At 71.5% G+C, this 56,357-nt stretch carries 51 protein-coding genes (1 of these 51 running past the window's edge); 18 read left to right on the plus strand and 33 right to left on the minus strand.

Annotated elements, in window-relative coordinates:
• Positions 1-138 precede the first annotated feature (138 nt).
• The 3 genes from ACFWFZ_RS12520 to ACFWFZ_RS12530 all read right to left on the minus strand — a co-directional run bounded on the left by ACFWFZ_RS12520 (position 139) and on the right by ACFWFZ_RS12530 (position 2,692).
• The gene (locus tag ACFWFZ_RS12520) at positions 139-915 is read right to left on the minus strand and encodes a sulfite exporter TauE/SafE family protein (protein WP_387120694.1); all 777 of its coding nucleotides are present in this window, start codon (positions 913-915) and stop codon (positions 139-141) included.
• Positions 916-952: 37 nt separating this feature from the next.
• The gene (locus ACFWFZ_RS12525) at positions 953-1,234 is read right to left on the minus strand and encodes a hypothetical protein (protein ID WP_387120697.1); all 282 of its coding nucleotides are present in this window, start codon (positions 1,232-1,234) and stop codon (positions 953-955) included.
• 162 nt (positions 1,235-1,396) lie between these two features.
• Complete coding sequence (locus ACFWFZ_RS12530; RefSeq protein ID WP_387120700.1) at positions 1,397-2,692, minus strand: ferric reductase-like transmembrane domain-containing protein; 1,296 nt, start codon at positions 2,690-2,692, stop codon at positions 1,397-1,399.
• 157 nt (positions 2,693-2,849) lie between these two features.
• On the opposite strand from ACFWFZ_RS12530, the gene ACFWFZ_RS12535 reads away from it, so the two are divergent.
• Genes ACFWFZ_RS12535 through nirD form a run of 3 tightly spaced genes read left to right on the plus strand, consistent with a single transcriptional unit; the run spans position 2,850 to position 6,980 of the window.
• Complete coding sequence (locus tag ACFWFZ_RS12535; protein ID WP_387120703.1) at positions 2,850-4,124, plus strand: NAD(P)/FAD-dependent oxidoreductase; 1,275 nt, start codon at positions 2,850-2,852, stop codon at positions 4,122-4,124.
• Position 4,125: 1 nt separating this feature from the next.
• Positions 4,126-6,651 carry a nitrite reductase large subunit NirB gene (gene nirB, locus ACFWFZ_RS12540; protein WP_387120706.1) on the plus strand — a complete coding sequence of 842 codons (2,526 nt, stop codon included), beginning with the start codon at positions 4,126-4,128 and terminating at the stop codon, positions 6,649-6,651.
• Positions 6,648-6,980: a nitrite reductase small subunit NirD gene (nirD, locus tag ACFWFZ_RS12545; RefSeq protein WP_030026854.1), complete on the plus strand. Its 333-nt coding sequence runs from the start codon at positions 6,648-6,650 to the stop codon at positions 6,978-6,980. Before nirB ends, nirD begins: the two co-directional genes overlap by 4 nt.
• 34 nt (positions 6,981-7,014) lie before the next feature.
• Here nirD and ACFWFZ_RS12550 read toward each other — a convergent pair whose 3' ends face one another.
• A complete protein-coding gene (locus ACFWFZ_RS12550) occupies positions 7,015-7,428 on the minus strand; it encodes a VOC family protein (protein ID WP_387120709.1) in 414 nt (137 codons plus the stop codon).
• 599 nt (positions 7,429-8,027) lie between these two features.
• Between ACFWFZ_RS12550 and ACFWFZ_RS12555 the strand changes: the two genes are divergently transcribed.
• Positions 8,028-9,188, plus strand: coding sequence for an alkaline phosphatase PhoX (locus ACFWFZ_RS12555; protein WP_387120712.1), 1,161 nt, complete (start codon positions 8,028-8,030; stop codon positions 9,186-9,188).
• A gap of 66 nt (positions 9,189-9,254) precedes the next feature.
• Here the strand turns inward: ACFWFZ_RS12555 and ACFWFZ_RS12560 are convergent, their stop codons facing one another.
• From ACFWFZ_RS12560 to dusB, 3 genes are all read right to left on the minus strand, one after another.
• A complete protein-coding gene (locus ACFWFZ_RS12560) occupies positions 9,255-10,253 on the minus strand; it encodes a helix-turn-helix domain-containing protein (protein WP_387120715.1) in 999 nt (332 codons plus the stop codon).
• Between the two features lie 387 nt (positions 10,254-10,640).
• Positions 10,641-13,349, minus strand: a complete 2,709-nt coding sequence (gene ppdK, locus ACFWFZ_RS12565) for a pyruvate, phosphate dikinase (protein ID WP_387120718.1) — start codon at positions 13,347-13,349, stop codon at positions 10,641-10,643.
• A 364-nt stretch (positions 13,350-13,713) separates the two neighbouring features.
• Entirely contained in the window at positions 13,714-14,874 is a 1,161-nt protein-coding gene (gene dusB / locus ACFWFZ_RS12570; protein WP_387121314.1) for a tRNA dihydrouridine synthase DusB, read from the minus strand.
• A gap of 33 nt (positions 14,875-14,907) precedes the next feature.
• Here dusB and ACFWFZ_RS12575 point away from each other — a divergent pair, with 33 nt between their 5' ends.
• On the plus strand, positions 14,908-16,356 hold the full coding sequence (locus ACFWFZ_RS12575) for an MFS transporter (RefSeq protein ID WP_387120721.1): 1,449 nt from the start codon (positions 14,908-14,910) through the stop codon (positions 16,354-16,356).
• A 108-nt stretch (positions 16,357-16,464) separates the two neighbouring features.
• Here ACFWFZ_RS12575 and ACFWFZ_RS12580 read toward each other — a convergent pair whose 3' ends face one another.
• Positions 16,465-17,847 carry a glycine--tRNA ligase gene (locus tag ACFWFZ_RS12580; protein WP_387120724.1) on the minus strand — a complete coding sequence of 461 codons (1,383 nt, stop codon included), beginning with the start codon at positions 17,845-17,847 and terminating at the stop codon, positions 16,465-16,467.
• A gap of 155 nt (positions 17,848-18,002) precedes the next feature.
• On the opposite strand from ACFWFZ_RS12580, the gene ACFWFZ_RS12585 reads away from it, so the two are divergent.
• The 4 genes from ACFWFZ_RS12585 (at position 18,003) to ACFWFZ_RS12600 (ending at position 21,203) form a co-directional block, all read left to right on the plus strand.
• On the plus strand, positions 18,003-19,007 hold the full coding sequence (locus ACFWFZ_RS12585; RefSeq protein WP_387120727.1) for a metal ABC transporter substrate-binding protein: 1,005 nt from the start codon (positions 18,003-18,005) through the stop codon (positions 19,005-19,007).
• Complete coding sequence (locus ACFWFZ_RS12590) at positions 19,007-19,825, plus strand: metal ABC transporter ATP-binding protein (RefSeq protein WP_387120730.1); 819 nt, start codon at positions 19,007-19,009, stop codon at positions 19,823-19,825. The genes ACFWFZ_RS12585 and ACFWFZ_RS12590 overlap by 1 nt, the downstream gene beginning before the upstream one ends.
• Positions 19,825-20,688, plus strand: a complete 864-nt coding sequence (locus ACFWFZ_RS12595) for a metal ABC transporter permease (protein WP_387120733.1) — start codon at positions 19,825-19,827, stop codon at positions 20,686-20,688. Before ACFWFZ_RS12590 ends, ACFWFZ_RS12595 begins: the two co-directional genes overlap by 1 nt.
• Before the next feature lie 83 nt (positions 20,689-20,771).
• A complete protein-coding gene (locus ACFWFZ_RS12600) occupies positions 20,772-21,203 on the plus strand; it encodes a Fur family transcriptional regulator (RefSeq protein ID WP_387120736.1) in 432 nt (143 codons plus the stop codon).
• On the opposite strand, the gene ACFWFZ_RS12605 is transcribed toward ACFWFZ_RS12600, so the two are convergent.
• From ACFWFZ_RS12605 to leuA, 6 genes are all read right to left on the minus strand, one after another.
• A complete protein-coding gene (locus ACFWFZ_RS12605) occupies positions 21,200-21,736 on the minus strand; it encodes a YcxB family protein (protein ID WP_387120739.1) in 537 nt (178 codons plus the stop codon). The genes ACFWFZ_RS12600 and ACFWFZ_RS12605 overlap by 4 nt on opposite strands.
• Positions 21,737-21,785: 49 nt before the next feature.
• Entirely contained in the window at positions 21,786-22,607 is an 822-nt protein-coding gene (locus tag ACFWFZ_RS12610; RefSeq protein ID WP_387120742.1) for an isoprenyl transferase, read from the minus strand.
• An 11-nt stretch (positions 22,608-22,618) separates the two neighbouring features.
• Positions 22,619-23,365: a DNA repair protein RecO gene (recO, locus tag ACFWFZ_RS12615; RefSeq protein WP_136230740.1), complete on the minus strand. Its 747-nt coding sequence runs from the start codon at positions 23,363-23,365 to the stop codon at positions 22,619-22,621.
• A gap of 92 nt (positions 23,366-23,457) precedes the next feature.
• The gene (locus tag ACFWFZ_RS12620) at positions 23,458-24,999 is read right to left on the minus strand and encodes a nucleobase:cation symporter-2 family protein (protein ID WP_387120746.1); all 1,542 of its coding nucleotides are present in this window, start codon (positions 24,997-24,999) and stop codon (positions 23,458-23,460) included.
• Positions 25,000-25,535: 536 nt separating this feature from the next.
• On the minus strand, positions 25,536-26,231 hold the full coding sequence (locus ACFWFZ_RS12625; protein ID WP_387120750.1) for a TerB family tellurite resistance protein: 696 nt from the start codon (positions 26,229-26,231) through the stop codon (positions 25,536-25,538).
• A 431-nt stretch (positions 26,232-26,662) separates the two neighbouring features.
• The gene (gene leuA / locus ACFWFZ_RS12630) at positions 26,663-28,426 is read right to left on the minus strand and encodes a 2-isopropylmalate synthase (protein ID WP_387120754.1); all 1,764 of its coding nucleotides are present in this window, start codon (positions 28,424-28,426) and stop codon (positions 26,663-26,665) included.
• A gap of 441 nt (positions 28,427-28,867) precedes the next feature.
• On the opposite strand from leuA, the gene ACFWFZ_RS12635 reads away from it, so the two are divergent.
• From ACFWFZ_RS12635 to ACFWFZ_RS12655, 5 genes are all read left to right on the plus strand, one after another.
• Positions 28,868-29,941 carry a M4 family metallopeptidase gene (locus ACFWFZ_RS12635; protein WP_387120757.1) on the plus strand — a complete coding sequence of 358 codons (1,074 nt, stop codon included), beginning with the start codon at positions 28,868-28,870 and terminating at the stop codon, positions 29,939-29,941.
• Between the two features lie 9 nt (positions 29,942-29,950).
• On the plus strand, positions 29,951-30,220 hold the full coding sequence (locus ACFWFZ_RS12640; protein ID WP_030027862.1) for a protealysin inhibitor emfourin: 270 nt from the start codon (positions 29,951-29,953) through the stop codon (positions 30,218-30,220).
• Between the two features lie 27 nt (positions 30,221-30,247).
• Positions 30,248-31,075: a GNAT family N-acetyltransferase gene (locus ACFWFZ_RS12645; RefSeq protein ID WP_387120760.1), complete on the plus strand. Its 828-nt coding sequence runs from the start codon at positions 30,248-30,250 to the stop codon at positions 31,073-31,075.
• Positions 31,072-31,728, plus strand: a complete 657-nt coding sequence (locus ACFWFZ_RS12650) for an SMI1/KNR4 family protein (protein ID WP_387120763.1) — start codon at positions 31,072-31,074, stop codon at positions 31,726-31,728. The genes ACFWFZ_RS12645 and ACFWFZ_RS12650 overlap by 4 nt, the downstream gene beginning before the upstream one ends.
• Positions 31,729-31,827: 99 nt before the next feature.
• Positions 31,828-32,529: an SAM-dependent methyltransferase gene (locus tag ACFWFZ_RS12655; RefSeq protein WP_387120766.1), complete on the plus strand. Its 702-nt coding sequence runs from the start codon at positions 31,828-31,830 to the stop codon at positions 32,527-32,529.
• 43 nt (positions 32,530-32,572) lie between these two features.
• On the opposite strand, the gene era is transcribed toward ACFWFZ_RS12655, so the two are convergent.
• From era to hrcA, 13 genes are all read right to left on the minus strand, one after another.
• Positions 32,573-33,523 carry a GTPase Era gene (gene era / locus ACFWFZ_RS12660; protein WP_364845441.1) on the minus strand — a complete coding sequence of 317 codons (951 nt, stop codon included), beginning with the start codon at positions 33,521-33,523 and terminating at the stop codon, positions 32,573-32,575.
• 574 nt (positions 33,524-34,097) lie between these two features.
• Entirely contained in the window at positions 34,098-34,454 is a 357-nt protein-coding gene (locus ACFWFZ_RS12665; RefSeq protein ID WP_387120769.1) for a cytidine deaminase, read from the minus strand.
• Positions 34,455-34,513: 59 nt separating this feature from the next.
• On the minus strand, positions 34,514-34,867 hold the full coding sequence (locus ACFWFZ_RS12670) for an MmcQ/YjbR family DNA-binding protein (RefSeq protein WP_387120772.1): 354 nt from the start codon (positions 34,865-34,867) through the stop codon (positions 34,514-34,516).
• The gene (locus ACFWFZ_RS12675; RefSeq protein WP_387120775.1) at positions 34,864-36,168 is read right to left on the minus strand and encodes a hemolysin family protein; all 1,305 of its coding nucleotides are present in this window, start codon (positions 36,166-36,168) and stop codon (positions 34,864-34,866) included. Before ACFWFZ_RS12675 ends, ACFWFZ_RS12670 begins: the two co-directional genes overlap by 4 nt.
• Positions 36,165-36,662, minus strand: a complete 498-nt coding sequence (ybeY, locus tag ACFWFZ_RS12680; protein WP_387120778.1) for an rRNA maturation RNase YbeY — start codon at positions 36,660-36,662, stop codon at positions 36,165-36,167. The genes ACFWFZ_RS12675 and ybeY overlap by 4 nt, the downstream gene beginning before the upstream one ends.
• A gap of 13 nt (positions 36,663-36,675) precedes the next feature.
• Entirely contained in the window at positions 36,676-38,787 is a 2,112-nt protein-coding gene (locus ACFWFZ_RS12685; protein WP_387120781.1) for a PhoH family protein, read from the minus strand.
• Positions 38,788-38,935: 148 nt separating this feature from the next.
• On the minus strand, positions 38,936-40,114 hold the full coding sequence (locus ACFWFZ_RS12690) for a carbohydrate kinase family protein (RefSeq protein WP_387121318.1): 1,179 nt from the start codon (positions 40,112-40,114) through the stop codon (positions 38,936-38,938).
• Between the two features lie 95 nt (positions 40,115-40,209).
• Positions 40,210-41,115, minus strand: a complete 906-nt coding sequence (locus ACFWFZ_RS12695) for a ribonuclease Z (RefSeq protein WP_387120784.1) — start codon at positions 41,113-41,115, stop codon at positions 40,210-40,212.
• 3 nt (positions 41,116-41,118) lie between these two features.
• Positions 41,119-41,478 carry a histidine triad nucleotide-binding protein gene (locus ACFWFZ_RS12700; protein ID WP_387120787.1) on the minus strand — a complete coding sequence of 120 codons (360 nt, stop codon included), beginning with the start codon at positions 41,476-41,478 and terminating at the stop codon, positions 41,119-41,121.
• A gap of 79 nt (positions 41,479-41,557) precedes the next feature.
• Entirely contained in the window at positions 41,558-42,301 is a 744-nt protein-coding gene (locus tag ACFWFZ_RS12705) for a 16S rRNA (uracil(1498)-N(3))-methyltransferase (RefSeq protein WP_387120790.1), read from the minus strand.
• Positions 42,298-43,389: a nitronate monooxygenase gene (locus ACFWFZ_RS12710; RefSeq protein ID WP_387120794.1), complete on the minus strand. Its 1,092-nt coding sequence runs from the start codon at positions 43,387-43,389 to the stop codon at positions 42,298-42,300. Before ACFWFZ_RS12710 ends, ACFWFZ_RS12705 begins: the two co-directional genes overlap by 4 nt.
• 157 nt (positions 43,390-43,546) lie before the next feature.
• Positions 43,547-44,686, minus strand: coding sequence for a molecular chaperone DnaJ (gene dnaJ, locus ACFWFZ_RS12715; RefSeq protein ID WP_030027782.1), 1,140 nt, complete (start codon positions 44,684-44,686; stop codon positions 43,547-43,549).
• Complete coding sequence (gene hrcA / locus ACFWFZ_RS12720) at positions 44,687-45,703, minus strand: heat-inducible transcriptional repressor HrcA (protein WP_030027783.1); 1,017 nt, start codon at positions 45,701-45,703, stop codon at positions 44,687-44,689.
• Positions 45,704-45,856: 153 nt separating this feature from the next.
• On the opposite strand from hrcA, the gene ACFWFZ_RS12725 reads away from it, so the two are divergent.
• Complete coding sequence (locus ACFWFZ_RS12725) at positions 45,857-46,576, plus strand: MBL fold metallo-hydrolase (protein ID WP_387120798.1); 720 nt, start codon at positions 45,857-45,859, stop codon at positions 46,574-46,576.
• A gap of 34 nt (positions 46,577-46,610) precedes the next feature.
• Complete coding sequence (locus ACFWFZ_RS12730) at positions 46,611-47,420, plus strand: DUF3097 domain-containing protein (protein WP_387120802.1); 810 nt, start codon at positions 46,611-46,613, stop codon at positions 47,418-47,420.
• Here the strand turns inward: ACFWFZ_RS12730 and ACFWFZ_RS12735 are convergent.
• The 4 genes from ACFWFZ_RS12735 to lepA form a co-directional block, all read right to left on the minus strand.
• Positions 47,398-47,994, minus strand: a complete 597-nt coding sequence (locus ACFWFZ_RS12735; protein WP_046774938.1) for a Uma2 family endonuclease — start codon at positions 47,992-47,994, stop codon at positions 47,398-47,400. The genes ACFWFZ_RS12730 and ACFWFZ_RS12735 overlap by 23 nt on opposite strands.
• An 82-nt stretch (positions 47,995-48,076) precedes the next feature.
• Complete coding sequence (gene hemW / locus ACFWFZ_RS12740) at positions 48,077-49,309, minus strand: radical SAM family heme chaperone HemW (RefSeq protein ID WP_387120806.1); 1,233 nt, start codon at positions 49,307-49,309, stop codon at positions 48,077-48,079.
• 148 nt (positions 49,310-49,457) lie between these two features.
• Positions 49,458-51,350, minus strand: coding sequence for an AMP-dependent synthetase/ligase (locus ACFWFZ_RS12745; protein WP_387120808.1), 1,893 nt, complete (start codon positions 51,348-51,350; stop codon positions 49,458-49,460).
• Positions 51,351-51,585: 235 nt separating this feature from the next.
• Positions 51,586-53,451, minus strand: coding sequence for a translation elongation factor 4 (lepA, locus tag ACFWFZ_RS12750; RefSeq protein ID WP_030649859.1), 1,866 nt, complete (start codon positions 53,449-53,451; stop codon positions 51,586-51,588).
• A 281-nt stretch (positions 53,452-53,732) separates the two neighbouring features.
• Between lepA and rpsT the strand changes: the two genes are divergently transcribed.
• Positions 53,733-53,993 carry a 30S ribosomal protein S20 gene (gene rpsT, locus ACFWFZ_RS12755; protein WP_030030523.1) on the plus strand — a complete coding sequence of 87 codons (261 nt, stop codon included), beginning with the start codon at positions 53,733-53,735 and terminating at the stop codon, positions 53,991-53,993.
• Between the two features lie 213 nt (positions 53,994-54,206).
• Here the strand turns inward: rpsT and holA are convergent, their stop codons facing one another.
• The gene (gene holA, locus ACFWFZ_RS12760; protein WP_387120813.1) at positions 54,207-55,199 is read right to left on the minus strand and encodes a DNA polymerase III subunit delta; all 993 of its coding nucleotides are present in this window, start codon (positions 55,197-55,199) and stop codon (positions 54,207-54,209) included.
• Between the two features lie 76 nt (positions 55,200-55,275).
• Between holA and ACFWFZ_RS12765 the strand changes: the two genes are divergently transcribed.
• The gene (locus ACFWFZ_RS12765; RefSeq protein ID WP_030031475.1) at positions 55,276-55,518 is read left to right on the plus strand and encodes a hypothetical protein; all 243 of its coding nucleotides are present in this window, start codon (positions 55,276-55,278) and stop codon (positions 55,516-55,518) included.
• A gap of 15 nt (positions 55,519-55,533) precedes the next feature.
• Here the strand turns inward: ACFWFZ_RS12765 and ACFWFZ_RS12770 are convergent, their stop codons facing one another.
• Positions 55,534-56,357, minus strand: the 3' portion of a protein-coding gene (locus tag ACFWFZ_RS12770) for a YceI family protein (RefSeq protein WP_387120816.1). Its footprint extends 58 nt past the window's final position; the window shows 824 of its 882 coding nt (coding positions 59-882); the start codon falls outside the window, past its right edge; its stop codon occupies positions 55,534-55,536.

A 56,357-nucleotide genomic window follows, 5' to 3' on the forward strand; every position in this document is an offset into this window, starting at 1 on the left:
AGACTGGGGCATTCGGCTCGGGCGCCGAGGGTGCGTGCCGGGCGTCGCGACGCCGCGGGGCAACTCGATACAGACCCTAGGGTCTTGTCGGTCGGGCCCGGCCCGACCGACAAGACACCCCCTGGCGGCTCCGGCCGGTCAGCCCCACTGCTCCAGGCCGAGCTTGACCACCAGAGCGCCGACCACGGTCAGCAGCACCCCGCGGACGAAGCCGCTGCCCTTCTTGAGCGCCATCCGGGCGCCGATCATGCCGCCGGCCAGGTTGAACACCGCCATCAGCGCGGCCAGCTGCCACAGCACCATGCCCTGGTAGGCGAACATCGCGAGCGCCCCGGCGTTGGTGCAGCAGTTGACGATCTTGGCGGTGGCGGAGGCCGTGACCAGGTCGAGGTGGAGCAGGGCGGTGAGCGCGAGCACCAGGAAGGTGCCGGTGCCCGGCCCGATGAGGCCGTCGTAGAAGCCGATGCCGAGGCCGGCGAGGCCGATGGCGAGCAGTACCCGGGCGCGGCTGACGGGCGAGGCGGAGGGGGCGGTGCCGAAGCCGGGCCGGAACAGCACGAAGCCGGCGACGATCACGAGCACCACCATGATCATCGGCCGGAGGGCGTCCTTGCTGATGCCGCCGGCGAGTGCGGCGCCGCCCATCGATCCGGCGAGTGCGGCCAGGCCGATGCGGACGGCGAGCTTCACGTCCACGGGGGCCTTGCGGACGTAGGTCACCGCCGCGCCGGCCGTGCCGACGATGGCCACCGCCTTGTTGGTGCCGAGGACGGTGGCGGGATGCGCGTGGGGCAGGCCCAGCAGGAGTGCGGGCAGGAGCAGCAGGCCGCCGCCGCCCACCACCGCGTCGATCCAGCCCGCAGCCGCGGCGGCCACGCACAGCACGATGATCATGGTCGTTGATATGTCAGGCACGTACCGACCTTATGGAGCTGTCGGGTGCAGTGGCCATTCAATCCTCGGAAACTTGCGCAAAGGTTGAGCTTTGCCCGGCCGGGGCCCGGTCCGGGGCCACCGGAGCGGCCGGGTCCACGCCCGCCGTGAGCGCGCTGGCGGCCAGCACACTGGCCGCCCCCAGCCCCGCCGCGAGCCGCCCCGCCGGGGGTACACGGGCCAGTGCGGCCAGCGCGGTCCGCACCGGCGAGGGTCTGCGGGGCTTGCGGTGCCGGGCGGCGGGCCGCGCGGCCGCGGCTCCGACGGGCACCGACAGGGCGACGTGCAGCGGGTGACGCATGGGGCGGGAGCTCCTCGGGGACGCGTGAGCGGCGGGGGACGACGGGCGCCCGGGCGGCACGGACCGGCCGGGGACGGTGGGCGAGCGGAGGCCGCGGACGGCCGGGGACGACGGGCGAACGGGCGGCGCGGACCGGCCGGGGCACCGCCCCGCCCGCGCGTCTCAGAGACTGAAGGCCTCCGCATGGATCCGCCCGGCCGGCACCCCGGCCCGCAGCAGCGCGGCCCGCGTCGCCCCGGCCATCCCCGGCGGCCCGCACAGGTAGACGTCGTGCTCGGAAAGGTCGGGCACCAGCGCGGCCAGCGCCTGCGGGGCCAGCGGGTCGTAGGCGGCGCCCGAAGGCCCGAGCAGGTAGTGCAGCCCTGCCTGCCGCTCGGCGGCGATGGCCTCCAGCTCGGCGCGCAGCACCAGGTGCTCCTCGGCTCCGGCCCGGTAGAGCAGGGTGAGGTCCCCGGGACCGCCCGGCAGCGTCTCGAACAGTGCCCGCATCGGGGTGATCCCGACCCCGCCGGCGATCAGCAGCACCTTGGGCCGGGTCCGCCGGGCCGCGGTCAGCGCACCGAACGGCCCGGTGGCGAGGACCCGCGTACCGGGACGCAGCCGGCGGATACGGCGGGAGTGGCCGCCGAGCCCCTTCACAGTGATCCGCAGCGTGTCCCCGCGGACGGGCGCCGACAGGGAGAAGGGCAGGGCGGTCGGCCACAGCCCCCGCTGCAGGAACCGCCAGCGCAGGAACTGCCCCGGCTCGGCCCGCAGTTCCGCCAGGTGCTCGCCCCGGACGACGACGGAGACGACCCCGGGCCCCTCGAAGCGGACCTCCGCGACCCGCAGCGCGTGCCGCAGGGCCTGCCGTACGGGGACCACGGCGCGGTACCAGACCAGCAGCACGGCGACCACGGTGTGGGCGAGCGCCCAGAACCAGGCCGCGGCGGCGAGGTCGGGCCCGGCGAGCTGGTGCCCGAAGCCGAGGGCTGCGGCGAGGTATACGAGCAGGTGCACCCCGCGCCAGGTTTCGTACGACATCCGGCGGCGGACCGCCCGGGCAGAACTCACACCGACCGCGGCCAGGAGGACGGTCCCGGCCGCCGCAGCGGCTACGGCGGGGTAGCCGAGCAGCTCCCGTACGGCGCGGACCAGGTCGACCCCCGTGTGCACGGCGTATCCCAGCAGGGCGAAGAGCCCGTGGCCGAAGCAGAGGAGCAGGACATGGCGGCCGCCGAACGCGTGCCAGCGGGCGAGCCGGTCGGCGCCGACCCCGTGCTCGACCGCGGGCACCCGGGCCATCAGGAAGAGCAGCACCAGCACCCCGTAGCCGGCGAGCAGTCCGGTCAGGTGCGCGACGGTGGCGAACAGCGCGTCGGGCCGCGCCGAGGGACGGACCTGCACCGCCCAGAGCAGGACCACCACACCCGCCCCGCCCAGGATCCCGCCCCTGACCCGCACCGCCGCATCTCGCATGCGGATCACGCTAGAGGCCCCGGCAGCGGCCGTGGTGATCCTTAAGGCGGCCTTGAGGAAGGCCTCACCGACCCTTAAACCGGTCGCTGAGGTCGGCGTTCCGTCCGGGTAACAGAGGCGATGCGGCGGGGAAACAGCGGCCGCGCACCCTCATGGCATGACCTCGGAAAAGCGTGTGGTGGTGATCGGCGGCGGCCTCGCGGGCCTGCGGCTCGCGAACCGGCTGGGCCCGGCCGCGACGGTGACCGTCCTCGGCGAGGAGACCCACGTCCCGTACAACAGGGTCCTGCTCGCCGAGGTCCTGGCGGGCCGGTACGCGCCGGAGGTGACCGCCCTCCCGGCGCCGGGCCCGGCGCTTCGGCGCGGGGTCCGGGCGGTGCGCGTCGACCGCGCGGAGCAGGCCGTGCACTGCGACGACGGCACGGTGGCCCCCTACGACACCCTCGTACTGGCCACCGGATCGAACGCGGTGCTCCCGCCGCTGCGCGGGCTGTTCGAACCGGAAGGGCGGGAACTCCCCGACGGGGTCCACGCGTTCCGCACGATGGACGACTGCCTGGCACTCTCGGCGGCCGTACGCCCCGGGGTGCGGGCGGTGGTGATCGGCGGGGGCCTGCTGGGCGTCTCGGCCGCCCGGGCGCTCGCCGCGCGCGGAGCGGTGGTGGTCCTCGCCCAGCAGGGCGAGCGCCTGATGGAACGCCAGCTGGACGCGGACGCCTCCGCCCTGCTGGCGACGCACCTGACCGACCTCGGCGTGGAGATCCACACGGAGTGCCGGGTCCGTGGTGTGCACACGTCTGCGGTGCCGCTGCCGGGGCTCCGCCCCGGACCCCGCGCCAAGTCCGGCGGGGCCGCCATCGCCCAGCGGCGGGTCACCGGGGTCGAGCTCGCCGACAGATACCGGCTGGAAGCCGATGTCGTCGTGCTCGCCTGCGGCGTACGCCCCCGCACAGGCCTGGCGCAGGCCGCCGGCCTGGAGATCCGCAAGGGCATCCTCGTCGACGACGAGCTCCGCACCAGCGACCCCCGCATCCACGCCATCGGCGACTGCGCCGAGCACGCCGGCCAGGTCTACGGACTGGCCGGCGCGGCCCTGGAGCAGGCCGACGCCCTCGCCTCGGTCCTGACGGGCGGCTCCGCGCCCTACACCGGCACCCGCGCCCTCACCCGCCTCACCCTCGGCGGAGCCGGCGACGGCTCCCTCGACCTCGCCGCCTTCGGCGAGACCACCCCCCTCCCCGGCGACGACGTGGTCCGGCTCGCCGACGCCACCCGCCGGACCTACCGGAAGGTCGTCGTGCGCGGCGACCGCCTCGTCGGCGGCGTGCTGCTCGGCGAACTCTCCACCGTGGGCGCCCTCGCCCGCACCTGGGAGGGCGGGGAAGCACCGCACGACCTGTTCCACCTGCTCACCGACGACGGAGGCCACTGACATGACCGAGCCCTTGCCCACGATCGTGCTCATCGGGCACGGCATGGTCGGCCAGCGCTACCTCGAAGCGCTCGCCGAGCGCGGGGTCACCGCCACGCACCGGATCACCGTGCTCTGCGAAGAGCCCCGGCCCGCCTACGACCGCGTGCATCTGACCTCGTACTTCTCCGGCAGCACCCCCGAGGACCTGTCCATGGTGCCCGCCGGGTTCATGGACGAGCACGGCATCGCCCTCCACCTCGACGACCCGGCCGAACACATCGACCGGGCCGCCCGCACCGTCACCTCCCGCTCGGGGCAGGTGTTCCCGTACGACGTGCTGGTCCTGGCCACCGGCAGCTACCCCTTCGTGCCGCCCGTCCCCGGCAAGGACGCCCCCGGCTGCTTCGTCTACCGCACCATCGAGGACCTCCTCGCGATCGAGGAGTACGCGAAGGACAAGTCCACCGGAGCGGTCGTCGGCGGCGGACTCCTCGGCCTGGAGGCCGCCGGCGCCCTCCAGGGCCTCGGTCTCGCCACCCGTATCGTCGAATTCGCCCCGCGCCTGATGCCCGTCCAGGTCGACGAGGGCGGCGGCGCTGCCCTGCTGCGCACCATCGAGTCCATGGGCCTCACCGTCCACACCGGTGTCGGCACCCAGGAGGTCGTGACCGGCGAGGACGGCCGCGTCAGCGGAATGCGGCTCTCCGACGGCTCCACCGTCGACACCGACCTCGTCGTCTTCTCCGCCGGCGTCCGCCCCCGCGACCAGCTGGCCCGCGACGCAGGCCTGGACGTCGGCGAGCGCGGCGGCATCGCGGTCGACGCCCGCTGCCGCACCTCCGACCCGCACGTCTACGCCATCGGCGAGTGCGCCCTGGCCGTCGACGGCCGCGTCTACGGCCTGGTCGCCCCCGGCTACGAGATGGCCGAGACAGCGGCCGACGATCTGCTGGGCCACGAGAAGGAGTTCACCGGAGCCGACCTCTCCACCAAGCTGAAGCTGCTCGGCGTGGACGTGGCCTCCTTCGGCGACGCCCACGGCAACGCCCCCGACAGCCTGGACGTCGTCTGGTCCGACTCCCGCTCCGGCGTCTACAAGAAGCTGGTGGTCTCCCCCGACGGGGTCCTCCTCGGCGGGGTCCTGGTCGGTGACGCCGACTCCTACGGCCTGCTGCGCCCGCTCACCGGCAGCGTCCCGCCCGTCGCCCCCGAGCAGCTGGTCCTGCCCGCGGGCGTCGGCGCGCCCGTCGCGCTCGGGCCGTCCGCACTCCCGGACGACGCGGTGATCTGCTCCTGCCACAACGTCACGAAGAAGGCCATCACCGCCTGCGCCACCCTCCCCGAGGTCAAGAAGTGCACCAAGGCGGGCACCGGCTGCGGCAGCTGCATCAAGGTGATCGGGCAGCTGCTCCCGGCCGCCGCCGACAAGGGGCTGTGCGGCTGCTTCCCGTACACCCGCGCCGAGCTCTACGAGATCGTCCGCACCCGCCGGCTGACCTCCTACGAGCAGATCCTCGACGGCCACGGCCGCCCCGAGGCACGCGGCGGCGACGGCTGCGAGGTCTGCAAGCCGACCGTCGGCTCGATCATCGCCTCCCTCGCGGCGACGCTCGGCGCGAGCGGATACGTGCTGGACGGCGAGCAGGCCGCCCTCCAGGACACCAACGACCACTTCCTCGCGAACATGCAGCGCAACGGCTCCTACTCGGTCGTCCCGCGCATCCCCGGCGGTGAGATCACCCCCGACAAGCTGATCGTGATCGGCGAGGTGGCCCGCGACTTCGGCCTCTACACGAAGATCACCGGCGGTCAGCGGATCGACCTGTTCGGCGCGAGCGTCGACCAGCTCCCCCGGATCTGGGCGCGGCTCGTCGACGCCGGCTTCGAGTCCGGACATGCCTACGGGAAGGCGCTGCGGACGGTGAAGTCCTGCGTCGGGCAGACCTGGTGCCGCTACGGCGTGCAGGACAGCGTCCGGATGGCCATCGACCTGGAGCTGCGCTACCGGGGTCTGCGCGCCCCGCACAAGCTGAAGTCGGCGGTGTCGGGCTGCGCCCGCGAGTGCGCGGAGGCGCAGAGCAAGGACTTCGGGGTCATCGCGACGGCGAGCGGCTGGAACCTCTACGTCGGCGGCAACGGCGGTGCCACGCCGCGCCATGCCGACCTCCTCGCCCAGGACCTGTCGGACGCGGAACTGGTCCGGCTGATCGACCGGTTCCTGATGTTCTACATCCGCACCGCCGACCGGCTGGAGCGGACCTCCACCTGGCTGGAGCGGCTGGAAGGCGGCCTGGACCACCTGCGGGACGTGGTCGTGCACGACTCGCTGGGGCTGTGCGCGGAGCTGGAGTCCCTGATGGCCGACCACGTGGCCAACTACCGGGACGAGTGGGCCGAGACGCTCCAGGACCCGGAGCGGCTGCGCCGGTTCGTGTCCTTCGTGAACGCGCCCGGCGCTCCCGACCCGACCGTGAAGTTCGTCCCCGAGCGCGACCAGGTCAAGCCCGACCTGGCCGTCCTGACCATAGGAGGTGCCGTCCGATGACCGTGGAACTGCAAGTGGCGCAGGGCTGGCTGACGGTGTGCGAGCTGTCGGCGCTCATCCCCGGGCGCGGGGTCGCGGCGCTGCTGCCCGACGGCAGCCAGGCCGCGGTGTTCGTCGACCGCGCGGGGCGTGCGTACGCCATCGGCAACCAGGACCCCTTCACCGGGGCGCAGGTGCTCTCGCGCGGTCTGGTGGGGGCCACGGCGGGCCGCCCCTTCGTGGCCTCCCCGCTGCTCAAGCAGCGCTTCGACCTGGAGACGGGGCGCTGCCTGGACGACGAGGAGGTGGCGGTCCGCACCTACCCGGTGCGGACCGCCGCGACCTCCTGACCGGAGGGAGTGGTGGGCGTCGTGGGCCCGGTGGTCAGTCCTGCTTCTGGACGACGGCCGGGTCCATCCACATGATCTCCCAGGTGTGGCCGTCGAGGTCGTCGAAGGCACGGCCGTACATGACGCCGTGGTCCTGGGCCGGACGGGGCTCGGTGGCGCCGGCCGCGAGGGCCCCGTCCACCAGCTCGTCCACCGCGGTGCGGCTCTCGGCGCTCAGACACAGGAGCACCTCGGACGTCTTGGTGGCGTCCGCGATCTCCTTGTGGGTGAAGTCCTTGTAGCGGGCCTCGGTGAGGAGCATCGCGACGATGGTGTCGCTGATGACCATGGAGGCGCAGTTCTCGTCGGTGAACTGGGCGTTGAAGGAGTAGCCCAGCGTGCCCCAGAAGGCCTTACTGGCGTCCAGGTCCTTGACGGGCAGGTTGACGAAGATCATGGTCGCGGACATCGAGGTCCCTCTCTCTGCTGCTCGGCCGGTGCTTTCAAGAGGTAGACCGCTGGACCGCCGAGAACTCATCGCCGCTCGCGAAGTTTTTCTGAACTTTTCTTCCGGACCGACGAAACCGCAGGTCAGGGCGGTGAGCGCAGCTGCAGCGCCGCCAGCTCGGCAGACCGAGCCGGCCTGACAGGGTGTGAGCCGGGCCGGACACCGGGCGGGAGAACGCTAAACACCGGCCGCCGAGACAGGCCGGAACTGGCGGGTGCGGCCGGCCGGGCGGCCCGCTCCGCGGGCGCCGGGCCGCGGGGGTCTTCGCGGACGCGGCGGTGTGCGAACGCCGTCCGCCGGCCGCGGGAATCCGCCCCCTGCCGGTGCGGCCTGGTTCCCCAAGGCCCTCGGGAAAATGCCGCGGGCGCAATGCCACGGGCGCAATGCCGCGGGCGCAATGCCGCGGGCGCGTGGAAATCCCCGCCGCGGGATTGAACGCCGACCTGTCGCCCGGGCGTAATGAGGATGTGGCGCCACGTCAACTGGCGCCCCCTAGGTTCCTCGACGCGTGCGACCCCGCGTCCGACCGGCCGCGGGGCCTTCCTCCCCCAGGAGTGACCGTGGAACGTCGTACCTTCCTGCGCGGCGCAGTGATCGGTTCGTCGGCCGCCGCCTTCGGCGGCACGTTGATGCACGGGGCGGCCTACGCGGCTCCCGCCCAGCCCGGAGCCGGCCCCTACGGGGCACTCGGCGCCGCCGACGCCAACGGCATCATGCTCCCGAGCGGTTTCACCAGCCGGGTGATCGCCCGCTCGGGCCAGACCGTCAGCGGTACCTCGTACACCTGGCACAGCGCTCCCGACGGCGGTGCGTGTTTCGCCGACGGCTCGGGCTGGATCTACGTGTCCAACTCGGAGATCAACCCCTCCGGCGGCGCGAGCGCGGTGAAGTTCAACTCCTCCGGCACCGTCACCGGCGCCTACCGGATCCTCTCCGGCACCCGGCAGAACTGCGCGGGCGGCAAGACCCCGTGGAACACCTGGCTGTCCTGCGAGGAGGTCAGCCTCGGCTACGTCTACGAGACCGACCCGTACGGCGTGAACGCGGCCGTCCGCCGGTCCGCGATGGGCCGCTTCAAGCACGAGGCGGCCGCCGCCGACCCGGTGCGCCAGGTGATCTACATGACGGAGGACGAGTCGAGCGGCTGCTTCTACCGCTTCGTCCCCACCACCTGGGGCGACCTCTCCTCGGGCACCCTCCAGGTCCTCAAGGCCGGAACGGCCACCTCCGGCTCCTTCACCTGGCAGAACGTCCCGGACCCGAACGGCTCCCCCACGGCGACCCGCAGCCAGGTCTCCGGCTCCAAGAAGTTCAGCGGCGGCGAGGGCTGCCACTACGCCAACGACACCGTCTGGTTCACCACCAAGGGCGACAACCGGGTCTGGCAGCTCAACCTCACGAACAACACGTACGAGCTGGCCTACGACGACTCGCTCGTACCCGGCGGCGCGGCCCCGCTGACCGGCGTCGACAACGTCACCGGCTCCTCGTACGGCGACCTGTACGTCGCCGAGGACGGCGGCACCATGGAGATCTGCGTGATCACCCCGGACGACGTGGTGGCGCCCTTCCTGCGGATCACCGGGCAGTCCTCCTCCGAGATCACCGGCCCGGCCTTCTCGCCCGCCGGCGACCGCCTCTACTTCTCCAGCCAGCGGGGTACGAGCGGCAGCTCCTCCGGCGGCATCACCTACGAGGTGACGGGCCCGTTCCGGGTGTAGGCAGCGGCGCCGCGCCCGCACGGCCGGCCGCGCCCCGACGGGTCGGACCCGTCGGGGTGCGGCCCGTCACGACGCCACCGCCCCGCCCTTGAGCAGCGCGGCTCCCAGCGGGGTCACGGTGTGCAGGACCGCGTTGCCGCGGCGCAGCGTGGTGACCAGGCCCGCCTCGCGCATCACGCAGGCGTGCTGGCTCGCGGAGGCCAACGAGACACCGGCCCGGCGGGCCAGCTCGCTGGTGGTTGCGCCGTCCCCTATGGCCCGCAGCACGACCGAGCGGGTGTGCCCGACCAGCTTGCCCAGGGTGCGCTGGCGCTGGTCCGCCGCGGGCCGGGCCGCCTCGCCGCTCCCCGGCGCGGAGGCCAGTTGCGCGGCGGCCGGATAGACCAGCACCGGCGGCAGCTCCGGGTCGTGCAGGGTCACCGCGGTGCGCCGGCAGAAGAACGACGGCTGGAGGAGCAGCCCGCGCCCCCGCAGCCGGACGTCCCGGTCCACGGGGTAGTCGCATTCCAGTACCGGCGCCCGCCAGCGCAGCATGGGCGGCAGCGAGGCCAGCAGCTCGTCGGCGCCGCCGTCGAGCAACGCGCGGCCGCGTGCCGCCCGTTCGGCTTCTATCTGGGCCTGTATGTGGGTCCAGTACGGCTCCACGGCGGCCCGGTGGTAGGCGCGCAGCTCGCCCATCAGCCTCGGGAGCTGCTTGGTGCCGCCCTCCATGAAGTCCCGCAGCCGTGGCGTCGTGGGCGCTCCGGCGCCCAGCAGCTGGAGTTCGCGGCGCATGCGCTCGGGACGGATCCCGCGCAGCGCGTCGAGGCCCACGTCCCACCCGTACTGCCCCTCCACAGGGGTCAGGAAATCGGGGAAATAACCGCGACTCGGTATGAGCATACCGAGCGTGCGTATTTCACTATTCAACCTGCTCCGGGTTTCCGTACGCCATTCACCGAACAACCGGGCGTCGCGCCGGTCTCTTAGTCGGTGAAAGCTGAGAATCGTCTCCCACAACGCATCGGGACGCCCTGCCATCCGTACGCGTGCCAGGTCCACTCCAGTGAAATGGATACGCAGCACCGAACCCCCACCTGTGCAACCGCAATCCCCCCGCCCCATGAGTATGCACGCAGTCACACGTGGTCACCACGCCCTTTCGGCCACAGTTGAAACCCCTTTCGGCAGGGGCGTGACAACCGAAATCCTGTACTCCGCCGGGCACACTCCGGTGCGACCGAAACGCTCCGCGAAGGCCGTGGGGGGCTTTGCGGGGCCTGGCGGTCGGTCGCACCGGGAAGCGCCGACGTGCCCGGCAGAATGACAGCGGCGGTGGACGGGTGGGGATCCGTCCACCGCCTGCTGGCGTAAAGACTTGTTGAACAAAGAAATTGAGGCGCGCCCGCCCCCGGGCAGTCAGGGAACCCGGGGACAGGCGCGGTCTATGGGGCCCTTGGGGGCCCGGCGGGGTCAGCGGCTGTCGCTGCCCTTCGCCTCGGCGGCCGCACGGCCGGCCTCCAGGCGCGCCACCGGAATCCGGAAGGGCGAGCAGGAGACGTAGTCGAGGCCGACCTCGTGGAAGAAGTGGACGGACTCGGGGTCACCGCCGTGCTCGCCGCAGACGCCGAGCTTGAGGTCGGGACGGGTGGCCCGGCCCTGCTCGACCGCGTAGCGCACGAGGGAGCCGACGCCGTCCTTGTCGATGGTCTCGAAGGGCGAGACCCCGAAGATGCCCTTCTCCAGGTACGCGGTGAAGAAGCTGGCCTCGACGTCGTCGCGGGAGAAGCCCCACACCGTCTGGGTCAGGTCGTTCGTGCCGAAGGAGAAGAACTGCGCGGCCTCGGCGATCTGGGCGGCCGTCAGGGCGGCGCGCGGCAGCTCGATCATGGTGCCGATGGAGAGCTTGAGGGTGGTGCCGGTGGCGGCCTCGACCTCGGCGATGACCGCGTCGGCCTCCTCGCGGACGATCTCCAGCTCCTGGACGGTGCCCACGAGCGGGATCATGATCTCGACGCGGGGGTCGCCCTTGGCGTTCTTGCGCTCGGCCGCGGCCTCGGCGATGGCCCGGACCTGCATGGCGAACAGGCCGGGGATGACCAGGCCCAGGCGGACACCGCGCAGACCCAGCATCGGGTTCTGCTCGTGCAGCTTGTGGACGGCCTGGAGCAGGCGCAGGTCGTTCTCGTTGGCGTCCTTGCGGGACTCGGCGAGGGCGACGCGCACCGACAGCTCGGTGATGTCGGGCAGGAACTCGTGCAGCGGCGGGTCGAGCAGGCGGACGGTGACGGGCAGGCCGTCCATCGCCTCGAACAGCTCGATGAAGTCCTTCTTCTGCAGCGGCAGCAGGGCACTGAGTGCCTCGTCGCGCTCGCCGTCGGTGTCGGCGAGGATCAGGCGCTCGACCATCTCGCGGCGCTCACCGAGGAACATGTGCTCGGTGCGGCACAGGCCGATGCCCTGGGCGCCGAAGCGGCGGGCGCGCAGCGCGTCCTCGGCGTTGTCGGCGTTGGCGCGCACCCGCAGGCGGCGGACGCGGTCCGCGTAGGCCATGATCCGGTGCACGGCGGCGACGAGCTCGTCGGCGTCGTCGGCGCCGGCGTGCATGCGGCCCTCGAAGTACTCGACGACCGGGGACGGTACGACGGGTACCTCACCGAGGTAGACCTTGCCGGTGGAACCGTCGATGGAGACGACGTCGCCCTCTTCGATGACCGTGTCGCCGACCGTCATACGGCGGCGCTTGGTGTCGACGTCGAGCTCCTCGGCGCCGCAGACGCAGGTCTTGCCCATGCCGCGGGCGACGACGGCCGCGTGGGAGGTCTTGCCGCCGCGCGAGGTCAGGATGCCCTCGGAGGCGATCATGCCGTCCAGGTCGTCCGGGTTGGTCTCGCGGCGGATCAGGATGACCTTCTCGCCGGAGCGGGACCACTTGACGGCCGTGTAGGAGTCGAAGACGGCCTTGCCGACCGCCGCGCCCGGGGAGGCGGCGATGCCGCGGCCGAGCAGGGTGGCCTTGGCGCCCTCGTCGAAGCGCGGGAACATCAGCTGCGCCAGCTGGTGGCCGCTGACGCGCTGGAGGGCCTCGGCCTCGTCGATCAGGCCCTGGTCCACGAGCTGGGTGGCGATGCGGAAGGCGGCGCCGGCGGTGCGCTTGCCGACACGGGTCTGGAGCATCCACAGCTGGCCGCGCTCGATCGTGAACTCGATGTCGCAGAGATCCTTGTAGTGGGTCTCCAGCGTCGTCATGATCGTCATGAGCTGGTCGTACGACGCCTTGTCGATGGACTCCAGGTCCGCGAGCGGCACGGTGTTGCGGATACCCGCGACGACGTCCTCGCCCTGGGCGTTCTGGAGGTAGTCGCCGTAGACGCCCGCGTGGCCGCTGGCCGGGTCGCGGGTGAAGGCGACGCCGGTGCCGGAGTCGGGACCCAGGTTGCCGAAGACCATGGAGCAGACGTTGACCGCGGTGCCCAGGTCGCTGGGGATGCGCTCCTGGCGGCGGTAGAGCTTGGCGCGGTCGGTGTTCCACGAGTTGAAGACGGCCTCGACGGCGAGGTCCATCTGCTCGCGGGCGTCCTGCGGGAACTCGCGGCCGGCCTCCTTCGCCACGATCTTCTTGAAGACCTTGACGAGCTTCTTCAGGTCGGCGGCGTCGAGGTCGGTGTCGACGGTGACCTTCTTGGCGGCCTTCGCCTCGTCGAGGGCGTCCTCGAAGAGCTCGCCCTCGACGCCGAGGACGGTCTTGCCGAACATCTGGATCAGGCGGCGGTAGGAGTCCCACGCGAAGCGCTCGTCACCGGCCTGGGAGGCGAGGCCGGTGACCGACTCGTCGGAAAGGCCGATGTTCAGGACGGTGTCCATCATGCCGGGCATCGAGAACTTGGCGCCGGAACGCACGGAGACCAGCAGCGGGTCGTCCGACTGTCCGAGCTTCTTGCCCATCTTCGCCTCAAGGGCCGCAAGGTGGGCGCTGACCTCGTCACGCAGGGCGGCCGGGGCCGAGCCGCTCTCGAGGTAGACCTTGCAGGCCTCGGTGGTGATGGTGAAGCCGGGAGGGACCGGCAGACCCAGGTTGGTCATCTCGGCGAGGTTGGCGCCCTTGCCGCCGAGAAGGTCCTTGAGGTCGCGGTTGCCCTCGGTGAAGTCGTAGACGAACTTCTGATCTTTGTTTTCCGACACGGGTCTCGACTCCTCGAGGCTCGGTGGCTGCCCTGACGGCCAGGAACATACCCAGATCGAAGGCTTCTGGGTACGTCCACTTGGCCGTCATACGGACGTAACCACCCGTGCGCCAGCAGATCGAAAGTAACTCAAGGGTAACCAGAAGGGGCCCACAGCGTTCAGATCCCGAAGAAAGAGGGGGCGCTTGAGGCTTACTTACGCTCGGATGAGCGATCATCGATACATTTGCGTTCAAGTATTGAACACACAAAGGGTGGCACCCAGTGCCACCCTTTGAAAGTCTTACCCGTGACTTATCTGCTCATCTGAGCGAAACCTCTCCCATGCGTGGCGTATATCACGCGCCACGGAGGGCGATTTGTCAGCCTCCGGAGGTGTCCAGTTCGGCGTCCTCACTCACGCCCGCGCAGTCGTACGGATCCTTCAGCCAGCCGTCCGGCAGGACAACTCGGTTGTTTCCGGACGTCCGGCCGCGCGGACCGTCGGCACTCTCCGGCCATGCTTGATCCAAGTCGAGCTCGCTCAGATGAGCGTCCAGCTCGGCCAGCGAAGAGGTCACCGCGAGCTTCTTGCGCATCTCGGACCCGACCGAGAAGCCCTTCAGGTACCAGGCGACGTGCTTACGGAAGTCGATCACGCCGCGCGTCTCGTCGCCGATCCACTCCCCCAGCAGCTGGGCATGCCGGTGCATGGTCCGGGCGACCTCGCGCAGCGTGGGCCGGTGGAAGTCCTCCGGCCGCCCCTCGAAGGCCGCCACCAGGTCGTTGAACAGCCACGGCCGCCCCAGGCAGCCGCGCCCCACGACCACGCCGTCGCAGCCGGTCTCGCGGACCATGCGCAGCGCGTCCTCGGCGCACCAGATGTCGCCGTTGCCGAGGACCGGTATCTCCGGCACGTGCTCCTTCAGCCGCGCGATGGCGTCCCAGTCGGCGGTCCCGCCGTAGTGCTGCGCGGTGGTCCGTCCGTGCAGGGCGATGGCGGTGACACCCTCCTCGACGGCGATGCGGCCGGCGTCGAGGTAGGTGAGGTGGTCGTCGTCGATGCCCTTGCGCATCTTCATGGTCACCGGCAGGTCGCCGGCCCCCGCGACGGCCTCGCGCAGGATCGCGCGCAGCAGGTTGCGCTTGTACGGCAGCGCCGAGCCGCCGCCCTTGCGGGTGACCTTGGGGACGGGGCAGCCGAAGTTGAGGTCGATGTGGTCGGCGCGGCCCTCCTCGACGATCATGCGGACCGCCTTGCCGACCGTCACCGGGTCCACCCCGTACAGCTGAATCGACCGCGGCTTCTCGGTCTCGTCGAAGTGGATCAGCTGCATGGTCTTCTCGTTGCGCTCGACCAGGGCGCGGGTCGTGATCATCTCGCTCACGAACAGCCCCTTGCCGCCCGAGAACTCCCGGCAGAGGGTACGGAACGGGGCATTGGTGATGCCGGCCATGGGTGCGAGCACCACCGGGGGCTGCACGGTGTGCGGGCCGATCGCGAGAGGCGGGGGGAGCGTGGTCATCCGCCCATTGTCCCGCATGCCGAGGGGGTCGGGCGGACGTAGCATCGGCGCATGATCGAGCCGAGTCACCGGCAGCGCACGATCGTCCTGGCGATCTGCTGCATGAGCCTGCTCATCGTCAGCCTCGACAACACCGTGCTCAACGTCGCGCTCCCGTCGATGCGACGCGAGCTCGACGCCTCGATCGCGGGGCTGCAGTGGACCATCGACGCGTACACGCTCGTCCTTGCCTCACTGCTGATGCTCATGGGCTCCACGGCCGACCGGATCGGCCGCCGCAAGGTGTTCGTCGCCGGTCTGCTGGCCTTCAGCCTCGGCTCGCTGCTGTGCTCGCTCGCGCCGAGCCTCGGCTGGCTCATCGTCTTCCGGATGGTGCAGGCGGTCGGCGGCGCGATGCTCAACCCGGTGGCGATGTCGATCATCACCAACACCTTCACCGATCCGGCCGAGCGGGCCCGGGCCATCGGCGTGTGGGGCGCGGTCGGGGGCATCTCCATGGCCGCGGGCCCCCTGATCGGCGGGGTGCTGGTGGACTCCGTGGGCTGGCGCTCGATCTTCCTGATCAACCTGCCGATCGGCCTGGCGGCGCTCGTGCTGACCCTGCGCCACATCCCGGAGTCCCGGGCGGCCCGGCCCCGCCGCCCCGACCCGCTGGGTCAGGTGCTGGTCATCGCGCTGCTCGGCAGCCTGACGTACGGGATCATCGAGGCGCCCGCCCACGGCTGGCGCTCGCCGCTGATCATGGGGTGCGCGGTGGTGGCCGTCGCCTCGCTCGTGGGGCTGCTGGTGCACGAGCCCCGGCGCGCGGAGCCGCTGATCGACCTCCGGTTCTTCCGGAGCGCGCCGTTCAGCGGCTCGACGGTGATCGCGATCAGCGCCTTCGCCGGGCTGGCCGGCTTCCTCTTCCTGAACACGCTCTACCTCCAGGACGTACGGGGGCTCAGCGCCCTGCACGCGGGGCTCTACATGCTGCCGATGGCCGGTCTGACCGTGCTGTTCGCGCCGCTGGCGGGGCGGCTGGTGGGCAGCCGCGGGCCGCGGATCTGCCTGCTGATCGCGGGAGTGGCGATGGCGGCGAGCGGGCTGCTGTTCGCCCTGTTCGAGGCGGAGACGTCCAACCCGCTCCTCTTCACCGGGTACGTGCTCTTCGGGCTCGGCTTCGGCATGGTGAACGCGCCGATCACCAACACGGCGGTGTCCGGGATGCCGCGCGCCCAGGCAGGTGTCGCGGCCGCCATCGCCTCCACCAGCCGGCAGACGGGCGGCACGCTCGGCGTCGCGGTCATCGGGTCGGTCCTGGCGGCCGGGCTGGCCGGCGGCCAGGGCTTCTCCGGGGCGGCCCAGCCGGCCTGGTGGATCATCACGCTGTGCGGGCTGCTCGTCCTGGTCGTGGGCGCGGCCACGAGCGGCAGCTGGGCCCGCGGAACGGCGGAACGCACGGCTCGCACCCTGGAGGAGTCCGCCGGTCCCCCCGCGGCCGTGGGATCCCCGCGCGCCTGAGACCCCTCGCGGCCACGCGCTCGTCGGTCCGCCCTGCACGGCCATGAACGACCGGTGGCCCGGCGCACACTGTGTGCGCCGGGCCACCGGTCGTTCGTGCGGCGTCCGTCAGCAGCCGAGCAGGCGGCTGCCGAGGTAGGCCTGGATCTGGTCCAGGGAGACGCGCTCCTGCTTCATGGTGTCGCGCTCGCGCACGGTCACCGCGTTGTCGTCCAGGGTGTCGAAGTCGACGGTGACGCAGAACGGCGTACCGATCTCGTCCTGGCGGCGGTAGCGGCGGCCGATGGCGCCCGCGTCGTCGAACTCGATGTTCCAGTTCTTGCGCAGGTCGGCGGCCAGGCCCTTGGCCTTCGGCGACAGCTGCGCGTTGCGGGACAGCGGCAGGACGGCGACCTTGATGGGAGCCAGGCGCGGGTCGAGGCGCATCACGGTGCGCTTCTCCATGACGCCCTTGGCGTTGGGGGCCTCGTCCTCGTTGTACGCGTCGAGCATGAAGGCGAGCATGGCGCGGTTGACACCGGCCGCCGGCTCGATGACGAACGGGGTGTAGCGCTCACCGGCCTCCTGGTCGAAGAAGGTGAGGTCCTGGCCGGAGGCCGCGGAGTGCGCCTTGAGGTCGTAGTCGGTGCGGTTGGCGACGCCCTCAAGCTCGGAGAACTCGCTGCCACCGAAGTTGAAGCGGTACTCGATGTCGGCGGTGCGCTTCGAGTAGTGGGAGAGCTTCTCCTTCGGGTGCTCGTACCAGCGGATGTTCTCCTCGCGGATGCCGAGGTCGCGGTACCAGTTCCACCGCTCCTGCATCCAGTACTCCTGCCACTGCTCGTCCTCGCCCGGCTTGACGAAGAACTCCATCTCCATCTGCTCGAACTCGCGGGTGCGGAAGATGAAGTTGCCCGGCGTGATCTCGTTGCGGAAGGACTTGCCCATCTGCGCGATGCCGAAGGGCGGCTTCTTGCGCGAGGTGACCTGGACCTGGGCGAACTGCGTGAAGATGCCCTGGGCGGTCTCGGGGCGCAGGTACGCCTTGGAGCCGGTGTCCTGGGTCGGGCCGAGGTGGGTCTCCAGCATGCCGGAGAACTGCTTGGGCTCGGTGAACTGGCCCTTCACACCGCAGTTGGGGCAGTTGACGTCGGCCAGGCCGTTCGCGGGGAGGCGGCCGTGCTTGGCCTCGTACGCCTCTTCGAGGTGGTCGGCGCGGTGGCGCTTGTGGCAGGAGGTGCACTCGGTCAGCGGGTCCGAGAAAGTGGCGACGTGGCCGGAGGCAACCCAGACCTCGGGGGCCAGGATCACGGACGAGTCGAGACCGACGACGTCCTCACGCCCGGTGACCATCGCCTTCCACCACTGGCGCTTGATGTTCTCCTTGAGCTCGACACCGAGCGGGCCGTAGTCCCAGGCAGCCCTGGAGCCGCCGTAGATCTCACTGCACGGGAAAACGAAGCCACGGCGCTTGCTCAGGCTGACGATGGTTTCGATCTTGTCGGCGGCCACGGTGCTCTCTTCATTACGAGGACGAACGGCGAAGTCTCTAGATTACCGGCGCCCGCACCCCCCCTTTCAAATCGGTTCCCCTTCAACGCCCGCCCACCCGGCCCTCCCACCTGGGTTTTTGACAATCGTTTCCATCTTTGATGAAAATGGATGTCATGAACGTACGACGCCTCATACCCACCGCCGCCCTCGCCGGCGCCGTCGCCCTCGGCGCCACGGCCCTGACCTCCTGCTCCGGAGCGGGTGCCGTCGCCGGCAAGGACGGCAAGCTCGGCGTCACGGCGTCGTTCTACCCCCTGCAGTTCGTCGCCGAGCAGATCGGCAAGGAGCACGTGAAGGTCGACGGGCTGACCAAGCCGGGCGTCGAACCGCACGACCTGGAGATCACTCCCCAGCAGACCGCGCAGCTCGGCGAGGCCGATGTGGTCCTCTACCTCAAGACCCTGCAGCCGGCCGTCGACAAGGCCGTCGCCCAGTCCGGCGTGAAGAACATCGTCGACGCCGCCACCCTCACCGAACTGGAGGCCCGGGGCGAGGAGCCGGGCCACGGCGAGGAGGGCCACGCCCACCAGGAGGGCGACGAGCACGCCGGTGAGGGCGCCGGGGAGCGCGAGGAGGGCCACGACCACGGCGAGAGCGGCACCGACCCCCACGTCTGGCTCGACCCCGTCAAGTACGCGGAGATCGCCAAGGGCGTCGGCGCGGCCCTGGAGAAGGCCGACCCCGGCCACGCGGCGGACTACAAGAAGAACACCGACGAACTGGTCGGCAAGCTGGCCGCGTTGGACACCGAGTTCAAGGACGGCCTGAAGGACACGGCCTCCCGGACCTTCATCACCACCCACTCCGCCTTCGGCCACCTCGCCGAGCGCTACGGCCTCGACCAGGAGGGCATCTCCGGCGTCGACCCCGAGTCCGAGCCGAGCCCGGCCCGGATGAAGGACCTCCAGGCGGTCGCGAAGAAGGACAATGTCACCACGGTGTTCTTCGAGACGCTGGCCAGCGACAAGACGGCCAGGACCCTCGCCACGGACACCGGCCTGAAGACCGACGTCCTCGACCCCCTCGAGGGCATCACCGACAAGTCCCAGGGCGCCGACTACTTCGAGGTCATGCGGTCCAACCTCAAGAACCTCCAGAAGGCACTCGGAGCCAAGTGATGACAGCAGCAACGGAGGCGCGAGCCATGCAGTCCCCGCCCCGACCGGCCGACGACCGGCCCGTCATATCCCTGCGCGGGGCCAAGGCCTCGCTCGGCTCGCGCCCCGTGCTGCGCGGAATCGACCTCACCGTCCAGCGCGGTGAGGTCGTAGCCCTGCTCGGAGCCAACGGCTCCGGCAAGTCCACGGCCGTCCGCGCCGTGGTCGGCCAGGTCCCGCTGTCCGACGGCTCCCTCAGCCTCTTCGGCACCGACTTCAAGCGCTTCCGCGACTGGTCGCGCATCGGGTACGTCCCCCAGCGCACCACCGCCGCCGGCGGCGTCCCGGCCACCGTCCGCGAGGTCGTCTCCTCCGGCCGGCTCGCCCGCTCCCGCTTCGGGCTCCTGCGCAAGGCCGACAAGGAGGCCATAGAGCAGGCCCTGGCCCTGGTCGGCATGGACGCGCACGCCGACGTCTCCGTGGACGCCCTCTCCGGCGGCCAGCACCAGCGCGTCCTCATTGCCCGGGCGCTCGCCGTCGAACCCGATCTGCTGATCATGGACGAGCCGATGGCGGGCGTGGACCTCGCCAACCAGGAGGTCCTGGCGAGCGCCCTGCGCGCACAGGTCGCCGCCGGCTCCACCGTCCTGCTCGTCCTGCACGAGCTGGGCCCGCTGGAGCCCCTGATCGACCGCGCCGTCGTGCTGCGCGACGGCTGCGTCGTCCACGACGGCCCGCCGCCGGAGGCCGTGGGCCAGCACGCCCTGCCCGGCCACGACCACGTACACCCCCACGCGGCGCACGACGCCGAGCCCCTGCGGACGGGACTGCTGAGCTGATGGACATCCTCGACTACGCCTTCATGCAGCGAGCGCTGATCGCGGCCGCCCTGGTCGGCATCACGGCCCCCGCCATCGGCACGTACCTCGTCCAGCGCCGACAGGCGCTCATGGGCGACGGCCTCGGCCACGTCGCCATGACCGGTGTCGCCCTCGGCTTCGTGCTCCAGACCAGCCCGGTCTGGATGGCGACCCTCGTCGCCGTCGTCGGCGCCGTCGGCATGGAGCTGATCCGGGCCCGCGGCAGGACCAGCGGCGACGTCGCCCTCGCCATGCTCTTCTACGGCGGCCTCGCCGGCGGCGTGATGATCATCAACCTCGGCGGCGGCCAGACGGCCAGCCTCCTGGGCTCCATGTTCGGCTCGATCACCACGGTCGCCACCGAGGACGTGACCGCGATGGCGCTGCTGGCCGCGTTCGTCCTCGCCGTCGCGATCGGTCTGCGCCGGCAGCTCTTCGCCGTGTGCCAGGACGAGGAGTTCGCCCGGGTCACCGGGCTGCCCGTACGCGCCCTGAACCTGCTGATCGCGGTCACGGCCGCGGTCACCGTCACCGTCGCCATGCGCATCGTCGGCCTGCTGCTGGTCAGCGCGATGCTGGTGATCCCGGTCGCCGCCGCCCAGCGGCTCACCCGCAGCTTCGCCACCACGCTGGGCCTGGCCATGGCCATCAGCGTGACCGTCTCCCTGACCGGCACGGCGGCCACCTACTACATCAACGTGCCCTCGGGCGCGACGATCGTGCTGCTCGCGATCGGCGTCTTCATGGCGCTGACCGCCCTCTCCGCCCCCCTGGCCCGCCGCCGGGCCAAAGCCGCCCTGGCCGTCGAAGAGGTCTGCACGCGCGACGATGTGAAGGTCTAGTGGGGTGCCCGGCGGACGGTGATCCGCCGGACTCCTTCTGCAGGGCTGGCACAATGGCCGCAGGCCTACACGAGGAGGAACCGGTGGCGACTGCGCCTGGCGAGATGAATACCGCGCCAGTACGAGGACGATCCACCCGGCAGCGAGCCGCAGTGGCGGCGGCGCTGGACGAGGTGGCCGAGTTCCGCAGCGCCCAGGAACTCCACGACATGCTCAAGCACCGTGGTGACTCCGTGGGCCTGACCACCGTCTACCGCACCCTCCAGTCCCTCGCGGACGCGGGCGAGGTGGACGTCCTGCGCACCAGCGACGGCGAGTCCGTGTACCGCCGCTGCTCCACCGGCGATCACCACCACCACCTGGTCTGCCGCAAGTGCGGCAAGGCCGTCGAGGTGGAGGGCCCGGCCGTGGAGAAGTGGGCGGAGTCCATCGCGGCCGAGCACGGCTACGTGAACGTCGCCCACACGGTGGAGATCTTCGGCACCTGCGCCGACTGCGCGGCGGCCACGGCCTAGAGGCGGCGCAGGTTCCGTTCCAGGATCGCGCGCAGGCGGTCGACGTCTGCGGGCTCCTCGGCTCCCCTCTTCGGCACCGCCGCGAGGCAGCTCGCGCGCGGGCCCCCGACCAGGACGAAGAGCTCCGGCGTCTCGGCGTAGTGCGTGAAGAGCTTCCAGTCGGACGTGTACGACATGGTCTCGCCCGTGGTCGCGGTGCCCTGGTCGTCCACCACCGTGCGGCACTGCCCGTACGCAGCCCACACCGCGTGCAGCCGACGCGCCATGCCGCGTCGGCCCCGTACGGCACCGAAGAGTCCCGCGCCGAGTCCCAGCACCGCGCTGACCGCGAGGACAACCGGCAGGAACCCGCGGAACAGGCCGAACGCCACCACGACGACCGTGGTCATCAGCGGGGGCAGGAACGTCTCCGCACGCCCCGCCCCCGTCCGCCGGGCACGCACCCGGACGACCCCCTGCAGGTCGGCGAGCGTCAGCCGGTAGACGAAGGCGGCCTGCTCGGTCCGCTGTCCATGATCCTCATCCGTGTTCATGACAGCGGACCCTACCGGCGGGGCGGAGTCGGGCGGCCAGGTGCCGCCGTCAGCCGGCGGAGCCCTCCGGCTGGTTGGGGACGGCGCCGCCGAAGCGGCGGTCGCGCTGGGCGTACTCCAGGCACGCCGCCCAGAGGTTGCGCCGGTCGAAGTCCGGCCACAGCACGTCCTGGAAGACCATCTCGGCGTACGCGCTCTGCCAGAGCAGGTAGTTGGAGGTGCGCTGCTCGCCGCTCGGGCGCAGGAACAGGTCGACGTCCGGCATGTCCGGGTAGTAGATGTACTTGGCGAAGGTCTTCTCGTTGACCTTCGCCGGGTCCAGCCTGCCCGCGGCCACATCGCGCGCGATGGCCTGCGCCGCGTCGGCGATCTCCGCGCGGCCGCCGTAGTTCACGCAGAAATACAGGGTCATGGCGTCGTTGTCGACGGTCTGCTCCTGCGCGACCTGCAGCTCCTGGACGACCGACTTCCACATCTTCGGCATGCGGCCGACCCAGCGGATACGGATGCCCAGCTCGTTCATCTCGTCGCGGCGCCGCCGGATGACGTCGCGGTTGAAGTTCATCAGGAAGCGGACCTCTTCGGGCGAGCGCTTCCAGTTCTCCGTCGAGAAGGCGTACAGGGAGAGGTTCTTGACGCCCATCTCCAGGCAGCCCTTGAGCACGTCGAGCACGACGCCCTCGCCGACCTTGTGCCCCTCGGTGCGGGGCAGGCCGCGCTCCTTGGCCCAGCGGCCGTTGCCGTCCATGACGACGGCGACGTGGTTCGGGACCAGCTCGCCGGGAATCTTCGGCGGGACCGCACCGGAGGGGTGCGGCTCGGGAACCTTGTACTCCCGGCGAGAGCGTCCCAGAATCCCGCGTCGTGCCATGTGCCCAGCTCCTATTTCTCGACGTATCGCAGGGAGCGTAGCCCGCGCTCCAGATGCCAGTGCAAATAGGCGGAGACCAGCCCGCTGCCCTCCCGCACGTGACGCGCCTCACACGCGTCGGCATGCCCCCAGTCGCCCGTCAGCAGGGCGCTGAGCAGGGCGATGGCCTCCGACGAGGGTACGACGCTGCCGGGCACGCGGCAGTCCCCGCATATGACCCCGCCCGCGGCGACGGAGAAGTGCCGGTTGGGGCCGTGGATCCCGCACTTCGCGCAGTCCTCGAAGCTGGGCGCGTAGCCGTTGACGGCGAGCGAGCGCAGCAGGAAGGCGTCCAGGATGAGGTGCGGTTCGTGTTCGCCGCGCGAGAGCGTGCGCAGGGCTCCGACGAGCAGCAGGTACTGCTGCACGGAGGGCTCGCCCTCGTTCTCGGTGAACCGCTCGGCGGTCTCCAGCATGGCGGTGCCGGCGGTGTAGCGGGCGTAGTCGGTGACGATGCCGTTGCCGTACGGGGCGATGATCTCGGTCTGGGTGCAGAGCGGCAGGCTGCGGCCGACCAGGTCGCTGCCGCGGGCGAAGAACTGCACGTCGGCATGGGAGAAAGGTTCCAGCCGGGCACCGAACTTGGACTTCGTGCGCCGCACCCCGCGGGCGACCGCCCGTACCCGGCCGTGGCCCCGGGTCAGCAGCGTGATGATGCGGTCCGCCTCACCCAGCTTCTGGGTGCGCAGCACGATGCCGTCGTCGCGGAACAGACTCATGCGCCCATTGTCCCGTACGGGGAACCACCCGGAGACAGCGATGACCCCTCGCCCGGACGTCGCCCGGGCGAGGGGTCGGCACCCCTTGGGGGTCAGGGAGCGGACGGGGACGGCGTGGGGTCGGCGTCGTCCGCCTTCTCCGCGGAGGGGGCCGGGGCGGCGGCCTGGGCGGGCACCGCCGCGGGGACCTCGGGGGCGGAGGCGTCGGAGCCGGGCGCCGTGTCGGCCCCGGCCGCGCCGAGGGCCCGGGCTCCCGCCTCCGGGGCGTCGTGGGCGTCGTCCTTCGCCAGGCCGTTGAAGATGAGGTTGAGCACGATGGCGGCCGTGGCGCCGAGGGTGACACCGCTGTTGAGCAGCGAGGACAGGTCCGCGTCCATGTGCTTGCTGAAGAAGGCCGGCACGGTGGCCGGGAGCAGGGCGAAGGCGAGGGAGACGCCGACGATCAGGGAGTTCTTCTCCTCCTTGAGGTCCACCTTGCCCAGGGTCTGGATGCCGGCCAGGGCGACCATGGCGAACATGACGGTCGCGGCGCCGCCGAGGACCCCGTGCGGGACGGCGGCGACGATCGCGGCGGCCTTCGGCAGCAGACCGAGGACGATCATGAAGACACCGGCGGCGACCACCACGAAGCGGCTCTTCACCTTCGTCATCCGCACCAGGCCGACGTTCTCGGCGAAGGCGACGTACGGGAAGGAGTTCAGGACACCGCCGAGCGCGGTGGCGGCGCCGTCGGCGCGCAGGGCGCGGGCCACGGTCTCGCTGTCGACCTCCTTGCCGACGATGTCGCCGACGGCGTAGGTGTCACCGGTCGTCTCGACCATGGTGATCAGCATCACGATGAGCATCAGGACGATCGGGAACCACTCGAACTTCGGGACGCCGAAGTGGAAGGGCGTGGTGACGCCGATCCAGTCGGACGTGCCCACGTCGCCGAACTTCGCGTCGCCGAGGAGGAAGGCGACCCCGGTGCCGGCGACCAGGCCGAGGAGGATCGCGATGCTGGAGAGGAACGGCCTGCCGAGCTTCATCAGGACGAGGATGAAGAGCATCGTGCCGCCGGCGTAGGCGAAGTTCTTGGGCTCGCCGAAGTCGGGGCTGCCGAGTCCGCCGGCGGCGTCGTTGAGGCCGACCGGGATCAGGACGATGCCCAGCACGGTGATCACCGTGCCGGTGACGACGGGCGGGAAGAGCCGCATGACCATCCGGAACGCCTTGGCGGGCAGCCAGGCGAAGGCGAAGGTGGCGATACCGGCGGTGATGACCGCGCCGTAGATGACCAGCAGGGCGGCCGTTCCGCCACCGGCTCCGAGGCCGATGGCGATCATCGGGGACACGGCGGTGAAGGTCACGCCCTGGATCAGCGGCAGCCGCGCGCCGATCCGGCCGATGCCCCAGGCCTGGATGATCGACGCGATGCCGCAGGTGAAGAGGTCCGCGTTGATCAGGTAGACCAGCTGTTCAGGGCTCAGCTTGAGTGCGCTGCCCACGATGATCGGGACGATCACCGCGCCGGCGTAGAAGGCGAGTACGTGCTGGAAGCCGTACAGCGCGAGCTTGGGGAGGGGGAGCACCTCGTCGACCGGGTGCGTGCTCTGCTTTCCGTCGGTGGAAAGCCGGGCGGCGACACGTGCCATCTCAGCCTTGCCCTTCGAGGTAGGTAAGTGAGAGGAGATCTGGTTGTCCCTGGGCGAAGTGGGTCGTTAACCCGTTGGTTCGCCAGGGTTTTCAGTACGTTCACGTGGGTCGAAGTCCCGCTGTGCGGGGCGGCGGCTTCTCGGCGTGTGACCGGAATTGAACGCCTGTGGGAGGCCTCACAGATATCGTCGACTTCTACAAACTGTTGACCATACCTGGCCTCAGATCTGTGGATTTCTCCAGTGGCGGAGGAAGCGGCGCGAGGGTATGAGCCGGACCTTCCGCAGGAGGGCGTTCGGGCCGTGCGAGAGCGGACCGCACCGGCCATGAGCTGCCACGACGTGCTGTGCGGCCCTTCGGTGACGCACAAGGGAAGGGCCCGTCCCGGCGCCCCCGCGGGCGGCCGGAACGGGCCCGGAGTCACAGACTCCACCGTTCCCCAACTGTTCACCAGGCGAGATTTCGGCCCCCCGCGAGGCTGGATCGTTACGTCTGACCGGCCGCTTCCGGACGGTTCCGGGCGGCGCCGGCCCCCTCAGGGCGCGCGCACCGCCGACAGCAGCCGGGCCACCTCGTCCGCCCCGATCCGCAGCGCCGACCCGACAGTGGCGAGCACCTCGCGCTCGGCCGGGATGTACGGGCCGTCCGCGAGGGCGATCCGCGCGCCCTGGAGCAGGATCGACTCCCGGCCGGGGCCGGCCAGGTGCGGGGCGAGCGGCTCCAGGGCCTCGTGGAGCTCTATCGACAGCGCGGCTCCGCAGCACTCCGGGATGTCGTACAGCCCGAGCCGGCCCTCGTCCGTGGACAGCGCCTCCACAAGGGACTCCAGCTGCCCCTCGGTGCAGTCCTGGAAGCCCGCGGCCCGTACGGCGCACACGGCGGCCTCCAGCGCGCTGCGCGAGGCCGTCCCGCCAGCCGTGAGCACGGCCAGCGCCACGGTGTGCACGGCGTCCCGCAGGAGCGCGGTGAACCGGGTGGTGGTGAGGTGGTCCAGGGCGTCGGTGCCGAAGCGCGCGCGGCAGCCCTGGCACTCCACGACGGGCCCCGCCTGCCCGCGCGGCAGCAGCGGCACCCCGAGGACGGTGAACCGGCGGCGGCCGGTGCGCCTGCGGTAGTTGCGGTCCCCACCGCAGTCCGGGCAGAAGAACTCCCCGTCACCCACGGTGCTCCAGGTGGTACGGATGCCCCAGGCCGTCAGCTTCCGGCCGTCCCCACCCCGAACTGGCAGCACGTCGCACCTCCGTGGTCGTCCGGCGGCATCGCCGGCTTGGCGTGATGTTAGCCACATCGGTGAGGATGCGTCAGTCGTGCGACAAGACAACATGCCCCCGCGGGGGAGTTGGCCGATCTGCACCCCCGGTTCCGCCAGGGGTCTGCCGCGTGCACGCGAGATCGTCCGCGGGGACCGGGCTGCGAGCAGGTCCGGCCGGGCCGCGGCCGTGCTGTGGCCCGCTCCGGGGCCCGGGTGGCCGCGGCCGATGTCAACGGTCCCGGGGGGGGAGGCGCGCGTACGGATCCGGCCGCCGAGGGCCACGCGATCACCGCGGTGCGCGGTGGCGTCTGCGATCCGGACGGCAGCCGGGCGGTGGTCGCCGCCGCGGAGGCGGGGAACGGCGGAACCCCGCCCCTCCGGCGGGAGGAGCGGGGTTCACCTGCGAGCGGTCAGCGGCCCGCGCGGTTGACGGCGGAGATGACCGCCTTCAGGGAGGCGCGCGTGGTGTTGGCGTCGATGCCGATGCCCCACAGCACACGGCCGTCGATCGCGCACTCGATGTAGGAGGCGGCCACGGCGGACGCGCCCTCGCTCATGGTGTGCTCGGTGTAGTCCAGCAGGCGGGCGTCGACGCCGATGCCGGCCAGCGCGTCGAAGAAGGCCGAGATCGGACCGTTGCCGGTGCCGCTCAGGACCGTCTCGACGCCGTCCACGACCGCCTCGACGGTCAGCGTGTCGGTGCCGTCCTTGTCGGTGGCCGTCGAGCCGGAGCGCAGCTGGATGCGGCCCCACGGGTTCTCCGGGTTGGGCAGGTACTCGTCGGAGAACACGTCCCAGATCGCCTTCGGCGTGACCTCGCCGCCCTCGGCGTCCGTCTTGGCCTGGATGATCCGGGAGAACTCGATCTGCATGCGGCGCGGCAGGTCCAGCTTGTGGTCGTTCTTCAGGACGTACGCGATGCCGCCCTTGCCGGACTGCGAGTTGACCCGGATGACCGCCTCGTAGGAGCGGCCGACGTCCTTGGGGTCGATGGGCAGGTACGGGACCGCCCACTCGATGTCGTCGACCGTCTTGCCCTGGGCGGCCGCGTCGGCCTCCATGGCGTCGAAGCCCTTCTTGATGGCGTCCTGGTGGGAGCCGGAGAAGGCGGTGTAGACCAGGTCGCCCGCGTAGGGATGGCGCGGGTGGACGGGCATCTGGTTGCAGTACTCGCTGGTGCGGCGGATCTCGTCGATCTGCGAGAAGTCGATCTGCGGGTCGATGCCCTGGGAGAACAGGTTCATGCCCAGCGTGATCAGGTCGACGTTGCCGGTGCGCTCGCCCTGCCCGAACAGGCAGCCCTCGATGCGGTCGGCACCGGCCATCAGGGCCAGCTCGGCGGCGGCGACGGCGGTGCCGCGGTCGTTGTGCGGGTGGACGGAGATGCAGATGTGCTCGCGGCGCGTCAGGTTGCGGGCCATCCACTCGAAGCGGTCCGCGTGGGTGGACGGCGTGGAGCGCTCCACGGTGGCGGGCAGGTTCAGGATGATCTCGCGGCCCTCGGCCGGCTGCCAGACGTCACAGACGGCCTCGCAGACCTCCAGGGCGAAGTCCAGCTCGGTGTCGGTGAAGATCTCCGGGCTGTACTGGTAGCCGAAGGTGGTCTCCGGGCCCAGCAGCTTCTCGGCGTACTCCATGACCAGGCGGGTGCCGTCGACCGCGATCTGCTTGATCTGCTCCTTGGAGCCGCGGAAGACGACCCGGCGGAAGGTCGGCGCGGTCGCGTTGTACAGGTGCACGGTGGCGCGCTTGGCGCCGACCAGGGACTCGACGGTCCGCTCGATCAGGTCCTCGCGGGCCTGGGTCAGTACGGAGATGGTCACGTCGTCCGGGATCGCGCCCTCTTCGATGATGGAGCGCACGAAGGCGAAGTCGGTCTCGCCGGAGGAGGGGAAGCCGACCTCGATCTCCTTGTAGCCCATGCGCACCAGCAGGTCGAACATCTCGCGCTTGCGGGCGGGGGTCATCGGGTCGATCAGGGACTGGTTGCCGTCGCGCAGGTCGGTGGAGAGCCAGCGGGGGGCCTTGGTGACGCGGGCATCGGGCCAGGTGCGGTCCGGGATGTCCACCTGCTCGTAGGAGCCGTACTTGTGGATCGGCATCCCGGAGGGCTTCTGGGAGTGCGTCGCGTTCGTGATGGGCGTGGGGCGACCGACAAAAGGCTGCTGGCTCATGGCGTTGGGCTCCTCGCGTGTCCGCGGTAGTTCGCTGGGACGGCCGACGGCGGTAGTGAAAACCGCAACACCAAACTCCGCGGGGAGGGGGCCGGCCTACGACTACAGACCCTCGCCGCGGCAGCTAAGGAGAAGAAGCAGCCCGAAACGCATGATGGGCCGAGCCTAGCCGAGCCGCGCCGTAACGCGAGGACCTGTTCCAGTATGCAAGACCCATGCGTCCGATTTGCACCAAATGTGAGCTAAGCCTCGTTCACTCCGCACGCGTCGAGGCGATCCCTCGAAGGACGCCCGGACCGGCCGTGCGGTCGGACCACCGCGCCCGCCGCGAAGGTCTCACCCCGGCCAGGCACGTTTCTGCAGCGGCGGGACGTGACACAACCGAATGAATCATGGTTGCGCCTAGTGACATCACGGTGACTCGGTGCCACATTGCCGGGCATGGATGCCTCCCACACTCACCGCCACCCCGTCTTCTGCACGGTCGTGCCGCCCCACCTCCTCGACAGGGCCGCGCTGTCCGGCAACACCCGGCGCGCCGACCTCGCCCAGCGCACCCTCGAACGTGACTCCCTGCTGCGCACCCGGCGCCAGGTGACCGCCGTGCGCGGGATCGCGGCCACGCTCGCCGCGCCGGCCGGCGACGACCCGCAGCGGACGGTCTTCGACGCCCGGCACCGCACGCAGCTCCCCGGGACGAAGGTCCGCGAGGAGGGCGACCCGCTGAGCAAGGACGCCACCGTCAACCGCGCCTACGCCGGGCTCGGTGCGACCTACGAGCTGTTCCTGAAGGGTTTCGGGCGCCGCTCGATCGACGATTCCGGACTCCCGCTGGACGCCACCGTCCACTACGGCGAGGACTACAACAACGCCTTCTGGGACGGCCAGCAGATGGTCTTCGGCGACGGGGACGGGGACCTCTTCCTCGATTTCACCGTGTCGGTGGACGTCATCGGACACGAGTTGACCCACGGTGTCACCCAGTACACGGCGAACCTGCGCTACCGCGGCCAGTCCGGCGCCCTGAACGAGTCCATGTCGGACGTCTTCGGCTCACTGATCAAGCAGTACTCGCTGGAACAGACGGCCGAGGACGCCGACTGGCTGATCGGCGCCGGACTGCTCGGCCCCAACGTGACCGGGGTCGCGCTGCGCTCGATGAAGGCGCCGGGCACGGCGTACGACGACGACGAGCTCGGCAAGGACCCGCAGCCGGCCACCATGGACGACTACGTGAACACCCACAGCGACAACGGCGGGGTCCACATCAACTCCGGCATCCCCAACCACGCCTTCTACATCGCGGCGACCGAACTCGGCGGCAAGGCCTGGGAGCGCGCCGGACAGGTCTGGTACGACACCCTCACCGGCGGGGACCTCACCCCGAAGGCGGACTTCGCGGACTTCGCCCGGCTCTCGACGGCGGCCGCCGCGACCCGGTACGGGGAGGGCGGCGCGGAGCACCAGGCACTCCAGAAGGCGTGGTCGGCCGTGGGCGTCCCGCTCGCGGGGTAGACAGCTCCCATGCGGATTCAGGTGGTACGGACGGGCGGCTTCGCGGGCATCGAACGCCGGGCCGAGGTGGACACCTCGGGCCTGCCGGACGAGGAGGAGTGGCAGGCCCTGGCCCAACTCGCGCTGCGGCCCGGTCCGCCGGGCGACCCGGCGGACCGGGTTCGGGACGGCTTCTCGTACCGGATCACGGTGGACGGGCGGACGGTTTCCTGCGCCGAGCCGCGCCTGTCGGAGGCCCAGCGGGCGCTGATCTCACGGGTCCTGAAAGAAGGTGCCTGAGCGACGCCCCTTTGCTTGGATGGCCGGATGACCAATCCCATGATCGATTCGACGTTGTCCGAGCTGGAGCGGTACTACGACACGGTGCCGCGGGTGGGCGGCGCCCGGGCCGAGGACTTCGGGCCGCTGACCCTGTTCGTCCAGGAGGGCGCGGGCTGGCCGTACTACGCGCGGCCCGCGCTCGGCGGCTCCGACGCGACGGCCGCCGACGTGGAGCGGGTGCTCGCCCGCCAGCGCGAACTCGGCGTCCCGGAGGCCTTCGAGTGGGTCGCCGAGACCAGCCCGGCGCTGCGCGCCGCGGCGGAGGCGGCGCGGCTCCACGTCCACGAACACCCGCTGATGGTGCTGGAGGCCGGCGAAAAGCTGCCCCCGCACCCGGAGGTGCGGCTGCTCGGCGCCGAGGATCCCCTGCTGGCGGCCGCGCTGACGGTCCCGGCACTCGCCTTCGCGGACCCGGGGACGGCCGTCGGCGAGGCCGGTCCTGCGGAGCTGGCGGCCGCGCTGGCGGACCCGTCGGTGGAGACCCGCCGGGCGAGCGTCTCGGAGAAGCTCGCGGCGGGCACCTCGGGGATGGCCGCGGCGGTGCGGGACGGCGTGGTGCTGTGCTCGGGCATGTTCAACCCGGTCGGCGATGTCGCCGAGGTCGTGGGCGTCGGCACCCTCCCGTCCGCCCGCCGTCAGGGCCTGGCCCTCGGGGTCACCGCGACCCTGGTCGCGCAGGCCCGCGCACGGGGCGCCCGTACGGTCTTCCTCTCGGCGGGCGACGAGGACGTGGCCCGGATCTACGCCCGCGCCGGCTTCCGCCGGGTGGGCACGGCCCTGATCGCGGAGCCGCCGGCGGAGCCCGCGGCATGACCGACTGGTTCCGGCTGCTGCGGCGCCGCGGCCGTTTCGATCGACAGACGGGACCGGCGGACGCACCCCCGGCGTCGGCCCCGCTGTCCGAGGCCGAGGTGGCCGAGGCCGAGCGGGACCTGACCGTGCGCTTCCCGCCCGGCTACCGCACGTACCTGCGGGAGGTGAGCGCCGGGGGCGGACGCATACGCCGGCTCCGGCGCGGGCCGGAGGGCTGGTGGTGGGACGCGAACCACGAGACGCGGCGCGACCTGCTGCCGCTGCCGTTCCCGCACCCCGACTCCTACGAGGCCGAGGACGACGAGCAGTGGGCGCGGGAGCCGCAGTCGGCGGACTTCGCGGACGACCGGGCCTACGCCGAGGCTTGGGCGCGCTGGGACGAGGAGGGCGAGGGGTGGCAGGACCGCAAGACGGCGGGCGCCGTCGTACTGCAGGAGAACGGCTGCGGCTTCCGCACCTTGCTGGTGCTCAGCGGACCGCTGGCCGACACGGTGTGGTGGGACGGCCGGGCGACCTGTGACCGGATCGTGCCGCTCTCCTTCGACCACCCCAGCGGGGCGCCCCCGCTGACCTTCCGGGAATGGCGGGACATGGGCCTGACCGGCCACGAGCGCCTGCTCGGACCCGACTGGGGCCGGCCTGCGCCCCTCTGACCACCGGGCGCAGTTTGCCGAGTCGGCAACAATGTTTGCCAGTGGTGGCGGGTCGGGCGCAGCATCGGGGGCACGAGACGCCGAGCGGAAGAGGCCCCCATGACCCAGCACGACCACCACACGCACGAGCACGCGCACGAGCACGAGCACGCGAGCGCGCCGGAGAACGAGAACGGCCCCGTCGCCGGCGGCGAGGAGTTCTGGGACGAGCGCTACGGCGAGAGCACCCGCATCTGGAGCGGCAATCCGAACGCCCTCCTGGTCCGCGAGGCCCAGGACCTCGCCCCCGGCCGGGCGCTCGACCTCGGCTGCGGGGAGGGCGCGGACACCGTCTGGCTGGCCCGCCGCGGATGGCGGGTCACCGCCACCGACATCTCGAAGGTGGCCCTCGGCCGCGCGGCCGAGCACGCCGCCGAGGCGGGGGTCGCCGACCTCGTCGACTGGCAGCAGCACGACTTCGCGCAGTCCTTCCCCGAGGGGGAGTTCGACCTCGTCTCGGCGTGCTTCCTGCACAGCTACGGCGAGTTCCCGCGCGAGCGGATCCTGCGCAGGGCCGCCGCCGCGGTGGCCCCCGGCGGGACCCTCCTCGTGGTGGGCCACGCGGGAGGGCCGTCGTGGAACCCGGAGGCCCTCGCGGACATCCACTTCCCGACCCCGCAGGAGGTCCTCGCGCAGCTGGAGCTGCCGGAGGGCGGCTGGAAGGTCCTGACCGCGGCGGAGCACGTCCAGCCCATGACCGACCCCGAGGGCCGGCCCGGGACCCGCCCCGACAACGTGCTGAAGGTACGGCGCGTGGCCTGAGGGCTGTCCCTTCAGGGAGTCAGGGGGCCGGAGCCGGGGCCGGTCAGAAGCCGAGCTTGCGGAGCTGCTTGGGGTCCCGCTGCCAGTCCTTGGCGACCTTCACGTGGAGGTCGAGGAAGACGGGGGTCCCGAGCAGCGCCTCGATGTGCTTGCGCGACTTCATCCCGACCTCCTTCAGGCGGGAGCCCTTCGGGCCGATGATGATGCCCTTCTGGCTCGGCCGCTCGATGTAGACGTTGGCGTGGATGTCGAGCAGCGGGCGGTCCGCCGGGCGGTTCTCGCGCGGGATCATCTCCTCGACGACCACGGCGATGGAGTGCGGGAGTTCGTCGCGTACACCCTCCAGCGCGGCCTCACGGATCAGCTCGGCGACCATGACCATCTCGGGCTCGTCGGTGAGGTCGCCCTCCGGGTACAGCGGCGGGCTCTCGGGCAGCAGCGGCGCGATCAGGTCGGCCAGCAGCTGGACCTGGCTGTCGCCGACCGCCGAGACGGGGACGATCTCGGCCCACTCGAAGCCCAGCTCCTCCGCGAGCTGGTGGACGGCGATGAGCTGCTCGCCCACCACCTTCGACTCGACGAGGTCGGTCTTGGTGATGATGGCGATCTTGGGGGTCTTCTTGATCCCCGCGAGCTCCTTGGCGATGAACTTGTCGCCGGGGCCCAGCTTCTGGTCGGCCGGCAGGCAGAAGCCGATCACGTCGACCTCGGCCCAGGTGGTGCGCACGACGTCGTTGAGGCGCTCGCCGAGCAGGGTGCGCGGCTTGTGCAGGCCGGGCGTGTCGACGAGGACGAGCTGCGCGTCGGGGCGGTGCACGATGCCGCGGACGGTGTGGCGGGTGGTCTGCGGCCGGTTGGAGGTGATCGCGACCTTGGTGCCCACGAGTGCGTTGGTGAGGGTCGACTTGCCGGCGTTGGGACGGCCGACGAAGCAGGCGAAGCCCGCACGGTGCGGGGCGGTGGACTCGGGGGAACGATCGCTCATACGGGCCATTCTCCCCGATGCGGCTCCCAGCGCCGACCAGACCAGCGCGACGGCGGCGAGCACGGCCGCGAGCGGCGGGTGCGCGGCGTAGGCCGCACGGCCCTGAGCTGTGGTTCCGTCGGCCCGCGCGGCCACCGTGACCTGGAACGTTCCGCGCCGGGCGGGCCGCCCCAGCGGGTTGCGAGGCGTACCTCCTGACCCCGCGGCAGTTCGGCGGGCAGCCCGGTGAGCCCGCGGTCCCGGCCCGGACCGGGAGCTTCGCGCCGCGGCGCCGCTGCCGGGCGCCGCCCCGGACACCCCGCGCCTTACACCCCGGAGAGGCTGGGACTGCCGGGCCGCGGCCGGCCATGGGCGTGCCCCGCAGGGGCGAGGCTGGATGCGCCCGGGCACCGCGGGTGGCGTGGCCCGGGCTCGTCGGCACCGCGCCGGGGGGCTGCGGGCGGCTCGTCGGCGCCCCCGCCGGAAGGCTAGTGCCGCGCCAGGCAGCGTTTGCCCGTCAGGAGCGGCGTCCGGTGCGTGCTCTCGGCGTGCCGGCGCGTGCCGGACGCCGCTCCTTCTCCCGCGCTGGAACTCCAGACAGGACCTAGGACCCGGCGGGGGTCGTGGACCTCAGGGTGCCGTCCGGGGCCGCCAGGAGGACCGGGGTGTCCGGGCCGCCGAGGTCGCGGACGGCCGCGCGGTCGGCCTCCGCCGGGGTCTCGGCCGCGCTCACGACGGCCGCGGCCTCCAGGGAGCGCGCCCCGCTGGCCACGGCCATCGCGACCGCGGTCTGCAGCGCGCTCAGCTTCAGGGAGTCGAGCTCCACCGTCCCCGCGACGTACGTCCGTCCCGTCTCGTCCCGCACCGCCGCCCCCTCGGGCACCCCGTTGCGGGCCCGGGCGCTGCGCGCCAGCGTGATGATCTTGCTGTCCTCGGGGTCGATCCCGGTGCTCTCCGTCATGGTCGAAAGCATAGGGAGCCCCCCGCCCGGGCAGCGCAACGACCCCGCCGGGGCCCGGATCAGGGCCGGTCGAGCTTCAGGCGCTCCGCCCGCGGCAGCCCCGCGACCACCAGGTCGTACGAGTCCTCGACGAGCTCGCGCAGCAGCGCGTCGGGGATCCCGCCCACGGTCACCGTGTTCCAGTGCCGCTTGTTCATGTGGTAGCCCGGCGCGATCGCCTCGTGCTCCTCGCGCAGCCGCACCACCTGCTCCGGTTCGCACTTGAGGTTGATCTTCAGCGGCTCGGCGTCCAGCGCGCTGAGCGCGAACATCTTGCCCTTCACCTTGAACACCGAGGTCTCGGGCGTGAAGGGGAACTCCTCCACCGCCGCGTTGAAACCCAGCAGGAACCGCCGCAGCTGCGCCGGGGTCATTCCCCCTCCTCCCCCGCGGCATCCACCGCGGCCACCGGTTCGACCAGCACCGTCACGATCTTGTTCCGCCGGCCCGCCGGCGACTCGGCCGTCAGCCGCAGCGGACGCCCGTCGGGCAGTTCGACCACCGCCGAGGCGCCCGCGATCGGCACCCGCCCCAGCGCCTTGGCCAGCAGTCCGCCGACCGTCTCGACGTCCTCGTCGTCGAACGCATCGACCTTGAAGAGCTCGCCGAGGTCGGTGATGTCGAGGCGCGCCGTGACCCGGTAGCGGTCCTCGCCCAGGTCCTCGACCGGCGGGAGCTCCCGGTCGTACTCGTCCGTGATCTCCCCGACGATCTCCTCGAGGATGTCCTCGATGGTGACGATGCCGGCCGTGCCGCCGTACTCGTCGATCACGACGGCCACGTGGTTGCGCACCTGCTGCATCTCGCGCAGCAGGTCGCCCGCGTTCTTGGTGTCCGGCACGAAGACAGCCGGCCGCATCGCCGTCGACACCAGGTCGGTCTCGGCGTCGCGGCTGATGTGCGTCTTGCGGACCAGGTCCTTCAGGTAGACGATCCCGACGATGTCGTCCTCGTTCTCCCCGGTGACCGGTATGCGCGAGAAGCCCGACCGCAGGGCGAGCGTGGTCGCCTGGCGGACCGTCTTGTAGCGCTCGATGCAGACCAGGTCGGTGCGCGGCACCATCACCTCGCGCACGAGCGTGTCGCCCAGTTCGAAGACCTGGTGCACCATCCGGCGCTCGTCGTCCTCGATGAGCGATTCCTTCTCGGCGAGGTCGACCATCGCCCGCAGCTCGGCCTCGGAGGCGAAGGGTCCCTTGCGGAAGCCCTTGCCGGGCGTGAGCGCGTTGCCGACGAGGATCAGCAGCTGCGGGATCGGTCCCATGATCCTGGCGAGCGGTACGAGGACGTACGCGGCCGCCGTCGCCGTGTTCAGCGGGTGCTGGCGGCCGATCGTACGGGGGGAGACGCCCACGGCGACGAAGGAGACCAGCACCATGACGGCGATGGCCACGAGCAGGGCGGTCCAGTTCTCGCCGAACTCGTCGAGGCAGACGTAGGTGACGAGGACCCCGGCCGCCATCTCGCAGGTGACCCGGACCAGCAGCGCCACGTTGAGGTAGCGGGTGGGGTCGCCGGCGACCTGGGCGAGCTTCTCGCTGCCGCGCCTGCCCTCCCGTACGGCCTGTTCGGCACGGAAGATCGAGATGCGGGCGATGCCGGACTCCGCGCACGCCGCGAACCAGGCCACGACCACCAGCAGCACCGCGCCGGTGATCAGTTGCGGGGCGCTCACGAGACGGTGGGAGCCGGGGACGGGCCGGTCAGCCCGCGCTCACCGCGCCAGCCGTCCACGATGGCCGCCTGGAGGCCGAACATCTCGGCCTTCTCGTCCGGCTCCTCGTGGTCGTAGCCGAGCAGGTGCAGCACCCCGTGGACGGTCAGGAGCTGGAGCTCCTCGTCCATGGAGTGCTGCGTCGGGGCTTCCTCACCCTGCTTCTTCGCGACCTCGGGGCAGAGCACGATGTCGCCGAGGAGCCCCTGCGGGGGCTCCTCCTCGTCCTTCGCCGGCGGACGGAGCTCGTCCATCGGGAAGGACATGACGTCGGTCGGGCCCGGCAGGTCCATCCACTGGATGTGGAGCTGCTCCATCGCGGCCTCGTCGACGACGATGACGGAGAGCTCCGAGAGCGGGTGGATCCGCATCCGGGTGAGCGCGTAGCGGGCGATGTCGAGGATCGCCCGCTCGTCGACCTCGGTTCCGGACTCGTTGTTGACGTCGATCGACATGGTGCGCTGGGTTCTACTTCCGCTGGTAGCCGTTGACGGCCTGCTGGCCGTCGTCGTACTTCTCGTACGCGTCGACGATACGGCCGACCAGCTTGTGCCGGACGACATCCTCGGACGTGAGCCTGGAGAAGTGGATGTCGGGTACCCCGTCGAGGATTTCCTGAACCTGGCGCAGACCGCTCTTGGCCCCGCCGAGCAGGTCGATCTGGGTGATGTCACCGGTGATGACGATCTTCGAGTCGAAGCCGAGCCGGGTCAGGAACATCTTCATCTGCTCGGTGGTCGTGTTCTGGGCCTCGTCGAGGACCACGAACGCGTCGTTGAGCGTGTTGTGCGTCAGCAGGTAGTCCTGCGTCACGTACAGCGAGTCCTCGGCAGCCACCTGGATGCACACCGCCTCCTCGCGGCCTGCGGGCTCGATGGAATCGATGAAGCGCATCGGACGCCCACCGCCGCCAGCTGCGTGGTACGCGTCCCGCTTGCGAGCGAGCCGGAAGGGCTCGACGTCCTCGGGGAGCCGGATGTCGACGACGTGCGCGTCGTACCGGTGTGCGGCGATGGCCGTGCCCTGCACCCGGTCCTCCGCCATGCGCCGCCGGGTGTAGGCCACCCCGCCGAGCGACTGGACGAGAGCGATCACGTCGTCCCGCAGGACGATCGAGGCAGTCGAGTACTGGATCCGGCAGGTACGGTCCCGCTGGGTGACCGGGCCGCCGTCGGAGTCGAGCAGGCCCTGCAGGACCGCGAGGCGGACCTCCGCCGTGTTGAACAGGTAGTCGTCGGGCACGAACTTGGAGTGCGAGCGGCTGCCGAGCAGATCCAGTTCACGCATCGCCCGGGTGACCGGATTCACCAGTGTGACCACGTCGCCGGGGGACTTCGTCCTGTTCAGGACGTAGTCGGGACCGCCCTTGTGTCGTGCGGTGACTCCGGGAAGCGCCGTCTCCAGGGCTCGGACGAGCTCCTCGTCCTCCGTGGAGAAGGAGGGCGTGGTGGAGCCGGTGAGGCACCCGTCGCCGAGCAGCAGACCAAGCGCGTAGGGGTCCATGGGGACCTCACGCTCGGGGAAGGCGACGGGAGCGGTGAGCATCGGCAGTTCGTAACGGCGGGCGTGTCCCGCACGGAGGTTGCCGATCATCTCCTTGGTCTCCAGGACCCGCCACGGCTTGTCACGGCGCTTGTCGTCGCGCGTCCTGACCGTCCACAGGTGCTCGCCACAGCTCAGCGTCCAGGACCCGTCCTGGGCCGTGACGCGATAGATGTCCTTCTCGCCCTGCGGGTAGACGCCGAGGACCGGGGTCGGCTCGCCGTTGGACCCGACGACGAGGTCGCCCACCTGGAGATCACCGATGGGGCGCCAGCCGTCCGGCGTGAGTACGTTGGTGAAGACCGGCTGCGCCCTACCCCGCATATAGGCCAGCGGCGCGACCTCGATCGTGCCCGCCGCCATGAGCCGCGGGATCGAGTCGGGGTCGAGCATGTCGTGCAGCGCGTCGTAGAGCGGGCGCAGGTAGGGGTCGATCTTGTCGAACAGGGTGCCCGGCAGGAAGCCGAGCCGCTCCCCCGCCTCGACGGCGGGCCGGGTCAGGATGATCCGGCTGACCTGCTTGGACTGCAGGGCCTGGACCGCCTTGGCCATGGCGAGGTAGGTCTTGCCGGTACCGGCGGGGCCGATGCCGAAGACGATCGTGTTCTTGTCGATCGCGTCGACGTACCGCTTCTGGTTGAGGGTCTTGGGGCGGATGGTGCGGCCGCGGCTGGAGAGGATGTTCTGGGTGAGCACCTCGGCGGGCGTCTCGGGCCCGTCGCCGTTGCCGTTCGCGCTCGCCTTGAGCATGGCGATCGAGCGTTCCACTGCGTCCTCCGTCATCGGCTGCCCGGTGCGGAGCACCAGCATCATCTCGTCGAACAGTCGCTGGATCAGGGCGACTTCCGCCGCTTCTCCGATCGCGCTGACCTGGTTGCCCCGAACATGGATGTCGGCCTTCGGGAAGGCCTTCTCGATCACGCGCAACAGGGCGTCGCCCGAGCCGAGCACCGTCACCATCGGGTGCGTCGCCGGTACGGTGAAGTGCGCTCGCGCCTGCCCCGGCGCGGGGATGTGGGCTGTCGATGTCTGAGTCATGGGCCGGCACTGTGGCCTGCGCATACCTCCCGCTGAGGGGCCGCGCCGATCGACGACCTCCGGAATACCAAGCGTACGTCGCCGCCGCTGCTTCCCCGAGAGGTTTTACCCGCCGCCCCCGGGGCTGCCCGGCTCCGAGGCTCCCCGGCTACGCGGAGTGCGGGAAGCCGATGGTCGGCACGGCCCTGCGCCGGGCGGCAGGTGTCGCGGCCGACGGGATCAGGTCGTCCAGGAAGCCGTAGCGGCCGCGCAGCGCGTGCGGGGCGGCCCGCCACCAGTGGGCCACCTCCGGCCAGCCGGGGGCCGACAGGGAGCCGCCGAACTCCTGGACCGACAGGGCGGCGGTCAGCCCGGCGAAGGCCAGCCGGTCCGCCAGCGGCCAGCCCGCCAGGGTGCCGGTGACGAAGCCCGCCACGTAGACGTCCCCCGCCCCCGTGGGGTCCAGGGCGTCGACAGCGATGCCGGGGACGTGCGCCGTCTCCCCGGTGCGCCCGTCCACCGCGTACGAGCCCTCGGGGCCCAGGGTCACCACCGCGATCGGCACCTTCTCGGCCAGTGCGCGGGCGGCCGCCCGCGGGCACTCGGTGCGTGTGTACCGCATCGCCTCGCCGGCGTTCGGCAGGAAGGCCTCACAGTGCTCCAGGTCGGCCAGGGCCCCCAGGTCCCAGCGCCCGCTCTCGTCCCAGCCCACGTCCGCGAAGACCCGCGAGCCGCGCCGGGCCGCCTCGCCGATCCACTCCTCGCCGCGGCCGGGCCCCAGCGAGGCCACGGCGGCGCGGGCCCGCGGCGGGCACTGCGGGACGGCCCCGGGGCCGGCAGGCGGAGGGGCCTCGTGGCCGTGGGAGACCATCGTGCGCTCGCCCTCGTAGGCCATCGACACGGTGACGGGGCTGTGCCAGCCGGGGATGATCCGCGACATGGACAGGTCGATGCCCTCGCCCTGCTCCAGGGCGTCCCAGCAGTACTCGCCGTAGTGGTCGTCCCCGAAGGCCGCGGCCAGCGAGGTGCGCAGGCCGAGCCGGGCCAGGGCGGTGGCCATGTTGGCGACACCGCCGGGGCTGGAGCCCATGCCGCGCGCCCAGGACTCCGTACCGCGCACGGGCGCCGAGTCGAGGCCGGTGAAGATGATGTCGAGGAAGACCGTCCCGGTCAGGAAGACGTCGCAGCCCGGTTCCTCCGGGTCGCGCAGCGGACCGAGCGGGTCCAGGGCTGCGGTGCGGCTGTCGAGGTCCCCACTGGTCACGGTGGTCTCCCCTGTCGGTCTCGAAGGGCCGTTTCTCGGTGAAAGCTGCCAGGTCTTCCCGCCCGGGGCGGGATCAAAACCCAGTGTGGCGCAGGTCTCCTCGAACATGCCCTCCGCGCCGGTCGCCGGAACCGGCGGAAGCCCGGCCCGGGGGCGGCATGCGCCCCGGGCCGCCCCCGTCAGCCCCGCTTCGGCAGCGGCACCCGCATCAGGTCCGCGGCCACGGTGAGCTCCCCCTCGAACCCCGCCGCCCGCGCCTGGCGCTCGAACTCGGCGGGGTCGGTGTAGCGCTGCGAGAAGTGCGTCAGCACGAGGTGCCGTACGCCCGCGTCCCGCGCCACCAGCGCCGCCTGCCCGGCGGTGAGGTGCCCGTGGTCGGTGGCCAGCCGTTCGTCCTCGTCGAGGAAGGTCGACTCGATCACCAGCATGTCGCAGCCCTCGGCGAGCTCGTCCACACCGGGGCAGAGCCGGGTGTCCATGACGAACGCGAAGCGCTGCCCGGGCCTGGGCTCGCTCACGTCCTCCAGGGCGACCTCACCGAGCCGTCCCTCCCGCTGGATCCGGCCCACGTCGGGGCCCTTGATCCCGTGCCGGGCGAGCTGTTCGGGCACCATCCGGCGCCCGTCGGGCTCGGTGATCCGGTAGCCGAAGGACTCCACCGGGTGCGAGAGCCGCCGGGCCTCCAGGACGTACGAGGCCCCGCGCGCCACCGGCCCGTCCTCGGACACCGGTTCCTCGATGAGCGGCACGGTCTCCCGGTAGGCCGTGGCGTACCGCAGCCGGTCGAAGAACCTCTGCCCCGACGCCGGGTAGTGCGCGGCGACGGGGTGCGGGACCTGGTCGAGGTTGATCCGCTGGATCACCCCGGCGAGGCCGAGGCTGTGGTCACCGTGGAAGTGGGTGACGCAGATCCGGTTGATGTCGTGCGCGGCCACCCCGGCACGCAGCATCTGGCGCTGCGTGCCCTCGCCCGGGTCGAAGAGGATGCCCTCGTCGTCCCAGCGCAGCAGGTAGCCGTTGTGGTTGCGGTGGCGGGTGGGCACCTGGCTGGCGGTGCCCAGCACCACGAACTCTCTGACGGACACGTGCTACCCCGGGGGCCACTGGAGGCCGCGGCCGCCCAGGACGTGCGCGTGGGCGTGCCAGACGGTCTGTCCGGCGCCGGAGCCGGTGTTGAAGACGACCCGGTAGCCGTAGTCGTCGATCTTCTCGTCGGCGGCGACCTGGGCGGCCTCACGCAGTATGTCGGCGGCGACGGCCGGCTCCGCGGCCGCGAGGGAGGCCGCGTCGGGGTAGTGCACCTTGGGGATGACGAGCACGTGCGTGGGCGCCTGCGGGTTGATGTCCCGGAAGGCGACGGTGGTCTCGGTCTCCCGTACCACCGTCGCCGGGACGGCACCCTCGACGATCTTGCAGAACAGGCAGTCGGCCTGCGGTTCCCCGGCCATTGCTCACCCTCCCGTGATGTTGATCGGTCGGGGCATCGTATCCAGCCGGGCGCCCGCGGCGGGCGTGTGTTCCGGCCGGTCAGGCCCAGCGTCCGGTACGGGCCAGCAGGACCGCCGCGGCCGCGGTGCCGGCGGTGGAGGTCCGCAGGACGGAACGGCCCAGGCGGTAGGGGTGCGCCCCGGCCGCGGCGAAGACCTCCAGCTCCTCCGGGGACACCCCGCCCTCCGGGCCGACCACCAGGACGACGGAACCGGAGGCGGGCAGCTCGGCCGTGGCCAGGGCCTGCGAGGGGGTGTCGCGGTCCTCGTGCAGGACCATCGCCAGGTCGACGCCGGCCAGCAGCGCCGCGACCTGCTTGGTGGACATGGCCTCTGCCACCTCCGGGAAGCGGACCCGGCGGGACTGCTTGCCCGCCTCCCGGGCCGTGGCCCGCCACTTGGCCAGGGACTTGGCGCCGCGGTCGCCGCGCCACTGCGTGATGCAGCGCGAGGCCTGCCAGGGCACGATCGCGTCCACGCCGGTCTCGGTCATGGTCTCGACGGCCAGCTCGCCCCGGTCCCCCTTGGGCAGGGCCTGGACCACGGTGATGCGGACCGCGGGCTCCTCCTCCCGGCCGGCCGAGGTGACCGCGACGACGAGCCGGTCCTTGCCCTCGGCCGCCTTCACCACCGCCTCCGCCCAGCCGCCCCGGCCGTCCGTCAGGACCACCTGCTCGCCCGGGTTCAGCCGTTTCACGGACACGGCGTGCCGGCCCTCCGGGCCGTCCAGGACGAACTCCGCCCCTGCGGGGACCTCTTCGACCACGAACACCGGGGCCGTCATGACGCACTCCTCATCTGCATTTCCTTCAACGTGCTCTGCGCCTCGGCCAGTTCAGCCGCCAGCACCTCCACCAGCTGCGCCGCCGGAAGGGCCCGGGCGAGCCGGTGCCCCTGGCCCGCCCACAGGGCCATGCCCTGCGGGTCGCCGGCCGCGGCGGCCGCCTTGCGCAGCCCCGAGGTCAGGTGGTGGACCTGGGGGTAGGCGGCCGGCGCGTAGGGGCCGTGCTCCCGCATGAAGCGGTTGACCAGCCCGCGCGCCGGCCGCCCGGAGAAGGCCCGGGTCAGCTCCGTCCGGACGAAGAGCGGATCGGTCAGCGCCTTCTTGTGCACGGGGTCCGCCCCCGATTCCGGGCAGACCAGGAAGGCCGTCCCGAGCTGCGCCGCCGCCGCGCCGGCCGCCAGCAGTGCGGCGATCTGCGCACCGCGCATGACGCCGCCAGCCGCGATGATCGGCAGGGCCACCGCCTCCCGTACCTGCGCCACCAGCGCGAGCAGTCCCACCGCCGCCGTGCCGTCGATCTGCGGGTCGTCGCGGTGGGTGCCCTGGTGGCCGCCGGCCTCGACGCCCTGGACGCAGACGGCGTCGGCGCCCGCCTGCTGGGCGCTGCGGGCCTCCTCCACGGAGGTCACGGTGACGACGGTGTACGTGCCGGCCTTGCGCAGGGCGGCGAGGGCCGCGGGGGCCGGGCAGCCGAAGGTGAACGACACGACCGGGACCGGGTCCTCAAGGAGGATGGCGAGCTTGGCGTCGTAGCCGTCGTCGCTGGTGCCGATGATGTCCTCCTCTGCGAGCGAGATCGCGTACCAGCTGGCCTCGCCGGCCAGCTGCCCGCGGTACGCCTCCACCGCGGCCGGGTCGACGTGGCCGGTCTGCGGCATGAAGAGGTTGACACCGAAGCGGCGGCGGGTGAGCGCGCGTACCTGCTTGATCTCCTGGTACATCCCGTCGGCGGTCTTGTAGCCCCCGGCCAGGAAGCCCAGCCCGCCCGCCTCGCACACGGCGGCGACGAGCGGCGGGCAGGAGGCGCCGCCCGCCATGGGGGCCTGCACGATCGGGTGGGAGGAGAGACCGTTCGCCGCGGTGGACATGGACTGCATCGTGCCACGTCCGGCCCATGGGGCCGAATCACCGCATTCGCCTGGCATAGTCCGCTTCCCGGCGGGCCCGCCGGCGGCTCCGGCAGCCACGCGAAGAGCCCGGCCGGAGGATCCCCGGGCCGGGCTCGAAGCGGTTTCCGTCCTTCGGTCAGCGACCGTTGAACGCGTCCTTCAGGCGGCTGAACAGGCCCTGCTGGCCCGGCGCGAACTGGCCCATGGGCCGCTCCTCGCCGCGCAGCTTCGCCAGCTGGCGCAACAGCTCCTCCTGCTGGGCGTCCAGCTTGGTCGGGGTGGTGACCTCGACGTGGACGATCAGGTCGCCGCGCCCGCCGCCGCGCAGGTGTGTGACGCCGCGCCCGTGCAGCGGGATCGCCTGGCCGGACCCGGTGCCGGGCCGGATGTCGATCTCCTCCAGGCCGTCGAGCGTCTCCAGCGGGCATTTGGTGCCCAGTGCGGCCGCCGTCATGGGGATGGTGACCGTGCAGTGCAGGTCGTCCCCGCGCCGCTGGAAGGTCGGGTGCGCCAGCTCGTGGATCTCCACGTAAAGGTCGCCGGCGGGACCGCCGCCGGGGCCGACCTCGCCCTCGCCCGCGAGCTGGATCCGGGTGCCGTTCTCGACACCGGCCGGGATCTTGACCGTCAGGCTGCGGCGGGAGCGGACCCGGCCGTCGCCCGCGCACTCGTGGCACGGGGTCGGGACGACGGTGCCGAAGCCCTGGCACTGCGGGCAGGGGCGCGAGGTCATGACCTGGCCCAGGAAGGACCGGGTGACCTGCGAGACCTCACCGCGGCCGCGGCACATGTCACACGTCTGCGCCGAGGTGCCGGGGGCGGCGCCCTCGCCGGAGCAGGTGGTGCAGACGACGGCCGTGTCGACCTGGATGTCCTTGGTCGTCCCGAAGGCCGCCTCGTCCAGCTCCAGGTCGAGGCGGATCATGGCGTCCTGGCCGCGGCGGGTCCGCGAGCGCGGGCCGCGCTGCGAGGCCTGGCCGAAGAAGGCGTCCATGATGTCGGAGAAGTTGCCGAAGCCGCCCGCACCGAAGCCGCCGGCCCCACCGCCGCCGCCCGAGGACGACAGCGGGTCGCCGCCGAGGTCGTAGACCTGCTTCTTCTGCGGGTCCGAGAGCACCTCGTAGGCCGCGTTGATCTCCTTGAAGCGCTCCTGCGTCTTCGGGTCCGGATTGACGTCCGGGTGGAGTTCACGCGCGAGGCGCCGGAAGGCCTTCTTGATCTCGTCCTGCGATGCGTCGCGGCGTACGCCGAGGACGGCGTAGTAGTCCGTGGCCACTTACGACTCCGCCAGGATCTGTCCGACGTAACGTGCCACTGCGCGTACCGCTCCCATCGTTCCGGGGTAGTCCATGCGGGTCGGTCCGACCACGCCGAGTTTGGCGACCGTTTCGCCGCCCGAACCGTAACCGACCGAGACGACCGACGTGGAGTTGAGCCCCTCGTAGGCGTTCTCGTGCCCGATCCTTACGGCCATCCCCGACTCGTTGGCCTCGCCGAGCAGCTTGAGGAGCACGACCTGCTCCTCCAGCGCCTCCAGCACCGGCCTGATCGTCAGGGGGAAATCGTGTCCGAAGCGGGTGAGGTTGGCGGTACCGCCGATCATCAGCCGCTCCTCCGCCTCCTCGACCAGGGTTTCGAGGAGGGTCGACAGCACGGTGGAGACCGTGCCGCGGTCGTCGGCCTCGAAGGACTCCGGGAGGTCCTGGACGAGCGGGGGCACGTCGGTGAAGCGCCGGCCGACGACCCTGCTGTTGAGCCGGGCCCGCAGGTCGGCGAGCGAGGCCTCGCCGAAGGGGCTCGGGCAGTCGACGAGCCGCTGCTCGACGCGTCCGGTGTCCGTGATCAGTACGAGCATCAGGCGCGCGGGGGCGAGCGAGAGCAGCTCCACATGCCGGACGGTCGACCGGGTCAGGCTCGGGTACTGGACGACCGCGACCTGCCGGGTGAGCTGCGCGAGCAGCCGCACCGTACGGCCGACGACGTCGTCGAGGTCGACGGCTCCGTCGAGGAAGTTCTGGATGGCCCGGCGCTCGGGCGTCGACAGCGGCTTGACCCCCGCCAGCTTGTCGACGAAGAGGCGGTAGCCCTTGTCGGTGGGGATCCGGCCGGCGCTGGTGTGGGGCTGGGCGATGTAGCCCTCTTCCTCCAGCACCGCCATGTCGTTGCGCACGGTGGCGGGCGAGACGCCCAGCCGGTGCCGCTCGGTGAGCGCCTTGGAGCCGACCGGCTCCTCCGTCCCGACGTAGTCCTGGACGATGGCGCGCAGCACTTCGAGTCTGCGTTCGCTGAGCATCGCGCACACCTCCAGCGTGATCCGTTGCCGTGTTCTGCCGTGTTCTGGCGTTCGTTGGCACTCTGTACGTTCGAGTGCCAGGAATCCCCCGCTCAGTGTACGGCCGGGCAGTAAGACCCTGGCAAGGGAGGCCCGCCAGGGTAGCGTCGCGGCATGGACGTGCGTTGGGAAGAGGCGGGCTGGGAACGGCTCACCGGACGGGCCGGCCGGCGGCGTCTGCCGGTGTGGGACTGCACGGTGGGGCTGGTGGTGGGGGACGAGTCCGTCCTTCTGATCGACCCCGGTTCGAGTGTGCGCGAGGGCGCTCGGGTACGGGCGGAGGCAGAGCGGCTGACGGGCCGGAGCGTGACCCATATCGCATTCACCCACGGGCATTTCGATCACGTACTGGGCGCGTCCGCCTTCGCGGGGGCCGAGGTCTTCGGGGCGGTCGGGCTGGACCTGCTCCTCGCGTCGGGCCGCGAGGAGCTGCGCGGGGACGCGGTGCGGCACGGGCTCGCGGAGGAGGAGGCCGCCGAGGCGGTGGACCTGCTGGTGCTGCCCGGCCATGCGGTGTCGGGCGAGTGGACGCTGGAGCTGGGCGGGGTACAGGTGCTGCTGGCCAACGTGGGGCCCGGGCACACCGGGCACGACCTGGCCGTCTTCGTCCCGGGCGAACGCGAGACGGTGTTCTGCGGGGACCTGGTCGAGGAGTCGGGCGAGCCGCTGGCTGGCCCGGACGCAATGCCGCGGCAGTGGCCCGCCGCCCTGGACCGGCTGCTGTCGCTGGGCGGTGAGGACGCGCTGTACGTGCCGGGTCACGGAGCGGTGGTCACCGCGGAGTTCGTGCGTGCGCAACGCGCCACACTGGCGGCCCGTTCCGGCGTGTCGTAGACGGCGGGCGCGCGGCTCTCCTAGTGTCGGCCGGATGCGCGAGTACTCCCCCGACCTGACCCCGCAGTGGAAGCGCCCCAAGGCCGTGCCGGAGGTCGCCGCGGAACCGGACCTGGTGGTCGAGGTGGCGGGTACGGACTTCTGCGGCGCGGTGGTGGCCTGCGAGGCGGGCACCGTGACCCTGGAGGACCGCTTCGGCAAGCGCCGGGTGTTCCCGATGGAGCCGCGGGGCTTCCTGCTGGACGGCGCGGTGGTCACCCTGGTCCGCCCGCCCCGGGGGCCGTCGGCACCGGCCCGTACGGCGTCGGGGTCGATCGCCGTCCCCGGTGCGCGGGCACGGGTGGCCCGGGCGGGCCGGATCTACGTCGAGGGCCGGCACGACGCCGAGCTGGTGGAGCGGGTCTGGGGCGACGACCTGCGCATCGAGGGCGTGGTGGTCGAGTATCTGGAGGGCGTCGACGACCTCCCGGCGGTGGTGGCGGAGTTCGGTCCGGCGCCGGACGCCCGGCTGGGGGTGCTGGTGGACCATCTGGTGCCGGGCTCGAAGGAGTCCCGTATCGCCGCCTCGGTGACCTCGCCGGACGTGCTGGTGGTGGGCCACCCGTACGTGGACGTCTGGCAGGCGGTGAAGCCGTCCGCGCTGGGCATCCCGGCGTGGCCGGCCGTCCCGCGCGGCCAGGACTGGAAGACGGGCGTCTGCAGGGCGCTGGGCTGGCCGGAGAACACCGGGGCCGCCTGGCAGCACATCCTGTCCCGGGTGCGCTCCTACAAGGACCTGGAGCCGACCCTGCTGGGCCGCGTGGAGGAGCTCATCGACTTCGTCACGGGTGACGGTGGGGCCTGACACCCTCGAAGGTTCCGAAGTCGCTCGTGTCCAGCTCGATGCCGAGCAGTTCCAGCGGCAGCGGCTCACCGAACTTCGAGACCCTCTGGGAGCGGTAGTCGGCGTCGTCACCCCTGCCGGCCGGGATCGTCAGCAGGACGCACTGCGCGACGATGGGGTCGATGATCAGGTAGGCGGGCACCCGGCCCGCGGCGTAGACGGAGCGCTTGACCACGTAGTCGCGGTCGACGCTGGTCTTGGAGACGACCTCCACCACCAGCGTGATCAGCTGCGAGGGCAGGAGACGGCCCGACCCCGGCTGCGCCTCGCGATCCAGGACCACCAGATCGGGCACGGGTTCGCTCGCCTCGTCGACGATGTCGACGTCCTGGGTCTGAAGGCGCGCCCACCGCTTGCGCGGAATCTGATCCTGCACGTCCTCCACGATCAGGTTGTGCACCAGATCGGGGCCGGCCATCATCACGATTTCCCCCCGGAGGAGCTCGGCCTTGACTCCGTCGGGAGGCTGGAACCCCTCGAAGAACTTGGCCATCCCACGCTCGTCCACAGCGGTCATCTCCGTGGTCCTCCACATCCGCCGCGTGCTGTCGGCGGCAGCCTAGGGACAGCGTAGGCAGTCCGGACAAGGATCCGGGGGTATTCACTCCGCCGGGTGATCAGTCGACCAGGTCGCGGACCACGGCGTCGGCCAGCAGCCGGCCGCGCAGAGTCAGCACGCCCCGCCCGGCCTCGTAGGGGCCCGGCTCCAGGAGGCCGTCAGCGAGGGCCCTGCGGGACGCCGCGAGGCCGGCCGGGGCGAGCAGGGCCAGCGGCACGCCGTCCACGAGGCGCAGCTCCAGCAGGATCCGCTCCACGCGGCGGTCCTCCTCCGAGAGCAGCTCGCGCCCCGCGCCCGGGGAGCGGCCCTCGGTGAGGGCCGCGGCGTAGGCCCCGGGGTGCTTGACGTTCCACCAGCGCACCCCGCCCACGTGCGAGTGGGCGCCCGGCCCGGCGCCCCACCAGTCGGCGCCGCGCCAGTACAGCTCGTTGTGCAGGCAGCGTCCGGCTTCCGAGGTGGCCCAGTTCGACACCTCGTACCAGGAGTAGCCGGCCTGGGCCATGACCTCGTCGGCGATCAGGTAGCGGTCGGCGTGGACGTCGTCGTCGGTCATGGGGACCTCGCCGCGGCGGATCCGGCGGGCCAGCTGCGTGCCCTCCTCGACGATCAGCGCGTAGGCGCTGACGTGGTCGGGGCCGGCCCCGAGGGCGGCGGCGAGGGAGTCCCGCCAGTCCTGGTCACTCTCACCGGGCGTGCCGTAGATCAGGTCGAGGTTGACGTGCTCGAAGCCCGCCGCGCGCGCCTCGGCGACGCACGCCTCGGGGCGCCCGGGCGTGTGGGTGCGGTCCAGGACCTTCAGGACGTGCTGCTTGGCGCTCTGCATGCCGAAGGAGATCCGGTTGAAGCCCCCCGCGCGCAGCTCGGCCAGGTACGCCGGGTCCACGGACTCCGGGTTGGCCTCCGTGGTGATCTCGGCGTCGTCGGCCAGGCCGAACTCGTCCCGGATCGCCGCGAGCATCCGTACGAGGTCGGCGGCGGGCAGCAGCGTCGGCGTGCCGCCGCCGACGAAGACAGTGCGGACGGGCCGCGGGTCGTCGCCGAGGACCTTCCGCGCGAGGCGGACCTCGTCGATCAGGGTGTCGGCGTAGTTCTCGCGGGAGGCGAGCACGCCTCCGGTGCCCCGCAGCTCGGTGGCCGTGTAGGTGTTGAAGTCGCAGTACCCGCAGCGCGTGGCGCAGTACGGGACGTGCAGGTAGAACCCGAGCGGCCGCTCCCCCGCGCCCGCCAGGGCATGCGACGGCAGCGAGCCGTCTTCGGGCATGGGTTCACCGTCGGGGAGTGCGGAAGGCATACCCCCATCATCCCGCACCCGGCACGGCTTCCGGCCCCGCGCCCGTCCGGCCCCGCCGGCGTTCGAGGCGCGGGGTCCGGGGCGGAGCCGGAGAAGGGGGTGTGCGGGGCTGCCCGGTCGCCCCGCCCCGCCGGGCCCGCGGCAGGCGCTACGCCTCGCGGGAGCCTTCGTACATCTCCTCGATCAGGTGCTTGAACTCACGCTCGACGACCGGCCGCTTCAGCTTCAGGCTGGGCGTGAGGTCGCCGTGCTCGACGTCCAGGTCGCGCGGCAGGATCCGGAACTTCTTGACCGTCTGCCAGCGCTGGAGGCCCTCGTTCAGGGTCTGGACGTAGGTCTCGATGAGCCGGTTGGTCTCCGGCGCCGCCAGGACCTCCTTGTACGTCCGGCCCTCCAGCCCGTTCTCGGCCGCCCAGGTCAGGATCGACGGCTCGTCGAGCGCGATCAGTGCCGAGCAGAAGTTCCGGTCGGCGCCGTGCACGACGATGGTCGACACGTACGGGCAGATCGCCTTGAACTGGCCTTCGATCTCCGCCGGGGCGACGTACTTGCCGCCCGAGGTCTTGATCAGGTCCTTCTTGCGGTCGGTGATGCGCAGGTAGCCGTCGGCCGACAGCTCTCCGATGTCGCCGGTGTGCAGCCAGCCGTCGGACTCCAGGACCTCTGCGGTCTTGTCCGGCTGCCCGTGGTAGCCCTGCATGATGCCGGGGCCGCGCAGCAGGACCTCGCCGTCGTCGGCGATGCGGACCTCGGTGCCGGGGAGCGGCTTGCCGACCGTGCCGGTGCGGTAGGCCTCGCCCGGGTTGACGAAGGAGGCGGCGCTGGACTCGGTCAGGCCGTAGCCCTCCAGGATGTGGACGCCCGCGCCGGAGAAGAAGAAGCCGATCTCGGGGGCCAGGGCGGACGCGCCGGAGACGGCGGCCCGCAGCCTGCCGCCGAAGGCGTCGCGGAGCTTGGAGTAGACGAGCGCGTCGGCGACCTTGTGCTTGGTGGTGAGCGCGAAGGGGGCTGTCGCGCGCCCGGTGCGGCGGAAGTTGTCCTGCGTGACCTTGGCGTACTCGCGGGCGACGCCGACGGACCACTGGAAGATCTTGTACTTGGCGCCGCCGGCGGCCCGGGCCTTGGCGGCCACGCCGTTGTAGACCTTCTCGAAGATGCGCGGGACGGCCGCCATGTACGTCGGCTGTACGACCGGCAGGTTCTCGATGATCTTGTCGATGCGGCCGTCGACCGCGGTGACGTGCCCGGCCTCGATCTGCCCGGAGGTCAGCACCTTGCCGAAGACGTGGGCCAGCGGCAGCCACAGGTACTGGACGTCATTCTTGCCGATCAGCCCGGTGGCGACCATGGCCTTGGCCATGTACGACCAGTTGTCGTGCGGCAGCCGGACGCCCTTGGGGCGGCCCGTGGTGCCGGAGGTGTAGATGAGGGTGGCGAGCTGCTCGGGGGTGATGGACGCGATGCGCTCGTCGACGGACTCGGGGTGCTTGGCGAGGTACTCCCTGCCTCTCGCCTCCAGGTCGGCCAGCGAGAGCACCCAGCCCTCCGGGTCGCCCTCGGAGGCGACCGCGTCGGCGGCCTCCAGGACCACGACGTGGCGCAGCTTCGGCAGGTCGGCGCGGCGCTCGCGGGCCTTCGCCAGCTGCGCGGCGTCCTCGGCGATGAGGACCCGGCTCTCGGAGTCCGCGAGGATGAACGCCGACTCGTCCGCGTTGGTGCTGGGGTAGATCGTGGTGACCGCGCCGCCCGCGCACATCACGCCGAGGTCGGACAGGATCCACTCGACCCGGGTGTTGGAGGCGAGCGCGACGCGCTCTTCCGTTTCGAGGCCGAGGGAGAGCAGTCCGGCGGCGATGGCGTAGACCCGCTCGGCCGCCTGGCTCCAGCTCAGCGACTTCCAGTCGTCCGCGGCGCCCTGACCGCCGGCCGCGGGCACCGGGTACCGGTAGGCCTCGTCGTTCGGCGTCGCGGCGACGCGCTCACGGAAGAGCACCGCCACCGTGGGCGGGCGGTTCTCGAGATAGGTCTGTGTGTCGCTCACGACATCCTCCGGACCGAACCACGCGGGCAGTGCGTGGGCGTGGGGCGCTGGGGGCGCTTGGGACTGGCGGGTTTGCAGCCGTTGACTTCTTAAACTGGCGAGTAACCGTCGAGCAGTGATCAGACTAGAGCGCGTCCGGCGTGCGCGTAAGAGTTGGCGAGCGGCCGCTTCATAACGAAACAGGCCCCCTCGCCATTGCGCGGGGGCCTGTGTACGCCGGGTGACGGAGAGGTGGCTACTTCTTCTTGGCGCCGGACTCGTCACTGGAGAGGACGGCGATGAAGGCCTCCTGCGGGACCTCCACGGAGCCGACCATCTTCATGCGCTTCTTGCCTTCCTTCTGCTTCTCCAGCAGCTTCCGCTTACGGGAGATGTCACCGCCGTAGCACTTGGCGAGGACGTCCTTGCGGATGGCGCGGATGGTCTCGCGGGCGATGACGCGCGAGCCGACGGCCGCCTGGATCGGCACCTCGAAGGCCTGCCGCGGGATGAGCTCGCGCAGCTTGGCGACGAGGCGCACGCCGTAGGCGTAGGCGGCGTCCTTGTGGCAGACGGCGGAGAAGGCGTCGACCTTGTCGCCGTGCAGCAGGATGTCGACCTTGACCAGGCTGGAGGCCTGCTCGCCGGTGGGCTCGTAGTCGAGGGAGGCGTAGCCGCGCGTCTTGGACTTCAGCTGGTCGAAGAAGTCGAAGACGATCTCGGCGAGCGGGAGGGTGTAGCGGATCTCGACGCGGTCCTCGGAGAGGTAGTCCATGCCGAGGAGCGTGCCGCGGCGCTGCTGGCACAGCTCCATGATCGCGCCGATGAACTCGGTCGGGGCGAGCACGGTGGCCCGGACGACCGGCTCGAAGACGTCCTTGATCTTGCCTTCGGGGAATTCGCTCGGGTTGGTGACGGTGACTTCCTTGCCGTCCTCAAGGACGACCCGGTAGACCACGTTGGGCGCGGTGGCGATCAGGTCGAGGCCGAACTCGCGCTCCAGGCGCTCGCGGACCACGTCCAGGTGGAGCAGGCCGAGGAAGCCGACGCGGAAGCCGAAGCCGAGGGCCGCGGAGGTCTCGGGCTCGTAGACCAGCGCGGCGTCGTTGAGCTGGAGCTTGTCCAGGGCCTCGCGCAGGTCCGGGTAGTCGGAGCCGTCGAGCGGGTAGAGGCCCGAGAAGACCATCGGCTTCGGGTCCTTGTAGCCGCCGAGCGCCTCGGTCGCACCGTTGTGCAGGCTGGTGATGGTGTCACCGACCTTGGACTGGCGGACGTCCTTCACGCCGGTGATGATGTAGCCCACCTCGCCGACGCCGATGCCGTCGGCCGGGGTCATCTCCGGGGAGGAGACACCGATCTCCAGCAGCTCGTGGGTGGCGCCGGTGGACATCATCCGGATGCGCTCGCGCTTGTTGAGCTGGCCGTCGACCACACGGACGTAGGTGACGACGCCTCGGTACGAGTCGTAGACCGAGTCGAAGATCATCGCGCGGGCGGGGGCGTCCTTGACGCCGACCGGGGCCGGGACGGTGGCGACGACCTTGTCCAGCAGCGCGTCCACGCCCATGCCGGTCTTGGCCGAGACGCGCAGCACGTCGTCGGGGTCGCAGCCGACCAGGTTCGCGAGCTCCTCGGCGAACTTCTCCGGCTGGGCGGCCGGCAGGTCGATCTTGTTGAGGACGGGGACGATCGCGAGGTCGTTCTCCATCGCCAGGTACAGGTTGGCGAGGGTCTGCGCCTCGATGCCCTGAGCGGCGTCCACCAGCAGGATCGTGCCCTCGCAGGCCGCGAGGGAGCGCGAGACCTCGTAGGTGAAGTCGACGTGCCCGGGGGTGTCGATCATGTTGAGGATGTGGGTGCTGCCCTGGCCCTCGCCCGTGGTGGGCGCCCAGGGCAGTCGCACCGCCTGGGACTTGATCGTGATGCCGCGCTCACGCTCGATGTCCATGCGGTCGAGGTACTGGGCGCGCATCTGCCGCTGGTCGACGACACCGGTGAGCTGGAGCATCCGGTCGGCAAGGGTCGACTTGCCGTGGTCGATGTGCGCGATGATGCAGAAGTTGCGGATCAGCGCCGGGTCGGTACGGCTCGGCTCGGGCACGTGGCTGGGGATCGCGGGCACGCAGTGTCCTGATTCTCGGGTCGCAGTCGGAAGCGTTTCGGAGCGTCGGTCTGAGCGGACGGTCCGGCTCCGGTCGCTCTCGGCGGCGCGATGTCGGTCCATACGCAGGCTCCCATGGTCCCATGGACGGGGCAGTGCGCTCGGTTTGGGCCGCCAGGAGCGCGCCTGGTAGCCTGGGCAGCTGTGTCTCGTATGCCCTCTCAGCAGGGGGTCCCTCCGGACGAAGTCCGGGGGAGGGACACAATCCGAAGATCAAACTCTGAACCTGAAAAGGCTCTTTCGTGGCGAACATCAAGTCCCAGATCAAGCGGAACAAGACCAACGAGAAGGCTCGCCTTCGCAACAAGTCGGTCAAGTCCGAGCTGCGCACCTTCATCCGCAAGGCCAACGAGGCCATCCTCGCCGGCGACGCGGAGAAGGCCACCGCTGCGGCCCGCCTGGCTTCCAAGAAGCTGGACAAGGCCGTCTCGAAGGGTGTCATCCACAAGAACGCCGCCGCCAACAAGAAGTCGGCGCTGGCCTCCAAGGTTGCCGCCATCTGAGTTCCGCACTCGATGTGATCGCCGGAAGGGACCCAGCGGGCCCTCTCTCCCGCTCCTGACCGGCACCCCGCTCCGCACACGAAGCGTTCGCCACGCGGGTGCGGCGCAACACCAGCAGTGACCGAAGGCCCCGGCCGCCCCCCTTCCCCAGGGTGACGGCCGGGGCCTTCGCGCTGCTCCGGGGGGCGGGCGGGCGCGGACGGCTCAGGCCGGTCAGCGGCGCTGGGGGCGGGCAGCGCGGGCCACCGCGACGACCGCCTTCTCCAGGGCGTACTCGGGATCGTCGCCCCCGCCCTTGACCCCCGCGTCGGCGGCGGCCACGGCACGCAGCGCGTCCGCGACGCCGTCCGCCGACCAGCCCCGCATCTGCTGGCGGACCCGGTCGATCTTCCACGGCGGCATGCCGAGGTCGCGGGCGAGGTCCCCGGGCCGGGCCCCGCGCGGGGCCGAGGCGAGCTTGCCGATCGCGCGGACCGCCTGCGCCAGCGCACTGGTGATCAGCACCGGGGCCACGCCCGTGGCCAGGGACCAGCGCAGGGCTTCCAGGGCCTCGGCCGCACGCCCCTCGACCGCCCGGTCGGCGACGGTGAAGCTGGAGGCCTCTGCCCGGCCGGTGTAGTAGCGGCCGACGACGGCTTCGTCGATGGTCCCCTCGACGTCCGCGCACAGCTGCGCCGCGGCACTCGCCAGCTCCCTCAGGTCGCTGCCGATCGCGTCGACCAGCGCCTGGCACGCCTCCGGGGTCGCCGAACGGCCCAGCGTGCGGAACTCCCCCCGCACGAACGCGAGGCGGTCCGCCGCCTTCGTCATCTTCGGGCAGGCGATCTCCCGGGCGCCGGCTTTGCGCGCCGCGTCCAGCAGACCCTTGCCCTTGACCCCGCCCGCGTGGAGGAGGACCAGCGCGATCTCCTCGTAGGGCGCGGCGAGGTAGGCCCTGACCTCCTTGACCGTGTCGGCGGACAGGTCCTGCGCGTTGCGCACGACCAGCACCTTGCGCTCGGAGAAGAGCGAGGGGCTCGCCAGCTCGGCGAGCGTGCCGGGCTGGAGCTGGTCGGAGGTGAGGTCGCGGACGTCGGTGTCGGCGTCGGCGGCACGGGCGGCCGCCACCACCTCCCGCACGGCGCGGTCGAGCAGCAGCTCCTCCTGCCCCACCGCGAGGGTGATCGGGGCAAGCGGATCGTCGGTGGGGTTCTTCCTGGTGGCCATCGCCTCCAGCATCCCACGCCGCACTGACAGCCCCCCGCGCCCCGGCCCCCTCCGCCGTGTATTCGACAATGGCCCGGTGAACGTGCGACATGTACTGGTCCTGCCCGACCGCGACGCCGCCGAGGAGGTGGCGCAGGAGGCCGTCGACCGCTTCGGCCTCCCGGAGGAACCGCAGTTGGTCCGCGACGCGCTGGCCGGCGAGGACGACGCCGAGGACGCCCAGTGGCTGGTGGTCGTCGAGGACCCACGGGAACGGCTCGACGCCACCGCTCTGGACGACCTCGCCGCCGAGTACGAGGGCTGGCTGGAGGCTCCGTGAGGAGTGTCCGCAGTCTCAGGCCTTGTGCACGATCTGGACGTCCAGTGTCACGTCCACGCTCGACCCGATCGCCGCGATCCCGTGGGCCAGCACCGACTGCCAGTTGAGGGTGAAGTCCTCGCGGTGCAGTTCGGCGGTGGCCCGGCAGGCCGCCCGCACCTCGCCCTCCATGCCCGTGCCGAGACCCAGATACTGGGTGTCCAGGGTCACCGACCTGCTCACTCCGTGGAGGGTCAGGGCGCCCGCGACCGCCCAGCGGCTGCCGGTGCGGTGGATGAACCGTTCGCTGTAGAACTCCACCGTGGGGTGGCGGACCGCGTCCAGGAAGTCCCCCGACCGCAGGTGGTCGTCGCGCAGCCGGACCCCGGTGTCGATGCTCGCCGCGTCGATGATCACGTGCATGGAGGAGTCCTCCATGCGGTCGGCTATCCGGACCGCCCCGGCGAAGGTGTTGAACCGTCCGTTGATCCGGGCGAGGCCGATGTGCCGGGCCGTGAAGCCGATGGACGAGTGCGCCGGGTCGAGCTCCCAGTGGCCGGGCTGCGGCAGGACCGGCGGCTCCACCGCGTCGAGGATGATCTCCCCCGTACCCGGCTGGGCCGGGTCTCCCACGAGCGTGACCCCGTGGAACGGCGTGTACCCCTCGGCGGTGACGGAGAGCCGGTACTCCCCCTCCGGCACGGCGGCCGTGAAGCCGCCGAACGGGTCGGTCTCGCCACTGACGATCCGGCGGCCGATCGGATCCGTCACCTCGAACGCGGCCTGCCGGACAGGCCGGTGGACCGTGTCGAGGACCCGGCAGCTGAGCAGACCCGCCGTCGGCGGCAGCGTCAGTGTCG

It is taken from the genome of Streptomyces sp. NPDC060232, from assembly GCF_042726555.1.
Classification (GTDB): Bacteria; Actinomycetota; Actinomycetes; order Streptomycetales; family Streptomycetaceae; genus Streptomyces.

What these genes read in the sequence shown, in the direction of transcription:
- ACFWFZ_RS12525 (WP_387120697.1), bottom strand. Translation starts at nt 1,234, where the DNA reads ATGCGTCACCCGCTGCACGTCGCCCTGTCGGTGCCCGTCGGAGCCGCG.
- ACFWFZ_RS12530 (WP_387120700.1), bottom strand. Translation starts at nt 2,692, where the DNA reads ATGCGAGATGCGGCGGTGCGGGTCAGGGGCGGGATCCTGGGCGGGGCG.
- ACFWFZ_RS12535 (WP_387120703.1), top strand. Translation starts at nt 2,850, where the DNA reads ATGACCTCGGAAAAGCGTGTGGTGGTGATCGGCGGCGGCCTCGCGGGC.
- nirB (WP_387120706.1), top strand. Translation starts at nt 4,126, where the DNA reads ATGACCGAGCCCTTGCCCACGATCGTGCTCATCGGGCACGGCATGGTC.
- nirD (WP_030026854.1), top strand. Translation starts at nt 6,648, where the DNA reads ATGACCGTGGAACTGCAAGTGGCGCAGGGCTGGCTGACGGTGTGCGAG.
- ACFWFZ_RS12550 (WP_387120709.1), bottom strand. Translation starts at nt 7,428, where the DNA reads ATGTCCGCGACCATGATCTTCGTCAACCTGCCCGTCAAGGACCTGGAC.
- dusB (WP_387121314.1), bottom strand. Translation starts at nt 14,874, where the DNA reads ATGCGGGACAATGGGCGGATGACCACGCTCCCCCCGCCTCTCGCGATC.
- ACFWFZ_RS12575 (WP_387120721.1), top strand. Translation starts at nt 14,908, where the DNA reads ATGATCGAGCCGAGTCACCGGCAGCGCACGATCGTCCTGGCGATCTGC.
- ACFWFZ_RS12585 (WP_387120727.1), top strand. Translation starts at nt 18,003, where the DNA reads ATGAACGTACGACGCCTCATACCCACCGCCGCCCTCGCCGGCGCCGTC.
- ACFWFZ_RS12590 (WP_387120730.1), top strand. Translation starts at nt 19,007, where the DNA reads ATGACAGCAGCAACGGAGGCGCGAGCCATGCAGTCCCCGCCCCGACCG.
- ACFWFZ_RS12595 (WP_387120733.1), top strand. Translation starts at nt 19,825, where the DNA reads ATGGACATCCTCGACTACGCCTTCATGCAGCGAGCGCTGATCGCGGCC.
- ACFWFZ_RS12605 (WP_387120739.1), bottom strand. Translation starts at nt 21,736, where the DNA reads ATGAACACGGATGAGGATCATGGACAGCGGACCGAGCAGGCCGCCTTC.
- ACFWFZ_RS12610 (WP_387120742.1), bottom strand. Translation starts at nt 22,607, where the DNA reads ATGGCACGACGCGGGATTCTGGGACGCTCTCGCCGGGAGTACAAGGTT.
- recO (WP_136230740.1), bottom strand. Translation starts at nt 23,365, where the DNA reads ATGAGTCTGTTCCGCGACGACGGCATCGTGCTGCGCACCCAGAAGCTG.
- ACFWFZ_RS12620 (WP_387120746.1), bottom strand. Translation starts at nt 24,999, where the DNA reads ATGGCACGTGTCGCCGCCCGGCTTTCCACCGACGGAAAGCAGAGCACG.
- leuA (WP_387120754.1), bottom strand. Translation starts at nt 28,426, where the DNA reads ATGAGCCAGCAGCCTTTTGTCGGTCGCCCCACGCCCATCACGAACGCG.
- ACFWFZ_RS12635 (WP_387120757.1), top strand. Translation starts at nt 28,868, where the DNA reads ATGGATGCCTCCCACACTCACCGCCACCCCGTCTTCTGCACGGTCGTG.
- ACFWFZ_RS12640 (WP_030027862.1), top strand. Translation starts at nt 29,951, where the DNA reads ATGCGGATTCAGGTGGTACGGACGGGCGGCTTCGCGGGCATCGAACGC.
- ACFWFZ_RS12645 (WP_387120760.1), top strand. Translation starts at nt 30,248, where the DNA reads ATGACCAATCCCATGATCGATTCGACGTTGTCCGAGCTGGAGCGGTAC.
- ACFWFZ_RS12650 (WP_387120763.1), top strand. Translation starts at nt 31,072, where the DNA reads ATGACCGACTGGTTCCGGCTGCTGCGGCGCCGCGGCCGTTTCGATCGA.
- ACFWFZ_RS12655 (WP_387120766.1), top strand. Translation starts at nt 31,828, where the DNA reads ATGACCCAGCACGACCACCACACGCACGAGCACGCGCACGAGCACGAG.
- era (WP_364845441.1), bottom strand. Translation starts at nt 33,523, where the DNA reads ATGGCCCGTATGAGCGATCGTTCCCCCGAGTCCACCGCCCCGCACCGT.
- ACFWFZ_RS12665 (WP_387120769.1), bottom strand. Translation starts at nt 34,454, where the DNA reads ATGACGGAGAGCACCGGGATCGACCCCGAGGACAGCAAGATCATCACG.
- ACFWFZ_RS12670 (WP_387120772.1), bottom strand. Translation starts at nt 34,867, where the DNA reads ATGACCCCGGCGCAGCTGCGGCGGTTCCTGCTGGGTTTCAACGCGGCG.
- ybeY (WP_387120778.1), bottom strand. Translation starts at nt 36,662, where the DNA reads ATGTCGATCGACGTCAACAACGAGTCCGGAACCGAGGTCGACGAGCGG.
- ACFWFZ_RS12685 (WP_387120781.1), bottom strand. Translation starts at nt 38,787, where the DNA reads ATGACTCAGACATCGACAGCCCACATCCCCGCGCCGGGGCAGGCGCGA.
- ACFWFZ_RS12700 (WP_387120787.1), bottom strand. Translation starts at nt 41,478, where the DNA reads ATGGCCGGGGAACCGCAGGCCGACTGCCTGTTCTGCAAGATCGTCGAG.
- ACFWFZ_RS12705 (WP_387120790.1), bottom strand. Translation starts at nt 42,301, where the DNA reads ATGACGGCCCCGGTGTTCGTGGTCGAAGAGGTCCCCGCAGGGGCGGAG.
- ACFWFZ_RS12710 (WP_387120794.1), bottom strand. Translation starts at nt 43,389, where the DNA reads ATGTCCACCGCGGCGAACGGTCTCTCCTCCCACCCGATCGTGCAGGCC.
- hrcA (WP_030027783.1), bottom strand. Translation starts at nt 45,703, where the DNA reads ATGCTCAGCGAACGCAGACTCGAAGTGCTGCGCGCCATCGTCCAGGAC.
- ACFWFZ_RS12725 (WP_387120798.1), top strand. Translation starts at nt 45,857, where the DNA reads ATGGACGTGCGTTGGGAAGAGGCGGGCTGGGAACGGCTCACCGGACGG.
- ACFWFZ_RS12730 (WP_387120802.1), top strand. Translation starts at nt 46,611, where the DNA reads ATGCGCGAGTACTCCCCCGACCTGACCCCGCAGTGGAAGCGCCCCAAG.
- ACFWFZ_RS12735 (WP_046774938.1), bottom strand. Translation starts at nt 47,994, where the DNA reads ATGTGGAGGACCACGGAGATGACCGCTGTGGACGAGCGTGGGATGGCC.
- hemW (WP_387120806.1), bottom strand. Translation starts at nt 49,309, where the DNA reads ATGCCTTCCGCACTCCCCGACGGTGAACCCATGCCCGAAGACGGCTCG.
- holA (WP_387120813.1), bottom strand. Translation starts at nt 55,199, where the DNA reads ATGGCCACCAGGAAGAACCCCACCGACGATCCGCTTGCCCCGATCACC.